Annotated in this window: 59 protein-coding genes and 1 riboswitch (2 of these 60 cut by a window edge); of the genes, 41 read left to right on the top strand and 18 right to left on the bottom strand. The window is 44.4% G+C overall.

Features of this window, described 5'->3' with window-relative positions; translation table 11 throughout:
- The 5 genes in view from glgB to glgP are tightly spaced (at most 23 nt apart) and all read left to right on the top strand, a layout consistent with a single transcriptional unit that may run on beyond the window.
- Positions 1–1672 carry the 3' portion of a 1,4-alpha-glucan branching enzyme gene (gene glgB / locus CW370_RS15860; protein ID WP_024573029.1) on the top strand. It extends 212 nt beyond the left edge of the window, so only the last 1672 of its 1884 coding nucleotides appear in the window; its start codon lies beyond the left edge, outside the window; it ends in the stop codon at positions 1670–1672.
- Entirely contained in the window at positions 1669–2811 is a 1143-nt protein-coding gene (locus CW370_RS15855) for a glucose-1-phosphate adenylyltransferase (RefSeq protein ID WP_003229018.1), read from the top strand. Before glgB ends, CW370_RS15855 begins: the two co-directional genes overlap by 4 nt.
- A 23-nt stretch (positions 2812–2834) precedes the next feature.
- Complete coding sequence (gene glgD, locus CW370_RS15850) at positions 2835–3866, top strand: glucose-1-phosphate adenylyltransferase subunit GlgD (protein ID WP_029946055.1); 1032 nt, start codon at positions 2835–2837, stop codon at positions 3864–3866.
- Positions 3863–5317, top strand: a complete 1455-nt coding sequence (gene glgA, locus CW370_RS15845) for a glycogen synthase GlgA (protein ID WP_024573016.1) — start codon at positions 3863–3865, stop codon at positions 5315–5317. Before glgD ends, glgA begins: the two co-directional genes overlap by 4 nt.
- Positions 5304–7700 (top strand): glycogen phosphorylase GlgP, encoded by a 2397-nt coding sequence (gene glgP / locus CW370_RS15840; protein WP_029946056.1) that lies wholly within the window; start codon positions 5304–5306, stop codon positions 7698–7700. The genes glgA and glgP overlap by 14 nt, the downstream gene beginning before the upstream one ends.
- 30 nt (positions 7701–7730) lie before the next feature.
- Here the strand turns inward: glgP and CW370_RS15835 are convergent, their stop codons facing one another.
- Complete coding sequence (locus tag CW370_RS15835; protein ID WP_003229024.1) at positions 7731–8198, bottom strand: TspO/MBR family protein; 468 nt, start codon at positions 8196–8198, stop codon at positions 7731–7733.
- Positions 8199–8277: 79 nt separating this feature from the next.
- The gene (cotI, locus tag CW370_RS15830; RefSeq protein ID WP_080262694.1) at positions 8278–9351 is read right to left on the bottom strand and encodes a spore coat kinase CotI; all 1074 of its coding nucleotides are present in this window, start codon (positions 9349–9351) and stop codon (positions 8278–8280) included.
- A gap of 189 nt (positions 9352–9540) precedes the next feature.
- Here cotI and cotSA point away from each other — a divergent pair, with 189 nt between their 5' ends.
- From cotSA to CW370_RS15815, 3 genes are read left to right on the top strand one after another with little or no spacing between them, the layout of a single operon-like run.
- Complete coding sequence (gene cotSA / locus CW370_RS15825) at positions 9541–10674, top strand: spore coat protein CotSA (protein WP_003229028.1); 1134 nt, start codon at positions 9541–9543, stop codon at positions 10672–10674.
- Positions 10675–10688: 14 nt separating this feature from the next.
- On the top strand, positions 10689–11744 hold the full coding sequence (cotS, locus tag CW370_RS15820; protein ID WP_101169801.1) for a spore coat putative kinase CotS: 1056 nt from the start codon (positions 10689–10691) through the stop codon (positions 11742–11744).
- 1 nt (position 11745) lies between these two features.
- The gene (locus CW370_RS15815; RefSeq protein ID WP_024573110.1) at positions 11746–12177 is read left to right on the top strand and encodes a hypothetical protein; all 432 of its coding nucleotides are present in this window, start codon (positions 11746–11748) and stop codon (positions 12175–12177) included.
- 73 nt (positions 12178–12250) lie between these two features.
- Here the strand turns inward: CW370_RS15815 and CW370_RS15810 are convergent, their stop codons facing one another.
- From CW370_RS15810 to CW370_RS15800, 3 genes are read right to left on the bottom strand one after another with little or no spacing between them, the layout of a single operon-like run.
- Positions 12251–13474, bottom strand: a complete 1224-nt coding sequence (locus tag CW370_RS15810) for a glycosyltransferase family 4 protein (protein WP_029946480.1) — start codon at positions 13472–13474, stop codon at positions 12251–12253.
- 2 nt (positions 13475–13476) lie between these two features.
- Entirely contained in the window at positions 13477–14427 is a 951-nt protein-coding gene (locus CW370_RS15805) for an NAD-dependent epimerase/dehydratase family protein (protein WP_024572915.1), read from the bottom strand.
- On the bottom strand, positions 14424–15710 hold the full coding sequence (locus CW370_RS15800) for a UDP-glucose dehydrogenase family protein (protein WP_029946481.1): 1287 nt from the start codon (positions 15708–15710) through the stop codon (positions 14424–14426). Before CW370_RS15800 ends, CW370_RS15805 begins: the two co-directional genes overlap by 4 nt.
- A gap of 171 nt (positions 15711–15881) precedes the next feature.
- Between CW370_RS15800 and CW370_RS15795 the strand changes: the two genes are divergently transcribed.
- Positions 15882–16700: a UTP--glucose-1-phosphate uridylyltransferase gene (locus tag CW370_RS15795; protein WP_101169800.1), complete on the top strand. Its 819-nt coding sequence runs from the start codon at positions 15882–15884 to the stop codon at positions 16698–16700.
- Between the two features lie 8 nt (positions 16701–16708).
- Here the strand turns inward: CW370_RS15795 and CW370_RS15790 are convergent, their stop codons facing one another.
- Complete coding sequence (locus CW370_RS15790; RefSeq protein WP_003229046.1) at positions 16709–17428, bottom strand: yteA family sporulation protein; 720 nt, start codon at positions 17426–17428, stop codon at positions 16709–16711.
- Between the two features lie 289 nt (positions 17429–17717).
- On the opposite strand from CW370_RS15790, the gene CW370_RS15780 reads away from it, so the two are divergent.
- From CW370_RS15780 to mntD, 10 genes are all read left to right on the top strand, one after another.
- Positions 17718–19133, top strand: a complete 1416-nt coding sequence (locus tag CW370_RS15780) for an isochorismate synthase (protein WP_015251378.1) — start codon at positions 17718–17720, stop codon at positions 19131–19133.
- Entirely contained in the window at positions 19130–20872 is a 1743-nt protein-coding gene (gene menD / locus CW370_RS15775) for a 2-succinyl-5-enolpyruvyl-6-hydroxy-3-cyclohexene-1-carboxylic-acid synthase (protein ID WP_024572710.1), read from the top strand. Before CW370_RS15780 ends, menD begins: the two co-directional genes overlap by 4 nt.
- Positions 20860–21684, top strand: a complete 825-nt coding sequence (gene menH / locus CW370_RS15770) for a 2-succinyl-6-hydroxy-2,4-cyclohexadiene-1-carboxylate synthase (RefSeq protein ID WP_029727103.1) — start codon at positions 20860–20862, stop codon at positions 21682–21684. The genes menD and menH overlap by 13 nt, the downstream gene beginning before the upstream one ends.
- Positions 21685–21718: 34 nt before the next feature.
- Positions 21719–22534 (top strand): 1,4-dihydroxy-2-naphthoyl-CoA synthase, encoded by an 816-nt coding sequence (menB, locus tag CW370_RS15765; RefSeq protein WP_003229054.1) that lies wholly within the window; start codon positions 21719–21721, stop codon positions 22532–22534.
- A 90-nt stretch (positions 22535–22624) separates the two neighbouring features.
- A complete protein-coding gene (locus tag CW370_RS15760) occupies positions 22625–24085 on the top strand; it encodes an o-succinylbenzoate--CoA ligase (protein ID WP_101169799.1) in 1461 nt (486 codons plus the stop codon).
- A complete protein-coding gene (menC, locus tag CW370_RS15755; protein WP_101169798.1) occupies positions 24082–25197 on the top strand; it encodes an o-succinylbenzoate synthase in 1116 nt (371 codons plus the stop codon). Before CW370_RS15760 ends, menC begins: the two co-directional genes overlap by 4 nt.
- A gap of 279 nt (positions 25198–25476) precedes the next feature.
- Complete coding sequence (gene mntA / locus CW370_RS15750; RefSeq protein WP_101169797.1) at positions 25477–26397, top strand: manganese ABC transporter substrate-binding protein/adhesin MntA; 921 nt, start codon at positions 25477–25479, stop codon at positions 26395–26397.
- An 18-nt stretch (positions 26398–26415) separates the two neighbouring features.
- Entirely contained in the window at positions 26416–27168 is a 753-nt protein-coding gene (gene mntB / locus CW370_RS15745) for a manganese ABC transporter ATP-binding protein MntB (protein WP_070547671.1), read from the top strand.
- 5 nt (positions 27169–27173) lie between these two features.
- Positions 27174–28481 (top strand): manganese ABC transporter permease MntC, encoded by a 1308-nt coding sequence (gene mntC / locus CW370_RS15740; RefSeq protein WP_101169796.1) that lies wholly within the window; start codon positions 27174–27176, stop codon positions 28479–28481.
- Positions 28471–29358 (top strand): manganese ABC transporter permease MntD, encoded by an 888-nt coding sequence (gene mntD, locus CW370_RS15735; RefSeq protein ID WP_101169795.1) that lies wholly within the window; start codon positions 28471–28473, stop codon positions 29356–29358. Before mntC ends, mntD begins: the two co-directional genes overlap by 11 nt.
- Before the next feature lie 18 nt (positions 29359–29376).
- Here mntD and CW370_RS15730 read toward each other — a convergent pair whose 3' ends face one another.
- From CW370_RS15730 to CW370_RS15720, 3 genes are read right to left on the bottom strand one after another with little or no spacing between them, the layout of a single operon-like run.
- On the bottom strand, positions 29377–29535 hold the full coding sequence (locus CW370_RS15730) for a DUF1540 domain-containing protein (RefSeq protein WP_003229069.1): 159 nt from the start codon (positions 29533–29535) through the stop codon (positions 29377–29379).
- 53 nt (positions 29536–29588) lie between these two features.
- A complete protein-coding gene (locus tag CW370_RS15725; protein ID WP_015714571.1) occupies positions 29589–30629 on the bottom strand; it encodes a cytochrome d ubiquinol oxidase subunit II in 1041 nt (346 codons plus the stop codon).
- A gap of 43 nt (positions 30630–30672) precedes the next feature.
- On the bottom strand, positions 30673–32004 hold the full coding sequence (locus CW370_RS15720) for a cytochrome ubiquinol oxidase subunit I (RefSeq protein ID WP_003229073.1): 1332 nt from the start codon (positions 32002–32004) through the stop codon (positions 30673–30675).
- Between the two features lie 205 nt (positions 32005–32209).
- On the opposite strand from CW370_RS15720, the gene CW370_RS15715 reads away from it, so the two are divergent.
- Positions 32210–32458, top strand: a complete 249-nt coding sequence (locus tag CW370_RS15715; RefSeq protein WP_003219346.1) for a type B 50S ribosomal protein L31 — start codon at positions 32210–32212, stop codon at positions 32456–32458.
- 93 nt (positions 32459–32551) lie between these two features.
- Complete coding sequence (locus CW370_RS15710) at positions 32552–33115, top strand: beta-class carbonic anhydrase (protein WP_003229074.1); 564 nt, start codon at positions 32552–32554, stop codon at positions 33113–33115.
- Here the strand turns inward: CW370_RS15710 and yidD are convergent.
- On the bottom strand, positions 33112–33339 hold the full coding sequence (gene yidD / locus CW370_RS15705; RefSeq protein WP_003229076.1) for a membrane protein insertion efficiency factor YidD: 228 nt from the start codon (positions 33337–33339) through the stop codon (positions 33112–33114). The two genes, CW370_RS15710 and yidD, sit on opposite strands and share 4 nt — an antisense overlap.
- A 128-nt stretch (positions 33340–33467) precedes the next feature.
- Here yidD and CW370_RS15700 point away from each other — a divergent pair, with 128 nt between their 5' ends.
- A complete protein-coding gene (locus tag CW370_RS15700) occupies positions 33468–33941 on the top strand; it encodes an S-ribosylhomocysteine lyase (RefSeq protein ID WP_003219361.1) in 474 nt (157 codons plus the stop codon).
- A gap of 119 nt (positions 33942–34060) precedes the next feature.
- The gene (locus CW370_RS15695) at positions 34061–34498 is read left to right on the top strand and encodes a FixH family protein (RefSeq protein WP_024573053.1); all 438 of its coding nucleotides are present in this window, start codon (positions 34061–34063) and stop codon (positions 34496–34498) included.
- Here CW370_RS15695 and ytzI read toward each other — a convergent pair.
- Complete coding sequence (ytzI, locus tag CW370_RS15690; protein ID WP_003229081.1) at positions 34492–34632, bottom strand: YtzI protein; 141 nt, start codon at positions 34630–34632, stop codon at positions 34492–34494. The two genes, CW370_RS15695 and ytzI, sit on opposite strands and share 7 nt — an antisense overlap.
- Positions 34633–34760: 128 nt before the next feature.
- Between ytzI and CW370_RS15685 the strand changes: the two genes are divergently transcribed.
- The 3 genes from CW370_RS15685 to ytkD all read left to right on the top strand — a co-directional run bounded on the left by CW370_RS15685 (position 34761) and on the right by ytkD (position 36454).
- Entirely contained in the window at positions 34761–35198 is a 438-nt protein-coding gene (locus tag CW370_RS15685) for a Dps family protein (protein ID WP_003229083.1), read from the top strand.
- 165 nt (positions 35199–35363) lie between these two features.
- A complete protein-coding gene (locus tag CW370_RS15680) occupies positions 35364–35768 on the top strand; it encodes a phage holin family protein (protein WP_024573054.1) in 405 nt (134 codons plus the stop codon).
- A 209-nt stretch (positions 35769–35977) separates the two neighbouring features.
- Positions 35978–36454: an RNA deprotection pyrophosphohydrolase gene (gene ytkD, locus CW370_RS15675; RefSeq protein WP_003229087.1), complete on the top strand. Its 477-nt coding sequence runs from the start codon at positions 35978–35980 to the stop codon at positions 36452–36454.
- A 26-nt stretch (positions 36455–36480) separates the two neighbouring features.
- Here the strand turns inward: ytkD and CW370_RS15670 are convergent, their stop codons facing one another.
- Genes CW370_RS15670 through CW370_RS15660 form a run of 3 tightly spaced genes read right to left on the bottom strand, consistent with a single transcriptional unit; the run spans position 36481 to position 39067 of the window.
- Complete coding sequence (locus tag CW370_RS15670) at positions 36481–37293, bottom strand: ABC transporter permease (RefSeq protein WP_014477740.1); 813 nt, start codon at positions 37291–37293, stop codon at positions 36481–36483.
- The gene (locus CW370_RS15665) at positions 37268–38050 is read right to left on the bottom strand and encodes an ABC transporter ATP-binding protein (protein WP_003229092.1); all 783 of its coding nucleotides are present in this window, start codon (positions 38048–38050) and stop codon (positions 37268–37270) included. The genes CW370_RS15670 and CW370_RS15665 overlap by 26 nt, the downstream gene beginning before the upstream one ends.
- A gap of 12 nt (positions 38051–38062) precedes the next feature.
- Positions 38063–39067 (bottom strand): ABC transporter substrate-binding protein, encoded by a 1005-nt coding sequence (locus CW370_RS15660; protein WP_024572900.1) that lies wholly within the window; start codon positions 39065–39067, stop codon positions 38063–38065.
- A gap of 152 nt (positions 39068–39219) precedes the next feature.
- Here CW370_RS15660 and CW370_RS15655 point away from each other — a divergent pair, with 152 nt between their 5' ends.
- Together CW370_RS15655 and CW370_RS15650 are read left to right on the top strand one after the other, a co-directional pair.
- Positions 39220–39993: an alpha/beta hydrolase family protein gene (locus CW370_RS15655; protein WP_024572899.1), complete on the top strand. Its 774-nt coding sequence runs from the start codon at positions 39220–39222 to the stop codon at positions 39991–39993.
- Between the two features lie 51 nt (positions 39994–40044).
- Positions 40045–40287, top strand: a complete 243-nt coding sequence (locus CW370_RS15650; RefSeq protein WP_004398611.1) for a DUF2584 domain-containing protein — start codon at positions 40045–40047, stop codon at positions 40285–40287.
- Positions 40288–40325: 38 nt separating this feature from the next.
- Here the strand turns inward: CW370_RS15650 and pckA are convergent, their stop codons facing one another.
- Positions 40326–41909 carry a phosphoenolpyruvate carboxykinase (ATP) gene (gene pckA, locus CW370_RS15645; protein WP_029726916.1) on the bottom strand — a complete coding sequence of 528 codons (1584 nt, stop codon included), beginning with the start codon at positions 41907–41909 and terminating at the stop codon, positions 40326–40328.
- Positions 41910–42105: 196 nt separating this feature from the next.
- Positions 42106–42244, top strand: a riboswitch (SAM riboswitch).
- A 167-nt stretch (positions 42245–42411) separates the two neighbouring features.
- Here pckA and metK point away from each other — a divergent pair.
- The 3 genes from metK (at position 42412) to alaP (ending at position 47190) form a co-directional block, all read left to right on the top strand.
- Complete coding sequence (gene metK / locus CW370_RS15640) at positions 42412–43614, top strand: methionine adenosyltransferase (protein WP_003229102.1); 1203 nt, start codon at positions 42412–42414, stop codon at positions 43612–43614.
- 149 nt (positions 43615–43763) lie between these two features.
- Positions 43764–45662, top strand: coding sequence for an asparagine synthase (glutamine-hydrolyzing) (asnB, locus tag CW370_RS15635; protein ID WP_004398625.1), 1899 nt, complete (start codon positions 43764–43766; stop codon positions 45660–45662).
- A gap of 136 nt (positions 45663–45798) precedes the next feature.
- Positions 45799–47190, top strand: coding sequence for an alanine permease AlaP (gene alaP, locus CW370_RS15630; protein WP_024571819.1), 1392 nt, complete (start codon positions 45799–45801; stop codon positions 47188–47190).
- 245 nt (positions 47191–47435) lie between these two features.
- Here alaP and CW370_RS15625 read toward each other — a convergent pair whose 3' ends face one another.
- Positions 47436–47951 carry a gamma carbonic anhydrase gene (locus tag CW370_RS15625; protein WP_004399093.1) on the bottom strand — a complete coding sequence of 172 codons (516 nt, stop codon included), beginning with the start codon at positions 47949–47951 and terminating at the stop codon, positions 47436–47438.
- Between the two features lie 48 nt (positions 47952–47999).
- Here CW370_RS15625 and ytpA point away from each other — a divergent pair, with 48 nt between their 5' ends.
- Entirely contained in the window at positions 48000–48779 is a 780-nt protein-coding gene (gene ytpA / locus CW370_RS15620; protein ID WP_004398545.1) for a phospholipase YtpA, read from the top strand.
- 20 nt (positions 48780–48799) lie between these two features.
- Positions 48800–49903, top strand: a complete 1104-nt coding sequence (gene tbcS / locus CW370_RS15615; RefSeq protein ID WP_101169794.1) for a tetraprenyl-beta-curcumene synthase — start codon at positions 48800–48802, stop codon at positions 49901–49903.
- On the opposite strand, the gene CW370_RS15610 is transcribed toward tbcS, so the two are convergent.
- Positions 49893–50477 (bottom strand): tRNA (mnm(5)s(2)U34)-methyltransferase, encoded by a 585-nt coding sequence (locus CW370_RS15610; RefSeq protein WP_014480625.1) that lies wholly within the window; start codon positions 50475–50477, stop codon positions 49893–49895. The two genes, tbcS and CW370_RS15610, sit on opposite strands and share 11 nt — an antisense overlap.
- Positions 50474–51442, bottom strand: coding sequence for a TIGR01212 family radical SAM protein (locus tag CW370_RS15605; RefSeq protein WP_024572829.1), 969 nt, complete (start codon positions 51440–51442; stop codon positions 50474–50476). Before CW370_RS15605 ends, CW370_RS15610 begins: the two co-directional genes overlap by 4 nt.
- Before the next feature lie 161 nt (positions 51443–51603).
- On the opposite strand from CW370_RS15605, the gene CW370_RS15600 reads away from it, so the two are divergent.
- The 8 genes from CW370_RS15600 to ytrF all read left to right on the top strand — a co-directional run.
- On the top strand, positions 51604–51876 hold the full coding sequence (locus CW370_RS15600) for a YtzC family protein (RefSeq protein ID WP_003229117.1): 273 nt from the start codon (positions 51604–51606) through the stop codon (positions 51874–51876).
- A gap of 154 nt (positions 51877–52030) precedes the next feature.
- Positions 52031–52168, top strand: a complete 138-nt coding sequence (locus CW370_RS21335; protein WP_003229119.1) for a hypothetical protein — start codon at positions 52031–52033, stop codon at positions 52166–52168.
- Between the two features lie 33 nt (positions 52169–52201).
- Positions 52202–52594, top strand: a complete 393-nt coding sequence (ytrA, locus tag CW370_RS15595; RefSeq protein ID WP_003229121.1) for a GntR family transcriptional regulator YtrA — start codon at positions 52202–52204, stop codon at positions 52592–52594.
- Positions 52587–53465: an ABC transporter ATP-binding protein YtrB gene (gene ytrB, locus CW370_RS15590; RefSeq protein WP_024572828.1), complete on the top strand. Its 879-nt coding sequence runs from the start codon at positions 52587–52589 to the stop codon at positions 53463–53465. Before ytrA ends, ytrB begins: the two co-directional genes overlap by 8 nt.
- Positions 53459–54445 (top strand): ABC transporter permease YtrC, encoded by a 987-nt coding sequence (gene ytrC, locus CW370_RS15585; protein WP_024572827.1) that lies wholly within the window; start codon positions 53459–53461, stop codon positions 54443–54445. Before ytrB ends, ytrC begins: the two co-directional genes overlap by 7 nt.
- 29 nt (positions 54446–54474) lie before the next feature.
- Entirely contained in the window at positions 54475–55452 is a 978-nt protein-coding gene (gene ytrD, locus CW370_RS15580) for an ABC transporter permease YtrD (RefSeq protein ID WP_029946122.1), read from the top strand.
- 14 nt (positions 55453–55466) lie between these two features.
- A complete protein-coding gene (gene ytrE / locus CW370_RS15575) occupies positions 55467–56162 on the top strand; it encodes an ABC transporter ATP-binding protein YtrE (protein WP_003229129.1) in 696 nt (231 codons plus the stop codon).
- A protein-coding gene (ytrF, locus tag CW370_RS15570; protein ID WP_024573097.1) for an ABC transporter permease YtrF crosses the window boundary here: on the top strand, positions 56152–57269 show its 5' portion. 193 nt of this gene lie beyond the right edge of the window; only the first 1118 of its 1311 coding nucleotides appear in the window; the start codon lies at positions 56152–56154; its stop codon lies off the right edge, out of view. The genes ytrE and ytrF overlap by 11 nt, the downstream gene beginning before the upstream one ends.

Here is a 57269-nt window from a genome sequence, read left to right as displayed (position 1 = left end):
TGATAATGGCATTTGGACGTTATTTATTCCAGGTATAGGAGAAAAGGAACGATATAAATATGAAATCGTGACGAATAACGGTGAGATCAGGCTGAAGGCAGATCCATACGCTATTTATTCAGAAGTCAGACCAAACACAGCGTCACTTACTTACAATTTGGAAGGGTACAGCTGGCAAGATCAAAAATGGCAAAATAAACAGAAGGCTAAGACGCTGTATGAAAAACCTGTTTTCATTTATGAACTGCATCTTGGGTCTTGGAAGAAGCATTCTGATGGCAGGCATTATTCCTATAAAGAATTAAGTCAGACGCTTATCCCTTATATCAAGGAGCATGGGTTTACCCATATTGAACTGCTTCCGGTGTATGAGCATCCATATGATCGTTCATGGGGATACCAAGGAACGGGGTATTACAGCCCGACAAGCAGGTTTGGCCCGCCGCATGATCTGATGAAGTTTGTTGATGAATGTCATCAACAAAATATCGGAGTCATTTTGGATTGGGTCCCCGGACATTTTTGTAAAGATGCACATGGCCTTTATATGTTTGATGGAGAACCGCTTTATGAATACAAAGAAGAACGTGATCGGGAGAACTGGTTATGGGGCACGGCAAACTTTGACCTGGGGAAACCGGAAGTTCATAGTTTTTTAATTTCGAATGCGTTGTACTGGGCGGAATTCTATCATATAGATGGATTTAGGGTTGATGCAGTGGCTAATATCCTGTATTGGCCAAATCAGGATGAACGCCACACGAATCCATATGCTGTTGATTTTTTAAAAAAACTCAATCAAACCATGAGAGAGACATATCCCCATGTGATGATGATTGCAGAAGATTCTACAGAATGGCCTCAAGTGACAGGTGCCGTTGAGGAAGGGGGGCTTGGTTTTCATTATAAATGGAATATGGGATGGATGAATGACGTACTGAAATACATGGAGACGCCGCCCGAAGAAAGGCGGCATTGTCATCAGCTTATCTCTTTTTCATTACTGTATGCGTTTAGTGAGCATTTTGTATTGCCGTTTTCTCATGATGAAGTCGTATACGGAAAAAAATCACTTCTTAATAAAATGCCTGGCGACTACTGGCAGAAATTTGCCCAGTATCGGCTTTTGCTGGGCTATATGACAGTGCATCCCGGAAAGAAATTGATCTTTATGGGATCAGAGTTTGCCCAATTTGATGAATGGAAAGATACAGAACAGCTTGATTGGTTTTTGGACTCCTTCCCCATGCATCAGAAAGCCAGCGTTTTTACGCAAGATCTTCTCCGCTTTTACCAAAAAAGCAAAATCCTTTATGAGCATGACCATCGTGCACAATCGTTTGAATGGATTGATGTCCATAATGACGAACAATCAATCTTTTCTTTTATTCGTTATGGCAAAAAGCACGGTGAGGCACTTGTCATCATTTGTAATTTTACACCCGTGGTCTATCATCAATATGATGTTGGAGTTCCTTTTTTCACTCAATACATTGAAGTGCTTAACAGTGACAGTGAAACATATGGAGGCTCAGGGCAAATCAACAAAAAGCCATTATCGGCCAAAAAGGGAGCACTTCATCATAAACCGTGTTATATCACGATGACCATCCCCCCTTACGGCATCTCGATTTTACGGGCGGTTAAAAAAAGAGGAGAGATAAAAAGATGAAAAAACAATGTGTAGCCATGCTCCTTGCCGGCGGGAAGGGCAGCCGTCTCAGCGGATTAACAAAAAATATGGCCAAACCGGCTGTATCTTTCGGGGGAAAATACAGGATTATTGATTTTACCCTAAGCAACTGTTCTAATTCAGGCATAGACACAGTCGGGATTTTAACGCAATATCAGCCGCTTGAGCTGAATTCCTATATTGGGATCGGCAGTGCATGGGACCTGGATAGATATAATGGCGGCGTGACGGTTTTACCCCCTTATGCCGAATCATCAGAAGTCAAGTGGTATAAAGGGACGGCAAGCGCCATTTATGAAAATCTCAATTATTTGAATCAATATGATCCTGAGTATGTACTGATTTTATCAGGAGATCACATATACAAAATGGACTACGGCAAAATGCTTGATTATCACATTGAAAAGAAAGCAGATGTGACCATCTCTGTCATCGAAGTGGGCTGGGAGGAAGCAAGCCGGTTCGGCATCATGAAGGCCAATCCAGATGGGACGATCACACATTTTGATGAAAAGCCCAAATTCCCTAAGAGCAATCTTGCCTCAATGGGGATTTATATATTCAATTGGCCGCTTTTGAAACAGTATCTTGAGATGGACGATCAAAACCCTTATTCTAGCCACGACTTCGGCAAAGACATTATTCCTCTGCTTTTGGAGGAGAAAAAGAAGCTTTCTGCTTATCCGTTCAAGGGATATTGGAAGGATGTCGGAACAGTGCAGAGCTTGTGGGAAGCCAATATGGATTTGTTAAAAGAGGACTCGGAGCTGAAGCTGTTTGAACGCAAATGGAAAATTTACTCCGTCAATCCAAATCAGCCTCCGCAATTTATTTCATCTGATGCGCAGGTTCAAGATTCGCTTGTGAACGAAGGTTGTGTTGTATATGGAAATGTGTCTCACTCCGTTCTTTTTCAAGGTGTGACTGTTGGTAAGCATACGACTGTTACATCATCCGTCATAATGCCGGATGTGACGATTGGGGAGCATGTAGTCATTGAAAATGCCATCGTTCCTAATGGGATGGTGCTGCCGGATGGCGCAGTGATTCGCTCCGAAAAAGACATTGAAGAGGTGCTGCTCGTTTCAGAGGAATTTGTAGAAAAAGAATTGATTTAATTACTGAAGAGGGGGCAGAGTCAGTGTTCAATAATCAAATGTTAGGTGTTATAGATGAAACCACATATAAGCATTCTCTTCAGGATTTAACAGCACAGCGGTCGCTCGGGGCGATCCCTTTTGCCGGCAGGTACCGACTGATTGATTTTATGCTTTCCAACATGGTGAATGCGGATATTAGGAGTGTTGCAATTTTTCCGAAGTATCGTTACCGTTCGCTCATGGATCACCTTGGGGCGGGTAAGGAATGGGATTTGCACCGGAAAAAGGACGGCCTCTTTTTTTTCCCGTCTCCCCATCTTCATCACGAATACGATGAATTCGGTTCCTTTCGCCAGTTTTCGGACCATCTAGATTACTTCCACAGAAGCACTCAGCAATATGCTGTAATCTCCAACAGCCATACCGTATGCAACATTCAATTTCAATATGTGCTGAAACGCCATCAGGAGGTTGGCTGCGACGTCACCGAGGTATTTCAGGACGGCCAGTCGCTGCAAATCTATATCATGTCAACAACGCTTTTAAAGGATCTGATCTACGGACATAGCGAAAAAGGCTATAAAACCATTCAGGAGGCTGTTGAAAAGGAATCTTCCGCCCTGACCATTTGCCCTTATGAATATTCGGGTTATGCCGCTGTCATTGATTCGGTGGAAAAATATTATACCCACAGTATGGAGCTCATTCAGCCTCGTTTTTGGCAGCAGGTGTTTTTGCCGCAGCAGCCGATCTATACAAAAGTGAAGGATGAGCCGCCTACGAAATACGGAAAGCACAGCACTGTCAAAAATTCTTTGGTGGCAAACGGCTGTGTGCTTGAAGGAGAGGTTGAAAACTGCATTTTGTTCAGGGCGGTTCATGTCGGAAAGGGTACGAAGCTGAAAAACTGTATTATTATGCAAAAAACGCAGATTGGCGAGGATTGTCTTCTTGAGCAGGTCATTTCGGATAAGGACGTTAAAATCGGCAAGGCGACGGAAGCTGCTGGAACAGTTGACCAGCCGCTTGTATTAAGAAAAGGTTTGGTGCAAGGAGAGCTGATGAATTCTTGAAGATATTATTTGCTGTGTCAGAATGCGCCCCATTTGTTAAATCAGGAGGTCTTGCCGATGTAGCAGGTGCTCTGCCAAAGGCGCTTGCTCGATTAGGCAATGAGGTAGCTGTGATGCTGCCGAAGTACAGCCAAATACCTGAACCGTGGAAAAAGCGTATGAAAAAACAGGCTGAGTGTACCGTAGCTGTCGGCTGGCGTCAGCAATATTGCGGAATTGAACATATGGCCAAAGATGATGTGAATTATTACTTCATCGACAATGAGTACTATTTCAACAGGGATTCGTTGTACGGGCATTATGATGACGGTGAGCGGTTTGCCTTTTTTTCAAGAGCTGTACTGGAGGCTGCCAAAGTTGTGAATGTTCAAGCCGATATTGTTCATACTCACGATTGGCATACAGCGATGGTCAATTATTTGCTGAAAGAGGAGTACAGAAAACATCCTTTTTATGAATGGATGAAAAGCGTGCTCACGATCCACAACCTGCAGTTTCAAGGTATTTTCCCTCCTGATGTCACACATGACTTGCTGGGTCTTGAGATGGATCATTTTCATTATGAAAGGTTAGAATGCAACGGATTTGTTAATTTTATGAAGGCGGGCATCATTGCGGCTGATCATGTGACAACTGTGAGCCCCACTTACAGAAATGAAATCATGACGCCGTATTATGGTGAGCAGTTGGAACAGGTTTTGCAATATAGGGAAGATGATGTAACCGGCATATTAAATGGCATTGATGATACGTTCTATCAGCCGAAAAGCGACCCTTATATAGAGGCGCAATACGATTCAGGGGATCTTGCATGCAAGCTAGAAAACAAAACGAAGCTTCAGCAGCGGATGGGGCTTCCAGAGAAAAACGATATTCCGCTGATCAGTATGGTGACAAGGCTCACTAAACAAAAGGGGCTTGATCTTGTCCGCAGAATTATGCACGAACTTCTTGAGGAGCAAGACATACAGCTGATTGTGCTAGGCACAGGAGAACGTGAATTTGAGGATTATTTCCGGTATGCAGAATTTGCTTTTCATGAGAAGTGCCGGGCTTATATCGGGTTTGATGAGCCGCTAGCCCATCAAATTTATGCGGGCTCTGATATGTTTTTGATGCCGTCGAAATTTGAGCCGTGCGGTTTGGGGCAGCTCATTGCTCTTCAATATGGCGCCATTCCGATTGTCAGGGAAACGGGCGGTCTTTACGACACTGTCCGTGCCTATCAGGAGGAAGAGGGAACGGGCAATGGCTTTACGTTTTCCGCCTTTAATGCGCATGATCTGAAATTTACGATAGAAAGGGCGCTGTCGTTTTATCGCCAACAGGATGTATGGAAGAGCATCGTGAAGACCGCTATGAATGCAGATTACAGCTGGGGGAAGTCGGCTAAAGAGTATCAGCGTATTTTCGAGCAGGTGACAAGGAGTGGACGGGATGTTCTCGAGTAAAGAACGCTTTGCAGACTTATTTTTAAAGCGTCTGGAAATGACGTGCGGAAAAAGCTTTAAAGATTCTGCCAAGCTGGATCAATATAAAACGTTGGGCAATATGGTCAGAGAGTATATCAGCGCTGATTGGATCGAGACGAATGAAAAAAGCAGATCAAATTCCGGGAAGCAGACATATTATTTATCAATCGAATTTCTGCTCGGTCAGCTCCTTGAGCAAAACTTAATGAATCTTGGTGTTCGTGATGTTGTAGAAGCTGGTTTAAAGGAAATCGGCATCAATTTAGAGGAGATCCTTCAGATAGAGAACGATGCAGGTCTCGGCAATGGCGGACTTGGGCGCTTGGCCGCTTGCTTTTTAGATTCGCTTGCTTCGTTGAACCTGCCTGGGCACGGGATGGGCATACGTTATAAGCATGGTTTGTTTGAGCAAAAAATTGTAGACGGGCATCAGGTGGAGCTGCCTGAGCAATGGCTGAAAAACGGGAACGTATGGGAAGTAAGGAATGCGGATCAAGCAGTGGACGTGCCGTTTTGGGGCGAAGTCCATATGACAGAAAAAAGCGGGCGCCTGCATTTTCGCCACGAACAAGCGACAATTGTTACCGCTGTTCCTTATGATATCCCGATTATCGGCTATGAAACAGGCACTGTCAACACGTTAAGGCTTTGGAACGCTGAGCCCTATGCGCATTATCACGGCGGTAATATTTTGTCTTATAAGCGAGAAACAGAAGCGGTTTCTGAATTCTTATATCCCGATGACACCCATGATGAGGGAAAAATTTTACGGCTGAAGCAGCAGTATTTTTTAGTATGCGCAAGCTTAAAAAGCATTGTGAACAATTACCGAAAAACACATAAATCTTTATCCGGCCTGCATAAAAAAGTGAGCATTCATATTAATGACACTCACCCTGCGCTTGCGGTGCCTGAGCTGATGCGGATTTTGCTCGATGAAGAGAACATGAGCTGGGAAGAAGCTTGGCATATCACTGTACATACGATTTCTTATACAAATCATACAACATTGTCAGAAGCGCTCGAGAAATGGCCGATTCATTTGTTTAAGCCGCTGCTCCCGCGAATGTACATGATTATTGAAGAGATCAATGAGAGGTTTTGCCGCGCAGTTTGGGAAAAGTATCCGGGAGACTGGAAAAGGATAGAGGACATGGCGATTACAGCGCATGGTGTTGTCAAAATGGCTCATCTGGCCATAGTAGGCAGTTACAGTGTAAATGGCGTTGCAAAAATACATTCCGATATATTAATGGAAAGGGAGATGCGCGACTTTCACTGGCTGTTTCCGAATCGTTTTAACAATAAGACGAATGGAATTGCCCACAGGCGCTGGCTGTTAAAAGCGAATCCAGGCTTGTCTGCCATCATTACAGAGGCGATCGGCGATGAATGGGTCAAACAGCCGGAATCACTGATCCGTTTAGAACCGTACGCCACTGATCCTGCATTTATTGAACAGTTTCAAAACAACAAAAGCAAGAAAAAACAAGAGCTTGCCGATTTGATTTTTTGCACGGCCGGGGTGGTTGTGAACCCTGACAGCATATTCGACGTACAGGTGAAACGGCTTCATGCATATAAACGGCAGCTGCTGAATGTTCTTCACATTATGTATTTGTATAACCGCCTCAAGGAGGACGCCGGGTTTTCAATCTACCCGCAAACCTTTATTTTCGGGGCAAAGGCTTCACCAAGCTATTATTATGCCAAGAAAATCATTAAGCTGATCCATTCTGTCGCAGAAAAAGTCAATTATGATCCGGCAGTCAAACAGCTGATCAAAGTTGTTTTTTTAGAAAATTATAGAGTTTCTATGGCTGAGCGAATTTTTCCGGCATCAGACGTAAGTGAGCAAATTTCAACCGCAAGCAAGGAAGCGTCTGGTACAGGGAATATGAAGTTTATGATGAACGGGGCTTTGACGATCGGCACGCATGACGGCGCAAATATCGAGATCCTTGAGCGGGTGGGCCCTGATTGTATTTACACGTTCGGCTTAAAGGCGGATGAGGTTCTATCGTATCAGGAAAACGGCGGCTATAGATCGAGGGAATATTATCAGCATGACAGAAGAATCAGGCAGGTAGCGGATCAGCTGATCAATGGTTTTTTTGAAGGAGAGGCAGATGAATTTGAATCGATCTTTGACTCGCTGCTTCCGCATAATGATGAGTATTTTGTGCTGAAGGATTTCAGCTCATATGCAGATGCACAGGAGCGAATTCAAGCTGATTATCGGGAGCGAAGGAAATGGTCTGAGCGTTCGATTGTAAACATTGCTCATTCTGGATATTTCTCCAGCGACCGCACGATCCGGGAATATGCGAAGGACATTTGGGGCATCAAGCCGATGATGTGAAAAAGCCGCTGTATAAGCGGCTTTTTTTGTTCACAGATTCATTGAATTGATTGTAAAGGATAAGAACGTCGCAAATGCACTCCATAAAAAATAAGGCAAAAGAAGATAGCTTGCGGCTCTGCTGTATTTTTTGGCAATGATCAGTAATACGATTGCTGTGATGGCGACAAGCAGGCAGTCAAGCGATGCAGCCAGCAGATTTTTTTGCGTAAACTGGAAATAGCTGAAGGCTTGATTGAGCACGTAATTTATCAAAAGTGTAAACCAAAAGCTTTTCGCACCTTTAAATGAAAACGCAGCATATACAATGGCTGCTGAAAGGGAGATCAGGGCAAACAGGATGGCCCAAATGATGCCGATCGCAGTTCCGCTTGGCGTCCAGTCCGGTTTTTTCAATGAATTGTACCATTCTTGGTCCACAGGAAACAGGTAGCCTGCGGCTGAAAACAGCGCATATGTAATCACAAAAACGGCTAAAGCGCCGACAATCTTTTTCATATTTGCAACCTCCGCATGTATTTATTTACCCTTTATCTTATAAAGATCAAACCCCCGATATGCGGGGGAAATGATGGTCTTAAATAAGCTGCTTCAATGCGTTTGCTTTAATGCGTTCATACTCAAAAGCTGATTCTAATTCTTCCTTCGGTAAAGCCGACTTGCGGACGTATTTTTCGCGAATGACATCGTAAAGCTCGTAAGGAAACAGCATATCAATAAACATGACTTGTTTTTGTTCTTCAGTTAATGGGGCTCTGGATTCGTATGCGTTCAGCATGACATTAAATGTTTCTTCATCCCAAACGCCCGTCGTATCCAAAAGCGGAATAATCATTTTGCGCAAATCGCGAATAGGCAGATCAAATGAAACGGTATCTAAGTCAATGACCCAAATCTGTTCATTTTCCCCTAAGAGTGTATTTCCGGTTCCGTAATCCTGGTGGCAAAGGTTAGGGCTTTTTTTCAGCTGTTCAGTCCATGGAACATAGGTCGACTGCAAAAGCCGGTCTTTGATGCGCAGCCCGTCTTCAATAAAGCCATCTATCTCCTGAAGATAAAGCTGTGAGAAAGGATCTTCATTTTCCGCCTCCGCCATCAGCTTCCACGTTTCCATCTGTTTGCATCGTTTCGTGTAGTGATTCGGCCAGCGACCTAATTTGGTAAATACGGGAACGCCATTTGGCGGCTGATATCCGACGGAAGCTGTATGAAAATCAGCAAGGCCTTTCATGATAAACTCCAAGTCCTGCTTTACAGTCAGCTCAAACGGCCTTCCTTCGATCCAGTCATATACGACAAATAGAAATGAGCCGTGCTTAGAATATAGGCTACCTTTTTTGTTTGGGAGTATGCCAGGAACATTCATGCCTTTTTTTGCTAAATAGTCCTGCGCGAAAATGGAAAACAACGCTTTCTTTTCTGGCCTGTGTATTCGTTTTAGACAAACCGCGCCGGAGTCTGTGTGGACCTTCCAGACAAGCGCCATCTGGTTTCCCTGAATGACGTCTATTTTTTCAGCCTGCACATCCCATCCTTGAAGCACATTTTCAGCCAGCTCCGTTAATTTTTTTGCATCTTCTGCTGATAAAGGAAGCTCTGATGAATTCCCCTCCTCAATGACTTCATGGTTTTCTGCCATTAAAGGACACATCCTTACCTGTTTTACTCCTACCTTATGAATCAAAAGGAAAAAATGATTGAGTTATTTGACTATATTTAATAGATGAATCTGGTTGTTTACCCGTTTTGTTTTTAGGGCAGTCCCATTCCGCACAAGTTGGTTGTTCAGCCGTATCATGATTCTAACTAGTTAAAAATCATGCAGGAATGGAGGCTATGTATGAAAATAGCACTGATCGCCACAGAGAAGCTTCCTGTCCCATCGGTTCGAGGAGGCGCCATTCAAATCTACCTCGAAGCGGTTGCCCCTTTAATTGCCAAAAAACATGAGGTGACTGTGTTTTCTATTAAAGATCCGAATCTCGCTGATAGAGAGAAGGTAGACGGTGTCCATTATGTGCATTTGGATGAAGACCGTTATGAAGAAGCCGTTGGAGCAGAGCTGAAAAAGAGCCGTTTTGATCTTGTGCATGTTTGTAATCGCCCAAGCTGGGTTCCGAAATTGAAGAAACAGGCGCCGGATGCTGTTTTTATTTTAAGCGTTCACAATGAAATGTTCGCTTACGATAAAATCAGCCAGGCGGAAGGCGAGATTTGCATCGACTCCGTAGCGCAGATTGTTACGGTCAGCGATTATATCGGACAGACGATCACAAGCCGTTTTCCGTCAGCACGATCAAAAACAAAAACGGTGTATTCTGGTGTGGATTTAAAAACGTACCACCCTCGCTGGACGAATGAAGGGCAGCGGGCTCGCGAAGAGATGCGTAGCGAGCTGGGGCTTCACGGCAAAAAAATCGTCTTGTTTGTCGGCCGGCTTAGCAAAGTCAAAGGCCCGCACATATTATTGCAGGCTTTGCCGGACATCATTGAGGAGCACCCCGATGTCATGATGGTGTTTATCGGGTCAAAATGGTTCGGAGATAATGAATTAAATAACTATGTTAAACATCTTCATACCCTTGGTGCGATGCAAAAGGATCATGTCACATTTATTCAATTTGTGAAGCCAAAGGACATTCCGCGCCTTTATACCATGTCAGATGTATTTGTATGCTCTTCGCAATGGCAGGAGCCTTTAGCAAGGGTGCATTATGAAGCGATGGCTGCGGGACTTCCTATTATTACAAGCAATCGGGGAGGCAATCCAGAGGTCATAGAGGAAGGGAAAAACGGCTACATCATTCATGACTTTGAAAATCCTAAACAATATGCCGAACGTATCAATGATTTGCTGAGCAGTTCGGAAAAGCGGGAACGGCTTGGGAAATACAGCCGCCGTGAGGCAGAAAGCAATTTTGGCTGGCAGAGGGTGGCTGAAAATCTGCTCAGCGTCTATGAAAAGAACAGATAGAAGGGGTGAACAGAGTGTACCAAAAAGAGCATGAAGAACAGATTGTGTCCGAAATTCTCAGCTATTATCCGTTTCATATCGACCATGTGGCGCTGAAATCGAACAAAAGCGGGCGCAAAATCTGGGAAGTCGAAACTGATCATGGCCCAAAGCTGCTAAAAGAAGCGCAACTGAAACCGGAGCGGATGCTTTTTATCACTCAGGCACACGCCCATTTACAAGAGAAAGGGCTGGCTATAGCGCCGATTCATCAAACAAAAAATGGCGGTAGCTGCTTGGGCACGGATCAGGTTTCTTACAGCTTATATGACAAAGTGACAGGAAAAGAAATGATTTACTATGATGCAGAGCAAATGAAAAAAGTCATGTCATTTGCCGGCCATTTTCAACATGCCTCAAAAGGATATGTTTGCACAGATGAAAGCAAGAAGAGAAGCAGGCTGGGAAAATGGCACAAATTGTACCGTTGGAAGCTGCAGGAACTGGAGGGGAATATGCAGATCGCAGCATCCTATCCTGATGACGTATTTTCGCAAACTTTCTTAAAACATGCTGATAAAATGCTGGCAAGAGGAAAAGAAGCTTTCAGAGCGCTTGATGACTCAGAATACGAAACCTGGACAAAAGAGACGCTCGAGCATGGCGGATTCTGTTTTCAGGATTTTACATTGGCACGTTTGACTGAGATCGAAGGGGAGCCTTTTTTAAAGGAGCTTCACTCGATTACCTACGATTTGCCGTCAAGAGACCTTCGTATTCTGCTGAATAAAGTGATGGTTAAGCTTTCTGTATGGGATACTGATTTCATGGTTGCACTGCTTGCGGCCTACGACGCAGTGTATCCGCTCACAGAAAAACAGTACGAGGTACTTTGGATTGATCTCGCGTTTCCGCATTTGTTCTGTGCAATCGGGCACAAATATTATTTGAAGCAAAAGAAAACATGGTCAGATGAGAAGTATAACTGGGCGCTGCAAAACATGATTTCTGTTGAAGAATCTAAAGATTCGTTTTTGGATAAACTGCCGGAACTGTATAAAAAGATAAAAGCGTATCGGGAGGCGAATTGACATGAGGTCATCGAGACAAAAAGCCTCTATTTCTAAACTGGATCTCGACCAATTCGTATTTACACCGCCTGGACCGATGGGGTGGCAGGCTCATGACTCAATGTCAGCTGAGAAGGAAGAAGAGGAGAAGCATTTAGATGTGGGCAGCATTCGAGAGCTCCCTCACATCAATGCACCGAAAGAATATCAAAAAGAAACGAAGGAAAAGGAAACAGATCACAAAATCTTCGATGATGAAGAAGAAACAAAATTCGAAACCACTCTGGAGCCTGAGGAGGAGCGTGATTCGAAACGCTCAGCGCCCCCATATGAAGAAGAGGATGAAGATGAAGAACCAGACTTAGCGGAAGAAGCTAAAGTGGAAATCATCATTCTTCCAAGTGAATCTAAACCAGCTCCATGGTTTTCTCAAACCGTAAAGCGCAAGGCATAAAGTCACATTTATGCCTTTTTTTAAGTTCTCTGCAGCGAAAAAACAGCCCGTTTTGCAACACGAGCTGTAGGTTTTATGTTTTTGCTTTCACAAAAAGCTGATTGATAGATGATAAATCAAAATTTTGCGTCAGAAAAGGCGGCGGAAATTGTTTGTTTTTCGGGGTCAGAACGGATTGGTAAACAGTATTGAGCCTTTTGGCAGCATGGGTAAAGGTAAATAAAGCTTCTACATGCTTTCGGGCGTTTTTTGTCATTTTGTTCATTAATTCTTGATCTGTAAAGGCTCTGTCAATTGCTTTTGCAAATGAAGAAGGTTTGTTGTATCTGTCGATGACAAGGCCAGTGACTTCGTGTTTTACGACTTCACCGTTTCCGCCCCGGTTTGTGGTAATTAAGGGCGTGCCGGCCGCCATTGCTTCATAATTCACACGGGCGAGGGGTTCGTTCCACTGAGAGCTGCACACAAATACATCTGCCATCAGAAATAGGTTTGGGATGTCGTCTGCGGGAATGAATTTTGTAAAGATTATGTGGTCTCTGTATGGCAGCGCCAGCGTGCGCAGATAGGTGACATATTGGTTTTCGCTGTCATCGCTGAACCACTTCCCGCCTGCTATGACCAGTACAGCATCAGGGTGCTGCTGCAAAATCCGTCTCATGCTGTGAATGAGAAGGTGAGGTCCTTTTGTCGGGCTTAAGCGGCCGGCGAATAAAATAACTTTTTTATCTTCAATACCGTATTTTTTCCGGTATGTTTTTCTGACAGCCGAGCCTTTCATCGTCCAGACGGGCGGATAAGAGTTTAAATCAACGCCGGAATACACAACTTTTGTGATGTCCTCGGCTTCAGGGAAACGTTCAATGACGGTTTGTTTAATAAATTCGCTCACAGTTGTGATCATGGAGACATTGTCGAGTACTTCTTTTCCTTGCGCGAAGGTCATTTTTTTTTCTGAAAACATTTCGTTATGCAGGCTCAGAACGATCTTGCTGTGTGGTGAGGCTTTTTTATATAAAGAGACATTTAAAGGCCTGTTGAACACATGAATGAGGTCAAAGGAAGAGGCTCGCAGCTCTTCGGCTACCGCCTCGCGGTAATGTTCTTTTGGCAGATGGATATAATGTACGCCGTCTTTTGTTTCTCTATTTGGGAGCGATGGATCTTCTATTGAAAAAATGGTCAGGTCGTACCTGCTGCTGAAATAGGGCGTGACACCGTCAATCATCATTTGAATAGCGCCGCCGCGTACTGCGGGCGCCGGCAGCTTTTCTGTACAGATAAAGGCAAGCTTCATTTTTATTCCCCCTGATACAGCGACGATAAATAGGCGATTTCGTTGGTCAAGCCATCCTTTAAGGATGTGGCGGGATTATAATGCAAGAGCTGTTTTGCTTTTGAAATATCCGCCCACGTGTTGCTCGGTTCCCCTGCTATTTTGTCCGAAAAGTGCAGTGTTGCTTTTCTCCCGGAAATATCCTCAATGAGGGAGACAACTTTTAAGACTGAGGCACGCTCTGCGCCGCCGATATTTACTGTTTCACCAATAAGGTGGGGTTTCCCAAGAACAGCGGTGATGCCTTTGACACAGTCGCTGATATAAGTGAAATCTCTTGACTGCTGCCCATCACCGAAGATGGTAAGCGGCTTTTGCTGAAGGTGCTGCTTAATGAGCCGGTGAAAAGCCATATCCGGCCGCTGTCTTGGCCCGTATACGGTAAAAAAACGGAGAATCACAATTGGAATGCCAAAGCTCTGTTTATACACATGGCAAAGCTTTTCTCCCGTAAGCTTTGTTACCCCGTACGGAGATAAAGGAGAAAGCGACGTGTTTTCGCTGACTTTTCCTTGTTTTTCGCCATAGACGGAAGAGGTGGATGCAAAGACGAACGTTTGAATAGAATGTTCCCGGCACGCCTCGAGGAGCCTTTGGAGCGCTTGGATATTATGTGCGGCATATGGGTGAAAATGATTGCCCCAGCTTGAGCGGACACCCGGTATGGCCGCCAAATGAAAGATGACGTCCACTCCTTCCAGTAAGGGAGCAAGATCCGCTGTCAGCAGATTTTCCTTTATGAACGTAAATCGCTTTTCCGGCAGCAGGTTTTTAAGGTTTTTTAATTTCAAGGAAAATGGAGTAGGACCGATAAAGTCATCGATTCCAATAACGTTATGTTTCTTATCTTTTAGTAATTCTTCGCAGAGGTGGGAGCCGATAAAGCCCGCTGCTCCCGTGACGAGTATTTTCATGGACGGCCAACTCCCGTACAGATCAGGCCGCAAGCCTCGATCAGTTCTTTTTTTAGTACGTTGCGTCCGTCAATCACAAGACGCCCTTTCATGATATCTGCAGCCTTTTTCCAATCAAACGCTAAAAACTCAGGCCATTCTGTCGCCAAAAATAAAAAGTCACTCTCTTCGATCGCATCAAAAGCTTGAGAATGCTGAGTTACATGTTGCCGCAAATGTTCTGGAAGTACAGCTTCAGGATCATATGCATGAACATCACATCCCAGCTCCGCCAGCCTTTCCATCAGTCTGACAGCCTGAGAATTCCGGATGTCATCAGTATTCGGTTTGAAGGAAATGCCGAGTACAGCCGCTTTCTTGCCTTGAAGTGTTTCGAAGAATGACTGTATTTTTTTGATATACAGGCCAAGCTGGGTGTCATTAATGTGCTGCACGGCCCGGAGCAGGAAGGTCTCCGTGTTTTTTTCCTGGGCAGCAAATTGCAGCGCCTGCAGATCCTTTGGAAAACAAGAGCCTCCGTATCCGATGCCTGCCTGCAAAAAGTGCTTCCCGATCCTTGGGTCTAGACCGATAGCGCGGGAAATATCTGAGATATCTGATTGATAGGCTTCACATATGCGGGCCATTTCGTTAATGAACGAAATTTTGGCCGCTAAAAAGAAATTGTTGGCATATTTGATCAGCTCTGCTCCCGCTAAGCTTGTAACGATAAAAGGGGTATCAATGTGTTTGTAAATGGATTTGACGATGGCTGCCGATACGTGATCTTCTTCCTGAACACCGATGACTGTTTTGTCAGGATGCAGCATGTCATATAAGGCATTGCCTTCCCGCAGAAACTCCGGATTGGATACGATATTAAAGAGGTTTTTAGACACTCCGGAGGCAATCAGCTGTTTTGCTATGTTTTCATTTGTCCCGGGCGGAACAGTGCTTTTCGTAATAATGGTTTTATACGATCGGATCGCCTCGCTTAAATCACCGATGACGGACTGCAGGGCTTTCGTATCAGCTGATCCGTCCGAACGCGGCGGAGTTCCGACTGCGATAAAAATAACGGGACATTCCTCCATGCTCGATTTCACTTCAGAAGAAAACGAGAGATTGCCGCAACGAAGTATTGCATCTGAAAGCCCAGGCTCGTAAAAGGGAATGACTCCTTTTTTCAGCTGCCCGATTTTTTTGACGTCTTTGTCTGTGCATATCATGTCATGTCCGATGGATGCCAGTGCCGCTGATAGGGTTAAACCGACATACCCGGCGCCAACCACACAAATTTTCATCACCTGAGCTCCTTTACAAGATTACTGGTCATATATCAATATCCTATTAAAAAAGGGCTGGTTCGTGATTCCGCTTTCTGCCCAGTTGCTTCCGCCTAATTTCAGATGTACAAACATCGGGATGCGCTCTTGGAATATCATGTAATAAACATGAGCTGAGGGGAAAATACCATGATAAAAAAAGCGATCATTCCTGCAGGCGGATTCGGCACGAGAAATCTGCCGGTGACGAAGGTGATTCCGAAAGAAATGTTTCCAGTAGGATCTAAGCCTGTGATTCATTATCTTGTTGAAGAATTAAAGGAGTCAGGCATTGAGGACATTTTGATGGTTGTATCGAGCCATAAAAATCTGATTGTCGACTATTTTGATTCCTCTTTGGCACTTGAGGCTTTTTTGGCCTCTAAGAATAAACTGCATTTACTTAGAGAGCATCCCATTCCGGATATACGGATTCACTATGTGCGCCAGCCTTATGCAAAGGGTCTTGGCGACGCCATTTCTTTCGGAAAGCAATTTGCAGGCGGAGAGCCTTTTGCCGTCGTTTTGCCAGATGATCTGATTTTTTCCGCCAATCAGCCGGCTTTGGGGCAGCTGATTGAAGCATATACGAAATATCAGTCCAGTGTAATCGGCTTAAAAGAAACAAAAACGGAGGATTTACATCATTACGGGGTGATAAAAGGGGAGCCTGTTGAAAAAGGGCTTTATCGCATACAGGATATTGTGGAAAAGCCTAAACAAAACCCTCCGTCTCATTTTGCAGCAGCAGGGCGTTATATTTTCACACCGGATATTTTTAATGAGCTGGAGGCATTAGAAGCTGGCAGCGGAGGAGAAGTGCAGGTAACGGATGCGATAAAAGCTTCGCTCGGGGCATGTACCGTATACGGGAAATTGCTAGAGGGCGAGCGGTATGACATCGGTCTGCAAAAGGATTATCTGAAGCTAATTTACGATATGCTGAAAACGGAAAAGAACCCCCAATAATCGGGGGTTCAATCAGCGTGGAGATCGCCGAATGTGGTCATGATTCCCTCTTCGTCAAGTTCTTCTTCATAGCGCTCATGGGCTCTGCTTTGATAAACGGTAATTTCTTTTCCAGTGATATCTGTAGCGATGAAATTTTCGTAAGACTCCGTATTGCCGATATTCTCTTCGGCATTCATCGTCATATCATCATAGCTGAGCGGAGGGTTTTCCATATCCTGCGGCGTTTGTGAGTTCCCATATTTTTCGACATCCTGATAGGAATCCTCACTGTCATATGGCGCTCTGATTTCTTCATCATCATCAAATTCAAATTGCCCGAATGGTGTTTCTTCTTCAATCGGACGGTCTTTGGAAACCACGTCCTGTGACGAATACTCCGCGAGGGTTGTGGCAGTCGGAAGCGCTTCAAGTCGTTCGAAAGGGATTTCCTTTCCGCTGACTTCACAAATGCCATACGTACCGTTTTCTATCGCCTTCAATGAATGCTCAATGTCCCGAAGGTGCTCTCGCTCATGCAAGTCTAGAGCGATGTCTTTCTCACGCTCGTAAAGTTCTGTCGCCTGATCGCCGGGATGGTTGTCGTATGCCGAAAGCTCACCCCACGAATCATAAGGAAAGGCTGAGTTAAGCTGAAAATGATCATTGTCTTTGAAACGGTTTAAGATATCTTTTTTCGTTTGTTCCAGTTCATTTTTTAAATGCTGAAGCTGTTCTTTCGTAAGCAATGTGATCGCCTCGTTTCTCTGTGATGCATACCTTTAGTATGAACAGATCGCCTGAGAACTTTCATAAATGGCGGGTGGAGGAATATAGGAGGTTTTCCTTTTATGGTAAGCGGATACAACCTTTGCTATCAGTGGAGAAAGAAATTTAAGCTTTGTTTCTTTTTCATTTCTGAAATTAGGTTTATAATAGGTAAGGCAGGCCATTTGGACTGCATGATCTGTGTTTGACACAAAGGAGACACAGGTGTATGGTATTAAAAGCATTTTAAGGATTATGGAGGAATGTCTCATGGTGACAACGGTGCAGCGTACGTTCCGAAAGGAAGTTCTACATGCATTACATAAAGCCAAAGAAGTCAACCATGCTGTCTTAATAAGCTATTCGAGACAAATCGAGTCTCTTGACCCTCTATCATTTTTCAATTACGGAGCAAAAAAATATACAGGCAATCGATTTTTTTGGTCAGATCCTGAAAGTGAATTGACAATAGTCGGTCTTGGCAAAGAAGCGGTTTTCCAGACAAATCAAAAAAACAGCGAGCGGTATCGTGAGGTTTTTGAACAATGGGAGCGCTTTAAAAAGACGGCTTTTCATATTTATGAAGAAGAAAAGCTGCAGCATTCTGCAGTGGGACCTGTGTTATTCGGAGGATTTTCTTTTGACCCTTGCGAAGAAAGAGGTTCACAATGGGACCATTTCTCGGAAGGGGATTTCTTTGTGCCTGCGCTTATGCTGACGATGACTGCTGAAGGCCCGTTCTTAACAGTTAACAGATGGGTAAGCGGAGGAGAAGACGCAGAAGCTGTTTTAGAAGGTTTAAAAGCTTTTGCGGCGGAATTTATGGTTCCCGATTTCAAGCAAGAAGATCAGGCTGTGATTGCAGCAGCCGAAGAGCTGGATAAGGATGATTGGCTGAAAGCAATCGAAACGGCCACAAGCCAAATTAAAGAGAAACAATATGATAAGGTTGTTCTTGCCCGAGAGCTGCTGCTCACGTTTGACGGTCCAATCCAAATTGAACCGGTGCTTAAAACGCTTCTGGACGATCAGCAGACAAGCTATGTTTTTGCAATTGAACAAGAAGGCAAAACTTTTGTCGGCGCGTCTCCGGAAAGACTGATCAAAAGAGACGGCGGCACTGTCATGTCTTCCTGTCTGGCAGGCTCCATTAAACGAGGCGTGAATGAAGAAGACGACCGCCGGATAGGCCTTGAATTATTAAACGATGAGAAAAACCTGCTTGAGCATGATATTGTGGTAGGTATGATTCATAATGCTTTTGTATCAAGCTGTTCAGAGGTTGAAAAGCCTGATGGACCTGTTTTGTACAAAACAAAAAGCGTTCAGCACCTGTTTACGCCGATTGTCGGACAGCTGCGCGAGTCTGCTTCAATTTTTGACTTAATTGAGAAGTTGCATCCCACTCCGGCGCTTGGGGGAGCACCTCAGGAAAAAGCTGTTGACGTGATCAGGGAGATTGAACCGATGTCTCGCGGCTGGTATGCGGCCCCTATCGGCTGGATTGACAGCCAGGATAACGGGGAATTCGCGGTAGCCATTCGTTCAGGGCTCATCGAAGGAAGCACAGCAAGGCTGTTTGCCGGGTGCGGTATTGTGGAAGACTCGGAACCAATCTCGGAATATGAAGAAACACAGATTAAATTGAAGCCGATGATCTCTGCATTAGGAGGTGAGAGGCGTTGACAGTCAACCCGATTACTCATTACATCGGAAGTTTTATTGATGAATTCGCCCTTTCCGGAATTACGGACGCCGTCGTTTGTCCGGGCTCAAGATCTACACCGCTGGCTGTTCTTTGTGCTGCGCATCCCGATATCAGCGTCCATGTCCAAATTGATGAAAGATCTGCCGGATTTTTTGCCTTAGGTTTGGCAAAAGCGAAGCAGCGTCCCGTACTATTGATCTGTACATCTGGAACAGCCGCGGCCAACTTTTATCCGGCTGTGGTTGAAGCCCATTATTCAAGGGTGCCTATTATTGTGTTAACTGCTGATCGGCCTCATGAGCTGCGCGAAGTAGGCGCACCGCAGGCTATTAATCAGCACTTCTTATTCGGTAACTTTGTTAAGTTTTTCACAGACTCTGCTCTTCCTGAAGAGTCTCCGCAAATGCTGAGATACATCCGAACGCTGGCAAGCCGCGCTGCCGGAGAAGCACAAAAGCGCCCGATGGGGCCTGTCCATGTGAATGTGCCGCTGCGCGAACCGCTGATGCCGGATCTTTCAGATGAGCCGTTTGGAAGAATGAGAACAGGCCGTCATGTGTCTGTGAAAACGGGTACGCAGTCTGTTGACCGAGAGTCCCTGTCTGATGTGGCTGAGATGCTCGCAGAGGCTGAAAAAGGAATGATCGTCTGCGGAGAGCTCCATAGTGATGTGGATAAGGAAAACATTATTACGCTGTCAAAAGCGCTTCAGTATCCAATTTTAGCGGATCCGCTGTCTAATCTGCGGAATGGTGTTCATGATAAAAGCACTGTTATTGATGCGTATGATTCGTTTTTAAAAGATGATGAGCTGAAGCGGAAACTTCGTCCTGATGTTGTCATTCGGTTTGGACCGATGCCTGTTTCAAAACCGGTTTTCTTATGGCTTAAGGATGATCCGGCGATTCAGCAAATAGTGATTGACGAGGATGGAGGGTGGAGAGACCCGACACAGGCAAGCGCGCATATGATTCATTGTAATGCGTCTGTTTTTGCTGAGGAGATCATGGGAGGCCTTACTGCTGCTGCCAGATCCTCAGAGTGGCTGGAAAAGTGGCAGTTTGTCAATGGGCGGTTCCGCGAGCATCTGCAAACAATCAGCAGTGAAGATGTTTCGTTTGAAGGCAATCTCTATCGAATCCTTCAGCATCTTGTGCCTGAAAACAGCTCGCTGTTTGTGGGAAACAGCATGCCGATCAGGGATGTTGATACGTTTTTCGAAAAGCAGGACCGCCCTTTCCGGATTTATTCAAACCGGGGAGCAAACGGGATAGACGGTGTCGTCTCCTCTGCCATGGGGGTATGTGAAGGAACAAAAGCGCCTGTTACCCTTGTGATTGGAGATTTATCTTTTTATCACGATTTAAACGGCCTGCTGGCGGCCAAAAAGCTGGGTATTCCTCTTACTGTGATTCTTGTCAATAATGACGGAGGAGGGATTTTCTCCTTTTTGCCGCAGGCTTCTGAGAAGACACACTTTGAAGATTTGTTCGGCACACCGACAGGGCTCGATTTCAAGCATGCGGCTGCACTTTACGGCGGAACGTATTCATGCCCGGCTTCTTGGGATGAATTCAAAACAGCTTACGCGCCGCAGGCAGACAAGCCCGGACTCCATTTGATTGAAATCAAAACGGATCGCCAATCAAGAGTCCAGCTTCATCGCGATATGCTGAATGAGGCTGTGCGGGAAGTGAAAAAACAATGGGAACTGTAAACATAACGGTATCAGATGGTGTCCGATATGCAGTGGCAGACGGGGGACCGAATGCTTCCGAAGCCGTCGTCTGTCTGCACGGGTTTACCGGCAGCAAACAATCATGGACTTTTCTTGATGAAATGCTGCCTGATTCCCGTTTGATCAAAATTGATTGTTTAGGGCATGGGGAAACCGATGCACCGCTGAATGGGAAAAGATACAGCACAAGCCGGCAAGTTTCTGACCTTGCCGAGATTTTTGATCAATTAAAACTTCACAAAGTGAAATTGATTGGGTATTCTATGGGAGGAAGGCTTGCTTACTCTTTCGCGATGACATATCCCGAGCGGGTATCGGCACTTGTGCTTGAAAGCACGACGCCGGGGCTCAAAACACTTGGGGAACGGCGGGAACGAATCATGCGGGACCGGAAGCTTGCTGATTTTATTTTACGAGACGGGCTCAAAGCGTTTGTTGCGTATTGGGAGAATATCCCTTTGTTTTCATCTCAGCAGAGGCTGGCTGAAGATATTCGGCACAGGATACGATCGGGCCGTCTGCGGAACAATAAGATTGGGCTTGCGAACAGTTTAACCGGCATGGGCACCGGTTCACAGCCTTCCTTGTGGAGCCGTGTAGAGGAAATAGATGTTCCTGTGCTTCTTATCTGCGGGGAGTGGGACGAAAAATTTTGCGCCATCAATCAAGAGGTGCATAAGATGCTTCCTTCTAGTAGAATAGAGATTGTTCCAAAAGCAGGACATACGGTCCATGTGGAACAGCCGCGATTGTTTGGTAAAATAGTGAGTGAGTTTTTGACAAGCATCTGACTCATTCACATAGAGAATAAAAGGAGGTCATCATATGGCTGAATGGAAAACAAAACGGACATACGATGAGATATTGTATGAAACGTATAATGGCATTGCAAAAATAACAATCAACCGACCTGAGGTACATAATGCGTTTACCCCTAAAACGGTTGCTGAAATGATTGATGCGTTTGCTGACGCAAGAGACGACCAAAACGTTGGGGTTATCGTGCTTGCCGGTGCAGGGGACAAGGCATTTTGTTCTGGCGGAGACCAAAAAGTTCGCGGCCACGGTGGATATGTAGGAGACGACCAGATCCCGCGTCTTAACGTATTGGATCTTCAGCGTTTAATCCGCGTCATCCCGAAACCGGTTGTTGCGATGGTGTCCGGATATGCGATCGGCGGAGGCCATGTGCTTCACATCGTATGTGACTTGACAATTGCTGCGGACAACGCAATTTTTGGACAAACAGGCCCTAAAGTGGGAAGCTTCGATGCAGGTTACGGTTCTGGCTACCTGGCTCGAATTGTAGGACATAAAAAAGCACGTGAAATCTGGTACCTATGCCGTCAGTACAACGCACAGGAAGCACTGGACATGGGTCTTGTCAACACAGTCGTTCCTTTGGAACAGCTTGAAGAAGAAACGATTAAATGGTGTGAAGAAATGCTTGAAAAAAGCCCGACCGCACTGCGCTTTCTTAAAGCTGCGTTTAACGCGGACACAGACGGACTTGCTGGAATTCAGCAGTTTGCAGGGGATGCTACCCTTCTTTACTACACAACAGATGAAGCAAAAGAAGGCCGTGATTCCTTTAAGGAAAAACGCAAACCTGATTTCGGACAGTTCCCTCGTTTCCCGTGATCAGCAATACTTAGTAAACCAACAGCTTGAGACTTTGCGGTCCAAGCTGTTTTCTTTTCAATACAGACATTTTACCTCGGAGATGATGACATGCTGACAGAACAGCCTAACTGGCTCATGCAGCGGGCACAGCTGACACCTGAGAGAATCGCTCTCATCTATAGAGATCAAACCGTGACATTTGCAGAATTATTTGCCGCGTCTAAGCGAATGGCGGCACAGCTTGCCGCTCATTCGGTTCGGAAAGGGGATACTGCGGCTATTTTGCTCCAAAACCGTGCAGAAATGGTATACGCCGTTCACGCTTGTTTTTTGCTTGGTGTTAAGGCGGTGCTTTTGAATACGAAGCTGTCAACACATGAAAGGGTGTTTCAGCTGGAGGATTCCGGATCCGGCTTTTTACTGACAGATTCAAACTTTGACAAGAAAGAGTATGAACACATCGTTCAAACGATTGATGTGGATGAATTGATGAAAGAAGCAGCACAGGAAATTGAGATCCAAGCTTATATGCAAATGGATGCAACGGCAACGCTGATGTATACGTCGGGTACGACAGGAAAGCCCAAGGGAGTTCAGCAAACGTTCGGAAACCACTATTTCAGTGCGGTGTCGTCCGCGCTTAATTTGGGTATAACAGAACAAGACCGCTGGCTTATCGCATTGCCGCTCTTTCATATCAGCGGCTTGTCCGCATTATTCAAATCTGTGATCTATGGAATGACTGTCGTGCTTCACCAGCGTTTTTCCGTAAGTGATGTGCTGGATTCTATCAACAGGCATGAAGTGACAATGATATCTGCGGTGCAGACTATGCTGGCCAGTCTTTTGGAAGAAACAAGCCGCTGCCCTGAATCCATCAGATGCATTCTTCTCGGCGGCGGCCCTGCACCTCTGCCATTGCTTGAGGAATGCCGTGAGAAAGGATTCCCTGTCTTTCAGTCATATGGAATGACAGAAACATGCTCACAAATTGTTACCCTGTCGCCGGAATTCAGTATGGAAAAGCTCGGATCTGCGGGGAAACCGCTGTTTTCATGTGAAATCAAAATAGAGCGGGACGGACAGGCATGTGAACCGTTTGTACACGGTGAAATCATGGTCAAAGGCCCGAATGTTATGAAAAGCTATTTTAACCGAGAGAGCGCAAATGAAGCCTCCTTTCAAAATGGCTGGCTGAAAACAGGTGATCTTGGTTATTTGGACAGCGAAGGCTTTTTATATGTATTAGACAGACGTTCAGATCTGATCATATCCGGCGGAGAAAACATTTATCCGGCCGAAGTGGAGTCAGTGCTGCTTTCACACCCCGCTGTGGCCGAAGCCGGGGTTTCAGGGGCTGAGGACAAAAAATGGGGGAAAGTGCCTCACGCCTATCTTGTCCTTCACAAGCCTGTGAGCGCAGGAGAATTGACTGACTACTGCAAAGAACGCTTGGCGAAGTATAAAATTCCGGCAAAATTCTTTGTGCTTGACCGCCTGCCGCGCAATGCGTCTAATAAGCTCTTGCGAAATCAGCTGAAGGATGCGCGTAAAGGAGAACTGCTATGATCGAAATAGAAAAAATCACGCTTTACCATTTGAGCATGAACTTAAAGAAACCGTTTAAAAACAGTATCGAAACGCTTCAAGAGCGTAAATTTCTGATCGTGGAAGCCATTGATACATCAGGTGTCACAGGCTGGGGAGAAGTTTCCGCTTTCTCTTCGCCTTGGTACACCGAGGAAACCATTGGAACATGTTTGCATATGCTAAAAGATTTTTTTATCCCAAATGTCGTCGGCCGTGAATTCAATCACCCTTCAGAAGTGCCGGACAGCCTGGCGCGGTATAAAGGAAACCGGATGGCAAAAGCGGGACTTGAATCGGCTGTATGGGATATCTATGCCAAAAAGAAGGGCGTATCCCTTGCTGAGGCATTGGGCGGAACAAGAGATAAAGTCCCTGCCGGGGTGGTAGTCGGCCTGGCGCCTCTTGACGATATGCTGAAGGAAATTGAAAGCTATCAAAAAGAAGGTTATCAAAGAATAAAAATTAAAATTCAGCCTGGGCAGGATGTGGAATTGGTCAAGGCCATCCGCAGCCGATTCCCAAACATCCCGCTCATGGCTGATGCCAATTCATCCTATGAGCTGAAGGATATCAGCCGTTTGAAGGAGCTTGATGACTATCATTTAATGATGATTGAGCAGCCGCTCCAAGCTGACGATATCGTTGACCACCGCCACTTGCAGAAACATTTGAAAACGCCCATTTGCCTTGATGAGAGCATTTGTTCAGTTGATGATGCGAGACGGGCGATTGAGCTAGGAAGCTGCAAAATTATTAATATAAAACCTTCTCGTGTCGGCGGCTTAACAGAAGCCTTAAAAATTCATGATTTATGCAAAGAGCATCATATGCAGGTTTGGTGCGGAGGAATGCTGGAAACAGGCATATCAAGAGCGCAGAACGTGGCGCTTGCTTCACTGCCTCAATTCACAATACCTGGCGATATATCTTCATCCTCACGCTATTGGGATGAAGATATTGTAACCCCTGATATTCGTATTGATAATGGATTTATTTCTGTGTCAAAACAGCCTGGTTTAGGGGTTGAGGTAAACCAAGATATTATGCGAAAATATGTGACCAAAATGGATGTTTTCACACAGCATGGTTAAGAAAAAAGCATTTTGCTATTTTGAATAAATGACACTGTGCTGTTACAGTAAAAGTGTTCGTTGAATACATCCCTTCTCGTTTGGACCGGCTGCTGACCCAGCCGGTTTTTTTATGTAAATCAGCTTGACAAAAATGGCCAAACGCGATAATTTTGCACAAAGGAAACTTTTTGTCCTGTGTAAATAAAACATGCTTTTGGCTAATTTAATGTCACATGTCTAAGAACTGACAACATAAGATAAAACAATCGGACATTGATGGCAAAGAGGAGGAGAAATATGAGACGAGGGCTGATGGCAGCAGTACTTTTTGCGACCTTTGCTTTAACGGGATGCGGAACGGATTCAGCCGGAAAAAGCGCTGATCAGCAATTACAAGTGACAGCGACAACATCTCAAATTGCCGATGCAGCAGAAAACATCGGAGGTAAGCATGTAAAAGTCACCTCTTTAATGGGACCGGGGGTTGATCCGCACCTTTACAAAGCTTCCCAAGGTGACACGAAAAAATTAATGTCTGCCGATGTTGTTCTGTACAGCGGGTTGCATTTGGAAGGGAAAATGGAGGATGTCCTCCAAAAAATCGGTGAACAAAAACAATCGGCGGCAGTAGCTGAGGCCATTCCGAAAAATAAGCTTATTCCCGCGGGGGAAGGCAAGACGTTTGATCCCCACGTCTGGTTCAGCATTCCGTTATGGATCTATGCGGTGGATGAAATTGAAGCGCAATTCAGCAAAGCAATGCCTCAGCACGCAGATGCCTTTCGGAAAAATGCCAAAGAGTACAAAGAAGATTTGCAATATTTAGATAAGTGGTCGCGTAAGGAGATCGCACATATTCCGGAGAAAAGCCGTGTGCTTGTGACTGCTCATGATGCGTTTGCGTACTTTGGGAATGAGTATGGATTTAAGGTAAAAGGCCTGCAGGGACTCAGCACAGATTCGGACTATGGATTAAGGGATGTTCAGGATCTGGTTGATCTTCTGACAGACAAACAAATAAAAGCTGTGTTCGTAGAAAGCAGTGTATCTGAAAAATCAATCAATGCAGTGGTGGAAGGCGCTAAAGAAAAAGGCCATACAGTCACAATCGGCGGTCAGCTTTATTCGGATGCCATGGGTGAAAAGGGCACAAAAGAAGGCACATACGAAGGAATGTTCCGCCACAATATCAACACGATTACTAAAGCGCTTAAATAAAGAAAAGAGGTGGAGGATATGTTCCCTGTTGAGCTTGATAATGTGACGGTTGCTTATCATAAAAAGCCTGTACTGCAGGACATTTCGCTGCAGGTGCCGGAAGGAAAACTCATTGGCATTATCGGCCCGAACGGCGCGGGAAAATCAACCTTGATCAAAACGATTCTCGGTCTTGTGCCCCGAGCTTCCGGAGACATCTCTATTTACGGCAAAGACTATAAGGATCAGCGGACCAGAATCGGATATGTTCCGCAGCGCGGCTCGGTTGACTGGGATTTCCCCACAAGCGCGCTCGATGTCGTCCTAATGGGAAGATACGGGAGAATCGGTTTATTAAAGAGGCCAAAGAAAGCGGATGTGGAGATGGCGAAGGCCGCATTAACAAAAGTCGGGATGCTTGATTATGCAAAGAGGCAAATCAGCCAGCTGTCAGGCGGACAGCAGCAGCGGGTGTTTCTTGCCCGGGCACTCTGCCAGAACGCTGACATTTATTTTATGGATGAACCGTTTGCAGGTGTCGATGCAGCGACGGAGCGCGCGATTATGACGCTGTTGGCAGAACTCAAAGAAAAAGGAAAAACCGTGCTTGTCGTCCATCATGATCTGCAGACCGCCGAGGATTATTTCGATTGGATCTTACTGCTTCATTTAAGAAAAATCGCTTTCGGACCGGCGGAAAACGTTTTTACGATCGAAAACCTGCAAAAAACATATGGAGGAAGGCTTACGTTTTTAAAAGATAAAGTGCTGGCAGAAGGACATAAGGAGTGAACGCAATGTTTGAAAGTTTGTGGCTGCAGCTCCAGCATCCGAATACACAGTGGGTGCTGGCCGGTACGCTTTTGCTCGGGACGGCAAGCGGTGTTTTGGACAGCTTTGTGCTGCTGAGAAAGCAAAGTTTAATCGGCGATGCGATGGCCCATTCAGCTCTGCCGGGAGTGTGTCTCGCTTTTCTGTTCACCGGGCAAAAATCACTGCCTTTCTTTTTGCTGGGGGCAGCGCTCGCCGGACTGCTCGGAACGTTTTGTATTCAGCTGATTCCTCGGCTTTCAAAAACAAAGGAGGACTCGGCGATCGGGATTGTTCTTTCTGTGTTTTTTGGCGTCGGGATCATTCTGCTGACATATATTCAGCAACAGGGGGCGGGAAGCCAAAGCGGGCTTGATTCTTTTTTATTCGGCCAGGCTGCTTCATTGGTCAGGCAGGATATCATCCTTATTGCAGGGATATCCGCTGTTCTACTGCTCCTATGTATTGTTTTCTTTAAGGAATTTACATTGATTACTTTTGATCTCGCGTTTGCAAAGGGATTAGGAATCCCGGTGCGTTTTTTAAACGGGCTTTTGGCTTGTCTGATTGTCTGTGCTGTCGTCATTGGGCTTCAGACTGTTGGTGTGATATTAATGGCGGCTATGCTGATTACACCTGCCATAACCGCGAGATATTGGACCGAACGATTAACCGGGATGATCATCATTGCCGGGATTACAGGCGGGGTCAGCGGAGTGGCCGGAACCCTGCTTAGCACCACGATGAAGGGAATGGCGACAGGGCCATTAATGATCTTATCTGCAACGCTGCTCTTTCTTTTTTCAATGATTTGCGCGCCTAAGCGGGGATTGGCTGCTAAAGCCATAAGGCTGATGAGGCTGCGGCGCAGAACAAGCAGGGAGCAAGTGCTTTTGGCGATTTATGAACAGTATGAAAAGAATAATCTTTGTGTAACTGTTGAATGTGTAAGAAAGAAAAGACGCCTATCCCTTTCATTATGCCTTAAGGCATTAAATGACTTGGAACAAGAGAGGTGCATTGAGCGTATCGAGAATGGGATTTGGCAAATCACAAGCAAAGGGATAGAAAAAGGCTATCACACAGCTTTGAAGCAGCGGATGTATGAAGTGTTTCTCATGCATGAAATGGAACTTGCCAATATAGAATCCGATCAGGACTACTTTGACCCGGACCGTTTACCGAGAGAAACGAGAGAGCGGCTTTATTCACTCTTAAAGCTGTATGGACGGATGCCTGAGCGTCGAAAAGCGTCTCATGATGCCGAGAAGGGACAGATCGCAAATGAGTTTTGAAGCATGGATTATAGCTACGGGTGTATTAGTCGGTGTAAGCTGCGGATTGATCGGCACATTTCTTGTGCTGAGAAGCATGGCGATGCTGGCCGACGCAATCAGTCATACAGTGTTGCTTGGCATTGTCGGCGCTTTTCTAGTGACGGGAGATCTCGACGGGATTTCTATGTTTATCGGCGCAGCCGCAACCGGTCTGTTAACGGCTTTCTTAGTTCAGCTTCTTCATAGCAAGGGGGTTCAATCAGATGCTGCCATAGGAGTTGTGTTTACATCCTTATTTGCAATCGGGGTTATATTGCTTTCTGTGTATGGAGCGAATGTCCATCTCGATATTGAGCACTCGTTAATGGGAGAAATCGCTTTTGTGCCGTGGAATACGATGACGGTATTCGGGGTTGATATTGGGCCGAAAGCGTTTTGGATGCTGGCATCTGTTCTGGTTTTAAACGTAGTGTTGATCAGTGTGTGCTATAAGGAGTTTAAAATCGCTTCGTTTGATCCTCAAATGGCCTTAGCCTTGGGAATACCGGTTTTGCTCATTCATTACGTGCAAATGGGCATGCTGTCCCTGACGACTGTTGCTTCCTTTGATTCGGTGGGTGCTGTATTGGTTGTGGCCATGCTGATTGTTCCGCCTGCTGCGGCACATTTGCTGACAGACCGGCTTCTTTATATGCTGATTCTCAGCGCGTTGATTGGTGGGCTGTCGGCGGTCATGGGCTATTTCTTCGCAACGTGGCTTAATGTTTCGATTTCAGGAGCGATGGCGGCCATGACAGGTGTATGTTATGCAAGCGCCTTTTTGTTTTCACCTGCAAACGGGGTCATAACTAAAAAGCTGAGAACACTCAACATGCAAAAAGAAAGAGCTGGCTGATGCAGCTCTTTCTTTTAATTACAAATCATGCGGCTTAAACGTTTTGCAGTCTGTTTCCCGGCTGTTTTCAGCCGTTTCACCAGTATGGCTGACAACATAAATGGCATCAGCGGTGCATTTGTTACCTTTGCCCCAATAAGAACAGTTGTTGACCTCACATAGAATTTTCTGCTCCATGCCATCCCCTCCTTATAAAGGTTCTGGATTAGTATAGCCGGCTGGCTTGCCCTCTATTCCTCCTGGCGGATATAGCGTTTATCTCGCATAAACATTTTCCAGAAGAAAAAGAAGCCCGGAAATAGAATGATAAATGCAACGATATACGTTGCAAACAGCGCTCTGAACGTTGCTGGCTCTGTGAAGCCTGACATGACTGTCACATCGGGATAAATCATATACGGAAGATGCGCCCGCCCGTACGCGTAGCTTGCGAGAAAATACTGTATCCCAATCGCAACAAGTGCGAGACGCGGTTTTCCGATGTTTTGACCAAAGCTTTTGTTAGGCAGAAAAAGAGCGATTCCAGCAATGACAAATGTAATGAACGATGCAATAATCCAAGAAAAATCATTCATCATTCCGCTGTACAGCCAGTTTGCTTCATTCCGCATAGTTACCATAATGCATACAGCAAACAACAGTGAAATCGGGCCGGTAATCAGGGCGCTTTTTCTGTAGGCTCGGTACGCATCCTGTTCCTCTGCCACATTTGAAACATCTGCAAGCAGCAGCGAGGACAAAAATAAGGTGCTTAAAATCGCAAACCCGATAAATGAATAGGCGTTGGGGCTTGAAAAGATTTTAGACATATTTAAGTTATAGATTCCATCCGTTTTTTCTATAAACCCTCCGTGTGTCACAGGAAGCACCAAAATTAAAATAGCAGGAATGATAAAGCCGGAGATGCCGGAAATATATCTTAGCGTTTTCCGCTCCTTTGCTGTATTTGAAAACACGAGAAATCCGCTTCGAATCGCTAAAAGCAGTAAAATCATGCTTCCGGGAATTAATAAAACGGTGCCGAGCACAAATGTCGCGCCGGGGAAAAAACTGAAAAGTGCCACGACGATGGCCACAATAAAGACGTTTGTGACCTCCCAAGTCGGGGACAAAAAGCGATTCGCAATATCGGTGGCCTTCATATGCTCCTTGTTTAAATAGATCATAGACCAAAATCCCGCTCCAAAATCCATTGTCGCCATGACGGCGTAAATAAACACAAAGCCCCAGATAATTGAGATGGCGATCAGAGCGTCAGTTGAAATCTCCATTTGTACGATCTTCCTTCCATTTGGTTTCCTGTTTGCGGAGCCATTACGACTCCGCTGTATTTAAATCTTCGTCAACCGGGTGCTTGCGGAAATAATACAGCAGCACGTAGACGACAGCTGCGCCTAACACGGCATAAACAAATGTGAAAAATAAGAACAGCACCCCGATCGAGCCAGTCGTTGTTACGACATCTGACGTTTTCAGCAGATGATAGATGACCCAAGGCTGCCTCCCCGTACATGCGAAAATCCAGCCGAATTCAATGCCGATGAGACTAAAAGGGCCTGCTGTCATGAAAATGACCAAAAGCCACGTTGGGAAACGGTCTTTCTTGAGCACCTTTCTCCAGACCACACCGATAATGGAATAAAGAATAAGCAGCATGCCTACACCGACCATCGCATTAAATAGCGTGTGAATGAAAAGCGGCGGCCATTCATCTCTCGGAAATGCATTTAATCCTTTTACAACAGTGTCAAAACGGTTCGCTGCCAAAAAGCTTAAAGCCCATGGAATCTCGATTGCCCATTTTACTTTTTCTTCATTCGGGTCGGTAAAACCGCCGATAGCGAGCGGGGCGTGGGATCTTGTTTCAAACAGGCCTTCCGCTCCGGCTAATTTTTCGGGCTGGTATTCGTACAGCATCTGTGCAGATTCGTGTCCGTTCAAAGCGGTCAGCAATGAAAAAATACCGCCGATCGTCAGTGCGAGCAAAAGGGCTTTCCGGTGAAAGCGATAGACCTTTTCCTTTTTCCTCGTCCGGATCATTTTATACGCCGCAACAGAAGCCACGATAAACGCACCGGTCATAAACGCGGACAGCACGACATGGCCGGCAGTGATAAAAAAGCTAGGATTAAAAAACGCAGCCCACGGGTCAACATCTGTAATTTTTCCGTTTAAAATTTTAAAACCGGCGGGCGTTCCTTCAAAAGCATGAACATTCGTAATCAGAACAGCGGATGCTGCTGCCCCGACTAACACAAAGAAAACAGCAACAATCCTCATTGCAGGTGACAAACGGTCTGCAGCGTATACATAAATCGACATGAATAGGGCTTCAACAAAAAAAGCATAGATTTCAATTTGAAATGGCAGGGACATCACCCGGCCAATGACTTCCATAAATCCCGGCCATAAAAGCGCGAGCTGAGTGCCCGCGATCGTTCCGGTCGGTATGGCGACCCCCAGCAAAACGGCTTGTGCTTTCGTCCATCTTTTCGCCATGATCGCATAATGGTCATCTTTCGTTTTTTGATAGATCAATTCCGCCACTAAAATCATCAGCGGGAGACCGACTCCAAGCGTTGCGAAAATGATATGAAAGCCCATTGTCGTGCCAAAGAGGCTTCTGGCCAAAACTAAATCATCCACAATCGTAAACCACCTTTCTAAAAAGACGTTCTGTATGTATTTTGGGTTTATTATTTGCTTCCTCGGTTAGATTATTCTTCCTATTCTTAAATGCCATGAGGTTTACGATGCGAAAACAGAGGGAAGGATATAAGAAGATTGACAAAACGTTTGTAAGGTTATAAAATAAAACGTAATTATTACGATTTATTGAAAGGAGATTCACATGAAAGAAGGAATTCATCCGAAGAACCACAAAGTGATATTTCAGGATGTCAACAGCGGCTACCGTTTTCTCAGCACCTCTACGAAAACATCTAATGAAACAGCAGAGTGGGAAGACGGAAACACATATCCTGTCATTAAAGTAGAGGTAAGTTCTGACACGCATCCGTTTTATACAGGCCGCCAGAAATTCAATGAAAAAGGCGGACGAGTTGAGCAGTTCAAAAAACGCTATAACATGGGGAAATAAGGCAGACCAGAGGGTTTGTCTTTTTTTATTATGACGAATAAACAAGGGTTGTGATATATTGAAGAGTAAAAAGAATAGAAAGGGACAACGAACATGAGTCTTCTAAATGATATTCTTGAATTTAACAAGACATTTACTGAACAAAGAGAGTATGAAAAGTATCAAACATCAAAATTTCCAGATAAAAAAATGGCGATTCTTTCTTGCATGGACACTCGTCTGGTTGAACTGCTGCCGCATGCGATGAATTTGCGAAATGGTGATGTGAAAATCATTAAAAGTGCCGGTGCGCTTGTGACACACCCATTCGGAAGCATCATGAGAAGTATACTCGTCGCAGTGTACGAGCTGAATGCAGATGAGGTGTGTGTGATCGGGCATCACGATTGCGGCATGAGCAAAATCAGCAGCAAAAGCATGCTTGAAAAAATCAAAGCAAGAGGGATTCCGGAAGAACGCATCGAAACAATAAAGTACTCCGGTGTAGACTTTGATCAATGGTTTAAAAGCTTTGATTCAGTGGAAGCGAGTGTGAAAGACAGCGTAGACGTTATTAAACATCACCCGCTGTTCCCGGAAAACGTTCCGGTCCATGGCTTAGTCATTGATCCTAAAACCGGAAAACTGGATCTTATCGTAAACGGCTATAACAATTAATGTTTTTGTTTTTTTTCAGGAACGGGATCGACTCCTCCCGGATGGAACGGGTGGCATTTCAAAATCCGTTTGATTGTCAGCCATCCGCCTTTTAAAGCGCCGTGCGTTTTAATCGCTTCGATTCCATATTGGGAACAGGTCGGATAAAAGCGGCATGTTGGCGGCGTCAGGGGTGAGATGAATTTTTGATATCCTCTGATCAAAGCGATGAATAGGGTTTTCATATTTCTTCAGCAACCTTTCTGATGCAAGTATAAGAAAAAAAACACAGATTGAAAAGTTAATCAATAATTCTTATCGGAAAAGTATGTTATAATGAAATTACATTTTAAAAAAAGAGGAGAGTGCCATTATGCCTTCAGTAGAAAGTTTTGAGCTTGATCATAATGCGGTTGTTGCTCCATATGTAAGACATTGCGGCGTGCATAAAGTGGGAACAGACGGCGTTGTAAATAAATTTGACATTCGTTTTTGCCAGCCAAATAAACAGGCGATGAAGCCTGACACCATTCACACACTCGAGCATTTGCTCGCGTTTACGATTCGTTCTCACGCTGAGAAATACGATCATTTTGATATCATTGATATTTCTCCAATGGGCTGCCAGACAGGCTATTATCTAGTTGTGAGCGGAGAGCCGACATCAGCGGAAATCGTTGATCTGCTTGAAGACACAATGAAGGAAGCGGTAGAGATTACAGAAATACCAGCTGCGAATGAAAAGCAGTGCGGCCAAGCGAAGCTTCATGATCTGGAAGGTGCTAAACGTTTAATGCGTTTCTGGCTTTCACAGGATAAAGAAGAATTGCTAAAAGTATTTGGCTAAAATAGAAAGGACCTTTTTGCGCTTAAGCAAAAAGGTCTTTTTTGTGACGTCTCATATTTTGTGTACCATTTGCTGTAAGCGTTTGCTACTATTTAAGTAAACGATGAAAGGGTGATGGCATGAAAAAGATGTTGGTTGTTCTGCTTTTTTCTGCTTTTTTGCTTAATGGATGCGGATCTGGTGAAAGCAAAGCAAATACAGCTGAGACGCCCGAGGTTTTGGATGTCAAGCTGACCGGGCCTGAAAAAGTAAATCCCGGAGAAAGCGCTGCTTATGAAGCAGCCGTATCATATGGTGATGAAGCTGTGACGGATGCCGATGAAGTAGAGTTTGAAGTATGGAAAGAAGGGGAAAAAGACGCCAGCCAAATGTTTAAGGCGAAACAAGAAAAAGGCGTATACCGATTGGAAACGACGTTTAAGGAAGATGGTGTATACACTGTCCAATCCCATGTCACAGCAAAAAAACAGCATAGCATGCCGACCTTAAAAGTCCAAGTCGGAGACGCCGATGCTGCCAGCAATCAGTCAGAAGTGGAGCATTCACATCATCATTGATTGTGTGAATCAGAGTGATTTTCTTGTGGTGGATCAATGGTATGCTTTACATTATAGGCTTTTACAGTCGTCCAAATGGTTACAAGCAAAACAGCCAGCACAATCAAAATACTTATCGTAATGAGAAGCGTCATGACATTCCACCTCCCGTTTTTTAACAATTGTAGCATAATAGAAGAAATCATGACAGATAAGGGTAAAAAAGAGGTTTTAGCGTACGATATTAAGGGTATACATAGTCATATAACAAGGAGGAGATACCATGTCAGAACAATTGATTCAAGCAGTGAACAAACAAGTAGCCAACTGGACGGTCATGTATGTGAAACTACATAATTATCACTGGTATGTGAAAGGAAAAGATTTCTTCACTCTTCATGAAAAGTTTGAGGAGCTGTACAACGAAACAGCAACTTATATTGATGACTTAGCAGAACGTCTTTTGGCGCTGAACGGAAAACCGATTGCAACAATGAAGGAATCCTTAGAAACGGCTTCTGTCAAAGAAGCGGCTGGAAATGAAACAGCTGAACAAATGGTTCAAAGCGTATATGATGATTTCACAGTCATCGCGGAAGAGCTGAAAAACGGCATGGATTTAGCTGATGAAGTCGGTGACGAAACAACAGGGGACATGCTTCTTGCGATCCATCAAAATATTGAAAAACATAACTGGATGCTAAAAGCTTACCTAGGTTAAGTTCAAAAATAGAACGGCCGGATGTCTTAAAAAAGACGTCCGGCTTTTCTTTTTGTATCTGAAAAATAGGCGACAACCAGTCCATTTTTCTGAAAAATCCAATCCGTTCGGCTTGTTTTCCATAGAATATCGTAAGGCCGTTTCTGTGAAAGGATGTTGGGATAAATGGATAGAGACTTTGGCATCTTTTCGTTAATAGCAGTCAGCGTTTCAGCAGCGGGTTTTTTCTTTGGAGGTTTTCAGTATTCATTTCTGATTTTGCTCTCTCTTATGGCAATTGAATTTATCAGTACGACTTTGAAGGAAACGATTATTCACAAACTGTCGTTTAAGAAGATATTTGCCCGGCTTGTCAAAAAATTAGTCACGCTGGCTCTGATCTCTGTATGCCACTTTTTTGATCAGCTGCTGAATACAGAGGGATCAATTCGTGACTTGGCTATTATGTTTTATATTCTTTATGAATCTGTGCAAATTGTTGTGACAGCCAGTTCTCTTGGCATACCGGTTCCTCAGATGCTTGTCGATCTTTTAGAAACGTTAAAAAATAAATTTAAGCGCAAACCGTAACTTTTCCCTGTTCGCGGGTCATAATAAAGCCCAGAGCGTCGGTCGCACTTTTCGGCAAAAGCTATCGCAAAAAAACTGTACGAGCTAGTCTGCATGCAGAACCTGACGGCGTGCTGGGTTTCCCTTATTTTTTGATAAAAGGCTTCCGAAGAAACGTAACTGTGGTATGATGTATGGAAGATAGCTAGGAACGGATTTGAGGGATAAACATGTACGAGTTTAAAGATTATTATCAGAATACTGTTCAGCTTTCCTTTGACGATCAGCCTTTCTCGGACAGCCCGAAGCATGTCTGGGTGATTTGCCGTTTTGGCGGCAAATGGCTTTTAACAGAACATGAGGACAGAGGCTATGAGTTTCCAGGCGGGAAAGTAGAGCCGATGGAGTGCGCAGAAGAGGCTGCGCTCCGGGAAGTAAAGGAAGAGACGGGCGCGAGAGTCAAAAGCCTCAAGTATCTCGGACAGTATAAAGTTCTCGGAAAAGAAAAAGTGATTGTAAAAAATATATATTTTGCAGATATAGAAAAGCTTGAAAAGCAAGCTGATTACTTTGAAACGAAAGGCCCGGTTTTGTTTCACGAGCTTCCGGAGAACCTTTCCCGCAATAAAAAATTCAGCTTTATTATGAAGGATTCCGTACTTCCGATCAGTTTGAAAAAACTGAAAGAATCTGGATGGATTGAATAAAAAACCCGGCACATGTGCCGGGTTTTTTATGTCCTCCCCTTCGTCCATTTCTTTTCCAGCAGCTCGACGCCCTGATACATCAGAGTGGCGAAGATGGCGATGATCAGCAGGCTTAAGAAGACGAGTGTAAAATTGAAGACTTGGAATCCGTAAATAATCATATATCCTAATCCGACCTTCGAAACGAGGAATTCCCCTACAATGACGCCAACCCATGATAAACCGACGTTCACTTTTAGTGTTGAAATAATCGCGGGGGAGGATGCAGGCAGTATGACTTCTTTAAAAATAACCCACTTTTTTGCGCCGAATGTTTTCATGACTTTCGTATAGTTTTCGTCGACCTCCTGGAAGGCGGTATAGACAACGATGGTTGTGATAATGACGCTGATGATGGCTCCCATCGCAATGATGCTGATAAAACTGGGGCCGAGCGCGACAATCAGGATCGGGCCCAGGGCCACTTTCGGCATTGCATTCAAAATCACAAGGTACGGATCTAAAATTCTGGCAAGTCGGTTAGACCACCATAACAAAGCGGCGAGGCACGTGCCCATAAACGTCCCGAGCAAAAAGCCAAGCACCGTTTCAAATAAAGTGACGCCGATGTGTGACAGTAAAGAACCGTCACCAAGTTTCTCCAGCAATAATCGCCACACAGCTGATGGAGAGCTGAAGATCAGCGGATCGATCCAGCCCTGCCTGCTGGAGGTTTCCCAGCCCGAGAAAAAGAGAATAAATATGGCAAGCTGAAAGGAATGGACCTTCCACTTTTCCTTTTTCTGTTTGAATTGATACTGCTCGTGAAGCAGATCAATGGTTTCTTTGCTGTTTCTCAAGAGAATTCAGCTCCTTCCATATCGTTTGAAACAGTGTCTGGAAGGAAGGTTCCTGACGGGCGTCAAAAGGCAACATCGCGGCCAATTCCTTAGGAATGGTAAAAATCTGATGGATGGTGCCCGGCTGATTTGAAAATAAAAAGATCGTATCGCTCATCGCTATCGCTTCCCCTATATCATGAGTGACAAGCACTGCTGTTTTTTGATATTCCTTTAATGTGCGGAATACCAGGTTTTCTAAAGACAGCTTTGTCTGAAAATCAAGCGCGGAAAATGGCTCATCCAGCAAAAGCAGACTAGGGTTAGGCGCAAGTGTTCTTGCAAGCGCAGCCCGCTGGCGCATCCCGCCTGACAGCTCTTTCGGATATTTTTTCTCCACATCTATGAGGCCGAACTCCGGCAATAGACCGAGTGCAGCGGCTTTGCTTTCTTCTGTCAGCGTGTCGGCGATTTTTAAACCGAGAAGCACATTTTCCTCGATAGATTTCCAGGGAAATAAGTAATCCTGCTGAAGCATATAGCCAATATTATGTTCTTTTTGATTCGGCTCACGGCCTTCAATCAGAACTCTGCCTTCTGATGGCTCAATCAAACCGGCAATAATGGAAAGCAGTGTTGTTTTTCCGCAGCCGCTTGGGCCGAGAAATGAGATGAAATCGCCTTTTTCGGCATCGAAATGAATATCCCGCACAGCCGTTGTTTTTTCTTTAATAGAAAAATAAGTATGGGTTACATGGTCGACATGTAAGAAAGACATAGATGGCGCCTCCTATTTCTCCGAGGTGACTTTTTCAGCAATTTCTTTATTTACAAGCTGATTGTATGGAATGTGCTTCGGCAGTTCTCCCGATTGATCCATAATGGTTTGGAGAAGCTCCCATTCTTTTTCGTTAAGCAGAGGGTCTGGCGAATATGAATGCTGTTTTTTATAGCGTTCAATGGATGTTTCGATGACGTCTGGGTCGGTATCATCAAATTCATCTTTAATGGCATCTGTGATGTCCTTCGCAGAATGATTTTCAACCCACTGCTGCGCCTTATAAATGGCTTTTGTAAACTTTACGGCTGTGCTTTCATTTTTCTTCAAATAGCTTTGTTTCGCCATAAAAGTCGTATAAGGAACCTCTCCTGATTCTTCTCCGAATGAAGCCACGATATGGCCGATGCCTTTTTTCTCAAAGAGAGAAGCCTGCGGTTCAAAGAGCTGTACATACTCACCGGTTCCAGAAGCAAACGCATTGGCAATATTGGCGAAGTCTATGTTCTGGATGAGGTCTATATCCTTATGCGGGTCAATCTTATGTTTGTTCAGCACATACTCGCCGACCATTTGCGGCATGCCGCCTTTTCGCTGGCCGAGAAACGTTTTTCCTTTCAGCTGATCCCAGTCGAAGTGTTCAACATCTTCTCTCGCGACAAGAAACGTTCCGTCTGTCTGAGTCAGCTGGGCGAAATTAATGACGGGATCTTTAGCCCCTTGCGCTTCGACATAAATAGATGTTTCTGACCCGACAAGCGCGATGTCGGAGCCGTTGGAAAGAAGCGATGTCATCGTTTTGTCTCCGCCCCAGGTCGTATTCACATCGACATCAAGCCCTTCTTCCTTAAAAAAACCTTTAGACTCAGCAACATATAAAGGTGCGTAAAAAATTGAATGGGTCACTTCAGCTACTTTGACTTTGGTGAGCGTTTCTTCCTGCTTGCAAGCCGCCAGGGCGATCATGAGAAAGATACTGCCGACACAGGCGAAGCCCAGCCTTAACCATCTGTTCACATAGACAACCTCCTTATTTCGCATCATAGTTAATATCCTTTTTTGCTTTACATATCGTATGATGGGTATAAAAATGTGTGAATGCCTAACCAGGTTCTCCGGATGTAATTTTGGAGTAAGGAAAGCATATAGAAAAAAAGGAGGCGGCTGTTTTGATTATAGAGAAAAGTAGATTTCCGTCGCCAAGCCAGCATGTGCGTTTGTATACGATCTGCTACCTGTCAAATGGATTACGGGTTAAGGGGCTTCTGGCTGAGCCGGCGGAACCGGGACAATATGACGGATTTTTATATTTGCGCGGCGGGATAAAAAGCGTGGGCATGGTTCGGCCGGGCCGGATTATCCAGTTTGCATCCCAAGGGTTTGTGGTGTTTGCTCCTTTTTACAGAGGAAATCAAGGAGGAGAAGGCAATGAGGATTTTGCCGGAGAAGACAGGGAGGATGCATTTTCTGCTTTTCGCCTGCTTCAGCAGCACCCAAATGTCAAGAAGGATAGAGTCCACATCTTCGGCTTTTCCCGCGGCGGAATTATGGGAATGCTTACTGCTATCGAAATGGGCAGGCAGGCAGCTTCATTTGTTTCCTGGGGAGGCGTCAGTGATATGATTCTTACATACGAGGAGCGGCAGGATTTGCGGCGAATGATGAAAAGAGTCATCGGCGGAACACCGAAAAAGGTGCCTGAGGAATATCAATGGAGGACACCGTTTGACCAAGTAAACAAAATTCAGGCTCCCGTGCTGTTAATCCATGGAGAAAAAGACCAAAATGTTTCGATTCAGCATTCCTATTTATTTGAAGAGAAGCTAAAACAACTGCATAAGCCGGTGGAGACATGGTACTACAGTACATTCACACATTATTTCCCGCCAAAAGAAAACCGGCGTATCGTACGGCAGCTCACACAATGGATGAAAAACCGCTGACAGTGAAATATGTTATGATAAAGAAAAAAGAGAACGAAAGGGGATTTCACTTTGGGAATGCCTGTTGAATTTAATACACTGATTGTGACAAAAGGAAAAGAAGTTCGCATAGATGAGAATATATTCACGTTAGAGAAGGACGGATACCGAGTATATCCGATGGAGATTCCAATGGATGTACGCAAAACAAAGTTTGGCGAAAAGTCAGGCACAGCTGAAGTGCAGAAGCTTCAATGGGAAGAAGGCCGGACCATCATTACATACAAGCTGACTTCTTTGCATTCCGTCAATTAAAACAAGCCAAGAGCATAATTGCTCTTGGCTTTTGTTTTTTATACGAGAGGGCCGCCTGCCTGGGCGATGGCATCGGTATGTGCGAACTTTTTAAAGTTCTCTTTGAATTCATTTGCAAGGTAGACTGCTTTTTCTTTGTATTCTTCCTTGTTGGTCCATGTGTTTTCAGGTTGAAGGATATGATCAGGAACGCCAGGAACATGAGCCGGAATGTGCAGGCCGAAAATATCGTCAGTTATCATTTCTGCATCCTCTAATTTACCTTCAATCGCTGCTTTGACCATCGCTCTAGTGTAAGAAAGCTTCATTCGTTCGCCTGTGCCGTAGCCGCCCCCGGTCCAGCCGGTATTGACTAAGAAAACGTCTGCGCCGTGTTCATCGATCTTTTTGCCGAGCATTTCAGCATAGACGTGAGCAGGAAGCGGCAGGAACGGTGAGCCGAAGCATGTAGAGAACGTTGTTTCAGGAGACGTTACACCACGTTCGGTTCCGGCAAGCTTACTCGTGTAACCGCTCAAGAAATGGTACATCGCCTGCTCCTTCGTCAGTTTGCTGATCGGCGGCAGGACTCCGAAGGCATCAGCCGTCAAAAATACAATTGCTGACGGATGGCCAGCCATGCTTGGAGTCACGATGTTGTCAATCATATGAATCGGGTAAGCTGCCCGCGTGTTTTCAGTATAAAAGGAATCATCATAATTGGCTTCGCGTGTATCTTCATCAACAACGACATTTTCGAGAACAGACCCGAAGCGGATCGCGTTAAAGATTTGCGGCTCCTTTTCCTCGCTTAAATGAATGCACTTAGCGTAGCACCCGCCTTCAATATTAAAGACGCCTGTATCAGACCAGCCATGTTCATCGTCACCGATCAGCTTGCGGTCAGCATCTGCCGACAGGGTGGTCTTGCCTGTTCCTGACAGTCCGAAGAAAAGGGCGACATCGCCTTTTTCACCAACATTGGCGGAGCAGTGCATAGATAAAATATCTCTTTCAGGCAGCAGGAAATTCATAATGGAGAAAATGGACTTCTTCATTTCACCGGCATACTCAGTTCCGCCGATTAAAATTGTCCGCTTTTCGAAAGAGACAATAATGAACGTTTCGGAATGAGTGCCGTCTGTTTTTGGATCCGCTTTGAAGTGCGGAGCAGAAAGAATGGTGAACGGCTGCTCAACTGTTTTCTTATCATTTCCTTCCGGACGGATAAACAGCTGCCGCGCAAATAAATTGTGCCATGCGAACTCATTTACGACAGTGATCGGCAGCCTGTATTTCTCGTCTGCTCCGGCAAATCCTTCGAAAACAAACAGTTCATCTCGCTCCTTTAAATAGCTGACAACTTTCGTATACAGCCGCTCAAACGCTTCTTCTGAAATGGGCTGATTCACCAAGCCCCAATCGATCTTATTTTTCGTGCTTTCTTCCTCCACGATGAATTTATCTTTAGGTGAGCGTCCTGTGTAAGCGCCTGTTGTCGCGCGCACAGCACCTGTGGATGTTAAAATGCCTTCGTTTCGGGAAAGTACTTTTTCTGTTAGCTGTGCTGCTGATAAATTATGACGCACATTTGGACATGTTAATAAGGCTTGTAAATCAGCGGTCAAATCAACTGAGTTCATATGAAACCTTCCTTTATCGTTTTTTGTGTTTTGCTAATTGTGAATTAGTATAACATATATTTTCAAATAGTCTATACTATTTATTATTTTTTGTGTGTGCATTTCCATTGTTTTCCCTCAATATAGGTGCCTATTTCTTCTGAATCATATTGACATTGCAAACCCTTTTACGATAAGATATTTCATTGAGCGGATACTCTTATCCCGAGCTGGCGGAGGGACAGGCCCTATGAAGCCCAGCAACCGGTTTCTCTGTTATTTATTATGTTCAACTGAGTGAGACAACCAAGGTGCTAACCTGTTGCAAGGTTGTATGATTCCTTGAGCGATAAGAGTGAAAGGCACAAAGACCAAACCCTTTCCTCGATGGAAAAGGTTTTTTTATTTCATAAATATGCCAATTAACATTCTCTAATATAACTGTACATTGTATAAGAGGGAGCGAGTTCCGTATCATATATACAAGGTCTTTCGGGAGGCCTTGTGCAGGAGGAAGCAAATCATGAGTAAAAATCGTCGTTTATTTACATCAGAATCTGTTACGGAGGGGCATCCGGATAAAATCTGTGACCAGATTTCTGACAGTATTTTAGATGAAATTTTAAAGAAAGACCCTAACGCGCGTGTTGCTTGTGAAACATCTGTGACAACAGGTTTGGTTCTTGTAAGCGGAGAGATCACAACTTCTACGTATGTTGACATTCCGAAAACGGTTCGCCAAACCATTAAAGAAATCGGATACACACGTGCAAAATACGGATTTGATGCGGAAACTTGTGCGGTTTTAACATCAATTGATGAGCAGTCTGCTGATATCGCGATGGGCGTAGACCAAGCGCTTGAAGCCCGTGAAGGCACAATGAGCGACGAAGAAATTGAAGCGATTGGTGCGGGTGACCAAGGATTAATGTTCGGTTATGCGTGCAACGAAACGAAAGAGCTTATGCCTCTTCCAATTTCACTTGCCCATAAATTAGCCCGCCGCCTAAGTGAAGTCCGTAAAGAAGATATTCTTCCGTACCTTCGCCCTGACGGCAAAACACAGGTAACGGTTGAGTACGATGAAAATAACAAACCAGTCCGCATTGACGCGATTGTTATTTCAACTCAGCATCACCCTGAAATTACACTTGAGCAAATTCAGCGCAACATTAAAGAACATGTAATCAATCCGGTTGTTCCTGAAGAGCTGATTGATGAAGAAACAAAATATTTCATCAACCCTACAGGACGTTTCGTAATCGGAGGCCCTCAAGGGGATGCGGGACTTACAGGACGCAAAATCATCGTTGATACGTACGGCGGCTATGCACGCCACGGCGGAGGCGCGTTCTCAGGTAAGGACGCGACGAAGGTAGACCGTTCTGCAGCTTATGCGGCAAGATACGTTGCGAAAAACATCGTTGCGGCTGAGCTTGCTGATTCTTGCGAAGTACAGCTTGCTTACGCGATCGGTGTTGCACAGCCTGTGTCAATCTCAATCAACACATTCGGTTCCGGAAAAGCTTCTGAGGAAAAACTGATTGAAGTTGTTCGCAATAACTTTGATTTACGACCTGCCGGCATTATCAAAATGCTTGATTTGCGCCGTCCGATCTACAAACAAACTGCTGCGTACGGCCACTTTGGACGTCACGATGTTGACCTTCCTTGGGAGCGTACAGACAAAGCGGAGCAGCTGCGTAAAGAAGCGTTAGGAGAATAATTTTATAGCCGCTTACTGGTTAAGCGGCTTTCCCTTTTTTATCGTTGTATTCATGTTTATTTTTTTACATAACTGTGAAACCAAATACTATTCACAGCGTCTATAAATAGGGGTTCAATGATGACAATTTTAATTATGGAGGCAATACTATGTGTGGATTTGTCGGGGTTTTTAACAAGCATCCGTTAGCTCAAACCGCTGATCAAGAAGAACTAATCAAACAAATGAACCAAATGATCGTTCACCGCGGTCCTGACAGTGATGGATATTTCCATGATGAGCACGTCGGCTTCGGATTCAGACGGCTCAGCATTATTGATGTAGAAAATGGCGGACAGCCTTTATCATATGAAGATGAAACATATTGGATTATCTTTAACGGAGAAATCTATAACTATATTGAACTGAGAGAAGAACTTGAAGCAAAGGGGTACACATTCAACACGGATTCGGACACAGAGGTTCTTCTTGCGACTTACCGTCACTATAAAGAAGAAGCGGCGTCCAAACTGCGCGGTATGTTTGCCTTTCTGATTTGGAATAAAAACGATCATGTGCTTTATGGAGCAAGAGATCCATTCGGCATTAAACCGTTGTACTATACAACAATCAATGATCAGGTTTATTTTGCCTCAGAGAGAAAAAGTTTAATGGTTGCTCAGAATGATATTGAAATAGATAAAGAGGCATTACAGCAGTACATGTCTTTCCAATTTGTTCCTGAACCAAGCACGCTTGATGCCCATGTGAAAAAAGTAGAGCCGGGTTCACAGTTCACAATCCGCCCGGACGGCGATATCACATTCAAAACGTATTTCAAAGCGAACTTCAAGCCGGTTCAGACTGAAGAAGACAAGCTTGTGAAAGAAGTCCGAGACGCGATCTATGACTCTGTAAACGTTCATATGAGAAGTGACGTTCCTGTCGGTTCATTCCTGTCTGGCGGGATTGATTCTTCCTTTATTGTGTCTGTTGCGAAGGAATTTCATCCAAGCTTAAAAACATTCTCTGTCGGCTTTGAACAGCAGGGCTTCAGTGAGGTTGATGTAGCGAAAGAAACGGCAGCGGCGCTGGGCATTGAAAATATCAGCAAAGTCATTTCGCCTGAGGAATACATGAATGAGCTTCCGAAGATCGTATGGCATTTTGATGACCCGCTTGCTGATCCGGCAGCGATTCCGTTGTACTTTGTTGCAAAAGAAGCGAAAAAACATGTAACGGTTGCTTTATCAGGTGAAGGAGCGGATGAGCTCTTCGGTGGATATAACATTTACCGTGAGCCGCTTTCGCTTAAACCGTTTGAACGCATTCCGTCCGGCCTGAAAAAGATGCTTCTGCACGTTGCTGCCGTTATGCCTGAAGGTATGAGAGGAAAGAGCCTGCTTGAGCGCGGCTGTACTCCGCTTCAGGATCGTTATATCGGTAACGCGAAAATCTTTGAAGAGTCTGTCAAAAAGCAGCTGTTGAAGCATTATAATCCGAACCTTTCATATCGCGATGTGACGAAGACTTACTTTACAGAAAGCAGCTCGTACAGCGATATCAACAAAATGCAGTATGTCGATATCCACACTTGGATGCGCGGCGACATTTTGTTAAAGGCGGATAAAATGACGATGGCGAATTCTTTGGAACTGCGTGTGCCGTTCTTGGATAAAGTCGTATTCGACGTCGCTTCAAAAATTCCTGATGAGCTGAAAACGAAGAACGGCACGACGAAGTATCTTCTTCGCAAAGCCGCTGAAGGAATTGTGCCTGAGCACGTATTAAACCGCAAAAAGCTTGGTTTCCCTGTACCGATCCGTCATTGGCTGAAAAATGAAATGAACGAATGGGTGCGGAATATTATTCAGGAAAGCCAAACGGATGCTTATATCCATAAGGATTATGTCCTTCAGCTTCTTGAAGACCATTGTGCGGACAAGGCTGATAACAGCCGTAAAATCTGGACTGTACTGATCTTTATGATCTGGCACAGCATCAATATTGAAAAACGGTATATGCCTGAAGAGCTGAGCCATCAGCCTAAAGAAGTCATCTTTGTGTAACAGACAACAAGGCTTTCGAGTAGTCGAAAGCCTTGTTGTTATCCTTTTATTTCTCCATCATCATTGGTTTACCCAATTCATACGAAATATTCAGAAAAATGATTTAATGATATTTTTTTCTAGGGGAGAAGAAAGCATGCAAAAACAAAAACAAGAGCTGCACCGCGGACTCGAAGAAAGGCATATTTCTTTAATGTCTTTAGGAGCTGCTATAGGAGTAGGGTTGTTCCTCGGCTCCGCATCAGCTATTCAATTAGCAGGGCCTGGTATTTTGGTAGCGTATGCCGCAAGCGGCCTGGTCATGTTTTTTATTATGAGAGCGCTTGGGGAAATGGCCATTCAAAAACCGGTCGCAGGCTCCTTCAGCAGGTATGCGCGTGACTATTTGGGACCGCTTGCAGGCTATTTAACAGGGTGGAACTACTGGTTTTTATGGGTTGTCACCTGTATGGCCGAAATTACTGCTGTTGGCATCTATATGGGGTTCTGGTTTCCTGACGTGCCAAACTGGATTTGGGCATTATCGGCGCTGGTCATTATGACGGGTGTTAATTTCCTGGCTGTCAAAGCTTACGGTGAGCTGGAATTTTGGTTCGCATTGATTAAAATTGTTGCGATCTTATCCATGATTGCTGTCGGTTTATTGATGATTATTGCAGGAGTCGGCAATGGGGGCATTGCAACTGGAATCAGCAATTTATGGAACAACGGTGGATTTTTCCCTCATGGAATAAAAGGGGTTTTATTGTCACTTCAAATGGTGATGTTCGCCTATTTAGGGATTGAAATGATCGGGGTGACGGCTGGCGAGGTGAAAAACCCGCAAAAATCGTTAGCCAAAGCAATTGATACAGTATTTTGGCGGATTTTGATTTTTTATGTAGGCGCTTTATTTGTCATTATGTCTATTTATCCGTGGCAGGAAATTGGCTCTCAAGGAAGTCCATTTGTTCTCACATTTCAAAAAGTGGGCATTCCATCAGCCGCAGGTATCATTAACTTTGTCGTGTTGACTGCCGCGCTGTCTTCATGCAACAGTGGTATTTTCAGCACAGGGCGGATGCTGTTTAACTTGGCAGAACAGAAAGAGGCGCCACAAGCATATGGTCAGCTGACGAAAGGCGGCATCCCGGGTAAAGCTGTTCTGGCTTCAGCGGGGGCTTTATTAGTCGGAGTGCTGTTAAACTATGTTGTCCCTGCGAAGGTATTTACTTGGGTTACAAGTATTGCGACGTTCGGAGCGATTTGGACGTGGGCAATCATTTTGCTTTCTCAAATCAAATACAGGAAAAGTTTGAAGCCTGAAGAAAAGAAACAATTAAAGTACAAAATGCCTTTATTTCCGTTTACGTCTTATGTGTCATTGGCATTTCTAGCATTCGTGGTCATTCTTATGGCTTACAGCCCTGATACAAGAGTAGCCGTGATTATCGGGCCGATATGGTTTCTCATCTTGCTGGCTGTGTACTATGGAAAAGGGTTTCACAAAAAAAATGCAGCAGCTGCCAGCGAACGAAATATCAGCTGACAAAAAGAGCTCCCAGTGGGCTCTTTTTGTGTGTGCTCATAGAAAATAGAGAACAGGAAAGAATAGGTATGTGTTTTTGCAGAGGCTGTTTATAGTTTTGTGATAAGATAAAAGTCATACGTTTCATGCTATATGTGAACGTTTTATGGAAAAATCGAAACCCGAACTGTTATGACGTCCGGGTTAACGATGGTTATTGCTTTCAAATATAATTTGAAAAATGGTAAAGTAAGACGAAGCAGGTCTTATGTTTGTTGAAGAAATTTATAATATTGGCCCTTTTCTACATATTCTGACCGTATTCTTTGCATATCTTTTCGGTCTTCTTCCGTCAAAGGGCGGATGACTTTTGCAGGGCGGCCAAAGGCGAGATGGCCAGGCGGAATGATTTTTCCGGGCGGGACAAGACTGCCGGCACCAATAAAAGCGCCTTCGCCAATTTCGGCTCCGTCTAAAATGATTGAGCCCATGCCGATTAAGGCGTTCTTGCGGATAACAGCGCTATGAAGTGTAACCTGATGGCCTATCGTGGCGTCATCTTCAATGAGTAGCGTCTTGTTCGGGCTTTGATGAAGGCAGCTTAAATCCTGGATATTGACTCTGTTTCCGATTCTGGTCGGTGCAACATCTCCCCTTATGACAACAGAAAACCAAATGCTGGACTGTTCTCCGATAACGACATCACCGGTAATTGTTGCATTATCAGCTATAAAGGCTGTTGGGTGGATATCTGGCTTGTGTTCCTTATAAGGGTAGATCATAAGATTCATCCTTCTTTCTCTATTTAAATTTCGTATGAGGTGAAGAGCATGTGGACCTGGAAAGCAGACAGACCTGTTGCAGTGATTGTAATCATTCACGGGGCAAGTGAATATCACGGACGATATAAATGGCTGATTGAAATGTGGCGGTCTTCGGGTTATCACGTTGTCATGGGCGATTTGCCTGGACAGGGAACAACGACAAGAGCGAGAGGGCATATTCGCTCGTTTCAAGAATACATTGATGAAGTAGATGCTTGGATAGATAAAGCGCGAACCTTTGATCTGCCGGTTTTTCTGCTAGGTCACAGCATGGGCGGTCTGGTCGCGATTGAATGGGTTAAACAGCAAAGAAATCCCCGGATTACGGGAATTATTTTATCATCACCGTGTCTCGGACTGCAAATTAAAGTCAATAAAGCGCTTGATCTTGCATCAAAAGGCCTGAATGTCATCGCTCCGTCACTTAAGGTTGATTCGGGATTATCAATTGATATGGCGACGCGCAATGAGGACGTCATCGAGGCTGACCAAAATGATTCGTTATACGTCAGGAAAGTTTCTGTCAGATGGTACAGAGAGCTTTTAAAGACAATTGAATCGGCAATGGTGCCGACAGAGGCATTTTTGAAAGTTCCGCTTCTTGTGATGCAAGCCGGTGATGACAAGCTTGTTGACAAAACGATGGTCATCAAGTGGTTTAATGGTGTTGCTTCTCATAATAAAGCATACAGAGAGTGGGAAGGGCTTTACCATGAGATCTTCAATGAACCCGAGAGAGAAGATGTCTTTAAAGCAGCAAGAGCGTTTACTGATCAATATATTTGAACTAGTAGGGGGTGCATGTGTTGACAGTACCGGAACATCCTTTTGGATTGATGGCAAAGGTATATCGAGATATTTTTCCGCTCGTTCATCAAGAGCTGGACATATGGAAGCAAAAATCAGAATCGATTCATAACAGTGAATTGAAAGCACAGGCAACCGCAAGTATTCGAGACAAAACGTTTCACTGTGAAGGCGGCGGCATACTGGCCTTATTGTCAGGCAGCCAAAAGCAGAAATGTGTCGAGTTTATCATCGCGTATCAAACGATTAGTGATTATTTGGACAATCTATGTGACCGCAGCACCTCGCTGGACCCGCAGGATTTTCGGATGCTCCATGCCTCAATGCAGGACGCACTGACAGTGGGAGCGGAACTGCAAAATTATTATCAATTCAGGGAAGAACAGGATGACAGCGGATATCTGCACGAACTGGTCAAAACGTGCCAGCGTGTCCTTGGTTCCATTGAGCACTATGACTTGATTAAACCTTATCTGCTTGAACTGTGCGGCTATTATTGCGATTTGCAGGTGCATAAGCACGTTATTGAGCATGAGCGTGTTCCGCGGCTTGAAAAGTGGTTTACTCAATATGAATCAGAGCTGCCTGAGATGGAATGGTATGAATTTTCAGCCTGTGCAGGCTCAACGTTAGGCATTTTCTGTCTGGTTGCGTATTCGTTCCAGCCTGATTTCACAGAAAGCACCGCTAAAAAAATCCGCGACAGTTATTTTCCTTACATACAGGGTCTTCATATTCTTCTTGATTATTTGATTGATCAAGAGGAGGACTTGCTGGAAGGAGACTTGAATTTCTGCTCGTATTATCAGTCTCATGAAGAGATGATGAATCGGCTTGAACACTTTATCCATAAAGCCGACGAGCATCTACAAGGCATTCCGCATGAAAACTTCCATCGTTTAATCAATCGCGGCTTGCTTGGTGTTTATTTGTCAGATGATAAAGTGGCAGGCCAAAAGGAAATGGGCCGGCTCGCAAAGAAGCTGATCAAAGCCAGCGGAAAAACCTCCCTTTTCTTTTATATCAACGGCAGAGCCTACCGGAAATTTCAAAAAATGTCCTGGATGAAAAACTCAAAGAAAAAAGCTCAAATCATTTGCTGATCTGAGCTTTTTTTTCGATGGCGACAATAAATGGCGGGTCATTTTGCTGATTGATAAATCCATATGTTAATACACGGGCTGATTGCTGGTCCAAGTCCCGGCAAAACTCAAGCACGTCGTTTTTTTCAGCTTTGCCTTCCGGGTGGCCATGATAGACGACGAGAACAATCAGACCTTCGTCTTTCATGATGCTGAGAAGCTGTTCAATTGCTTTGATCGTGGAACTTCCGTTTGTCGTAATTGATTTGTCCCCGCCCGGCAAATAGCCGAGGTTAAATACCGCGGCCGCCACTTTGCCATGTGTTTCAGGCGGAAGAGATTCAGCGATTTTATCATGGCTTTTGTGAAATAACGTTGTTCGCGCTTGATACATGTCACCGAGCCGTTCCTTTGTATTGGCCACGGCTGATTCTTGGATGTCGAATGCGTACACATGACCGTTTTCACCAACAAGCTCCGCTAAAAACTGTGTATCATGTCCGTTACCCATTGTCGCATCTACGACAATATCTCCTTCTCCCGCGGCCATTTTCAGCAGTTCTTTGCTATAAGGAAGAATTTTCTTCAAAATCATAGCGCTGATTCCTCCTCAAGGCGCTGAAAGAACTTTCCTTGATAGCTGCCTCGATTTTCTAGCTCTTTATTAATGGCGCCAAGCACTTCCCATTTGTTGACGCTCCACATTGGCCCGATCATCAACTCAATCGGTCCGTCACCTGTAATGCGGTGGACGATCATTTCAGGCGGAATGATCTCAAGCTGATCGCACACGAGCTGCACATAATCATCTTGAGAAAGAAATTCCAGCTTGCCCTTTTCATATTGCTTGACCATCGGCGTGCCTTTCAGTAGGTGAAGCAGATGAATTTTAATGCCCTGGACGTCCAAATCTGCGACGGCCTTTGCCGTTTCCATCATCATGTCCCGGTCTTCCAAAGGCAGCCCGTTGATAATATGCGAGCAGACACGTATGCCGTGTTTTCTTAATTTATTGACGCCTTCCACATAGCAGTTAAAATCATGTGCGCGGTTGATCAGAAGTGCAGTCCGTTCATGAACTGTTTGAAGCCCAAGCTCCACCCACAAATACGTACGTTCATTCAGCTCTGCCAAGTAATCAACGACATCATCAGGCAGACAGTCCGGGCGTGTGGCGATCGAAATGCCGACCACATCATCTAAGGCGAGGACGGATTCGAATTTCTCACGAAGCACCTCAACCGGGGCGTGAGTGTTTGTGAAAGCCTGAAAATAAGCGATGTACTTGCCGTCCTTCCATTTTTCGTGCATGCGGTTTTTGATGTCATGGAATTGCGTAATTAAATCATCGGCCCGGTTCCCGGCAAAATCGCCGGAGCCTGCTGCGCTGCAAAAAGTACAGCCTCCGTGGGCTACGGTGCCGTCCCGATTCGGACAGTCAAAACCGCCGTCTAGCGCTACTTTAAACACCTTATGGCCGAAATGTTCTCTGAGATGATAATTCAATGTATGATAGCGTTTTTCCGTATTTGAATAAGGAAAAGGATTGTTCTGCATCACAATTCATGTACCTCCTTGCGTACGATTGCATCCTAAAATTGTAGCACGCATTTCACAAGAGAACAAATGAATATCGACCATAAATTACTTTATTGAATAAAGTCAGATGAGGCTACAATATGAATGATGGATGATTTCCATTACCAAGAGGAGGGGTTACTGTGGCAACAAGACAATCAGTAGATGAACATCTCCAGCAATGTATGCAGGCCTATGATTATGCTGAAGAACAGCTGAAAATCGCTTCTAAACAAGAGCATTATAACGATCAAGAATATAGTGATGCACAAATGCAGCTAGAAGATGCGGTAAATGCCTTGAATAAACTATGGCTGTCGTCAAATGATCAGCAAAGAGAACAGCTGTACAGAATGAGACTTCAGCTTCAATCTTTGCAAAATAATATGATCCTGCAGCACCCTCTTGATGTGTAGGAAAACGGACCCTTTTAAAAGGGTCCGTTTTTTTGTAAAAAAAGGATTGACTTTGTGAGTCAAAGTATTTATTGTATTAAGTGTACTAATTGAAGTAATACACTGTAGACACTAATATAAAATCATTTATATATTGACATTAAGGGAGGCAGTTATGAAACATAAAAAACGAAACAAACGTAACGTGCCAATGCTGATTGCGGCATCTGTGATCGCTTGTTCTTTTTTTCTTGTTCTCGTGATGATCGGTTTTGAATGGCAAAAAAGTATAATTGATCATTTTTATCTATAAAAGGTTCAGATCGTATAGAAAGTAGGGAAGTAAATGATTCAAATCGATCCAAGAAGCTCAACACCCATTTACGAACAAATTATTCAGCAAATGAAAGAGCTTTGTTTGAAAGGGATCATGAAGCCTGGTGATAAGCTTCCTTCTGTCAGAGAATTGGCAACGATCATTATTGCGAATCCGAACACTGTCAGCAAAGCGTATAAAGAACTTGAGCGAGAGGGGATTATTGAAACGCTGCGGGGCAGAGGGACCTATATATCGGAGAATGCAAAAACGACACTGGTTGAAGGGAAGATGACGATGATTAAAGAGCAACTCAAACAGCTCATCATCGATGCACACTATGCAGGGGTTGAGCTGGAAAAACTGCACGAATGGATAAAGGAAATCAGCGCTGATGTGAAGGGAGGCAAAAAAAATGATTGAACTGCGGCAGCTGTCAAAAACGATTGACGGCAATCAAGTATTAAAAGATGTTTCATTAACAATCGAAAAAGGAGAAATCTTTGGATTGCTTGGACGCAATGGATCGGGCAAAACGACGATGCTTCGCTTAATCCAGCAAATCATTTTCGCTGACAGCGGAACGATTTTATTTGACGGCGTAGAAATCAAAAAGCACCCGAAGGTCAAACAAAATATCATCTACATGCCTGTTCAAAATCCTTTTTACGACAAGTATACATACAAGCAGCTTGTCGATATCCTGAGAAGAATATATCCGAAATTTGATGTCACGTACGCGAATGAACTGATGAACAGATACGAAATTCCAGAAACGAAAAAATATCGCGAGCTGTCGACAGGCTTAAAAAAACAGCTGTCCCTCGTTCTGTCGTTTGCGGCGAGACCGGCGCTGATCCTTCTGGATGAGCCGACGGATGGAATAGACGCGGTGACAAGGCATGATGTGCTGCAGCTGATGGTCGATGAAGTGGCAGAGCGTGATACGAGCATCCTGATCACCTCCCATCGCCTTGAGGACATTGAACGGATGTGCAACCGAATTGGTTTTCTCGAAGATAACAGACTGACCAACGTCATGGATCTTGATGAGTTAAAAGAAGAATACATTAAAATTCAAATGGCTTTCGATACAGATGTCAATTTGGCCATCAGAGAGCAAAACATTCCGATGCTCGATCAGGCCGGCGTGTTTTACACAGTGCTGATTCCGAAAAGCGATGAGGAGAAAAAGAGCTTTTTGAGAGAGCTGAAGCCAAAAGTATGGAATGAGCTTCCTGTCAACCTGGAAGAAGTGTTCATTGCGAAGTTTGGAGGGAAGCGGAGATGGTAGACCGAGGTCTCCTCTATCGAGAGTGGAAACAGAATCAAGTGGTGATTTTGTTAAGTATCGTGTTTTTAGTGTTGGCAAATCCGCTTTCTATCGTTAATACGTATTTGTCTTATCAAGGGTGTCTGGCTCATCAAGACCCGCAATATTGTGAATTTATTGTGAATTATCATAGAAGCAATCTAATAGATATCAACTGGGTGCCGGGGGTCATTTTGGCGGTCTGCTTCCTCGGAATGGAACGTTCGAAAGGCACGATGGATTTTATATTAAGCCTCCCATATAACAGAAGCCAAATTTTTCAGACGAAATTTTGGTTAGGCGGTTTTGTGATTGTGCTGTCGCAATTAATTGGCTTTTTATTTGCGTGGCTGCTGATTCTTGTCTATAACCCTGAACACGTCTACTTTTTTGAGCACAGCAGCGTTGGAGTAATTGTGATTAGTTTTATGGCTTATTGTTTGTTGATGGCTGCTGGTGCATTAACGGGAAATGTTTTTGCCCAGTTATTAACGGCATTTGCTGCTGCGGTATTGCCATATTTAATTGTTGCATTGCCGGTTGGAAACTTTGAAGTTGTTTTTGGTGTGAATATATGGGAAATGTTCCCTTCCCCGGAGGTGTATTTCTCTCTGACGAGCAATTTATTATATCTTGTGCCCATTGGTTATGTTGCAAGTGACTGGCTTATCGATAGTAAATATATTTTAATGATTCCAGCTGCCATGAGCATTCTGTTTTACTTGATTGGTTTGATAAGCTTCAAAAAGCATCCCAGTGAACGAAACGGATACTTTTTCTTATGGAACAGATTAGACCGTCCGGTGCAAATTCTGGTTATGGCTTTCGGCATCCTTGGATTTGGTTTATTTGGATACTATACCGGACATTCCATTATTGGTTATATTTTGGGTATGATCATTGGGGCAGTGGCTGGATTCTTTGTGAGCTACTTCTCTATTTATAAGAAAACAAAAGTGTAAGAAATGCCTTAGGTTTGGAGGGAAGTGAGTTGCCGGATTCAGGACTGCTTTACAAAGAGTGGCGGCAGAATAAAGTCGCCTTAGTTATCACCATTTTGGTTTTTATATTGGGTAATCCATTATCAATTTTAAATATGTATCTCATCTATCAAGGCTGTGTCACTGGAAAAGAAAATTGGGTCGGCCCCTGCGTATTCAGCGTTGATTATTTAAACAGCTCATTTATCTCATTGTTTTGGATTTGGGGAGTCGTTTTGGCGGTCAGCCAGCTTGGGATTGAACGTAGCAAGAGCTTTTTTGATTTTACATTAAGCCTTCCGTATACAAGAGGGCAGATATTTCATGCGAAGTTCCTTACTGGCGGAATGGTGATTGTGATACCGCAACTCATAGGTTATGTTTTATCTGTTTTGCTGATCATGCTTTTGAAGCCTGATCAGGCCGTTTATTTTCACAATTACAGCCTTGGAATGATGATCATCAGCATGCTGGCTTATTCGCTAGTTATGGCAGGAGGAGCTCTGACAGGCAATAGTTTCGCACAGCTTCTAGTCTCATTTACCGTGGCCATTTCGCCATTTTTGCTCATCAGCCTGCCTGCGATCAACCTGGAGATCCTTTTTGGCGGATCAATAGATTTTATCCATGGTCCAGTACCTAAATGGGTGCAGTATTTCATTCCGATAATTTATGTAGACTCGAAATGGGCTGAGAATTCACCATATTATTTAGTCATTCCGGCTATCATGACTATCATTTTTTACATTATCGGCTATATTAGCTTTGTCAAACTGTCTAATGAAAGAAACGGATATTTCTTCTTATGGAAGCCGCTTAACCGCCCGGTGCAGATCATCGTTATTATCATAGGAATCATGGGCTTCGGCTATTTTGGATTTACGGCAAGCGAGAGCTTTGCAGGTTATCTCATTGGCATGGGTACAGGTGCGGTAATCGGGTTCTTGATCAGTTATTTTGCGATTTATAAAAAAATGAAACTTTTGTAAGGGAGAGAGAACATATGATTGATGTTCAGCATATCGACCATTCTTTCACGATCGGAAAAAAGGGCCGTGAGAATGAAGTTCCAGTATTGAAGGATGTTTCATTGAGCGTGGCGAAAGGTGAGATCGCCTGTATTGTCGGGCGAAGCGGCTCAGGGAAATCAACGCTTTTGAATTTGATTTCCGGCTACATATCGCCGACAAAAGGGCGGATTGTCATTAATGGCACTGATGTTACGGGGTTTAATGAAAAGGAATGGGCGCAATTTCGGCTTGACCATTTCGGGTTTATTTTCCAAAGCTTTCAGCTCATTCCGGGTTTAACGACGTATGAGAATGTGGAAATGCCGCTGGCGTTAAAAGGGATCAAGCCCTCTGAGCGGAAGCAAAAGGTGCAGGACATGCTGAAACGCGTCGGTCTGGAAAACCACGCCGCTCATTATCCGAATGAACTGTCAGGCGGCCAGCAGCAGCGTGTCAGTATTGCTCGAGCGTTGATTTTAAATCCTTCGATTATCTTAGCGGATGAGCCGACGGGAAGCCTTGATTCAGAAACGGAACATGAAGTGCTGGAATTGATCCAGCAGCTGAATCGTGAGCGTGGCATTACATTTGTGATCATTACTCACGATGATGAAGTCGCTTCTATCGGACATTCAAAATTTCAGCTTCATGATGGTGTGCTAAAAGGAGGAATTACCGTTGAGGTTTAAGGATCAGGTTCATTTTATCAGAAGAAATATGAAGAAAAACAGACTTCGCGTCTTTATGACGATTCTTGCGACAACAATGGCGTGTGCGTTTTTGGTTGTGCTGTCGTCCGTTGGGTTTGGGATTCAAAAGACAATTACAGATATGACAATGAGCCAGCAGGTTGTAACGAAAGTCAGTGTAATGGGCAAGGAAGGAGACAAGCCTATTAAAAAAGCTGACTTAGAGAAGTATGATCACGTAAGGTCAGTTGTAGAAAGAACGCAAGTGTATGAACCAAACAAAGCTACTTTAGGCAATCGTACAAATGAAAGCTCAAATCTCATTTTTACTAATATGAATGATGAATTAAAGGCCAATATGGAATTGGAAAAGGGAAGAGTCGCAAAGTCGGAAAATGAAATCGTAGTAGGATACGACTTCGCAAAGAGATTATTAACGAAAAAAGAATCGGAAGAATATAACAAAAAAATCGAGGAAGCAAAAGGAAATCCAGAAGATATAAAAGAACCAAAGGGCTATACGAAAGATATTCTGAACAAAACAATTGAACTAAGTGTATCGAAGACAGATCCTAAAACAGGGGATGTTACAAAAACAAAAACATATGACTTTAAAATTGTCGGTATTACAAAAAAACCATCTCAAGACTGGATGGAGGACTCAAACATTTTTATCAGTGATCAATTCAAAAAAGATTTTTCGGAATTCTTAGATTTCAAAGACGGAAATGTTGAAACTAAGATTGGCGTTTTTGCTGATAAGTTTGAGAATGTGGAACAGCTGACAAATGATCTAACAGATGACGGGTACTATGTCACATCAGTGACTACCGAACTTGAGGGGGCTAACACCTTCTTCATGGTCTTCAAAATCGGACTGATCTTTGTCGGATGTATCGCAGTTATCATTTCAGCGATCGGCATTTTTAACACGATGACGATGGCGGTGACAGAGAGAACGCAAGAGATCGGCATTATGAAAGCGATTGGGGCGAGTCCGTCTATCATTCGCCGAATGTTCCTGATGGAAAGCGCGTATATCGGGATTTTAGGCTGTGTGATTGGAATTATCATTTCCTACGGCGTCAGCTACCTTGTCAACCTGGC

The organism is Bacillus sp. SN32 (genome assembly GCF_002837495.1).
Lineage (GTDB): Bacteria > Bacillota > Bacilli > Bacillales > Bacillaceae > Bacillus > Bacillus subtilis.
Note: the sequence above shows the minus strand (reverse complement) of the source record. Positions and strands in the feature narration are given on the sequence as shown.

Coding starts and splice junctions, on each gene's coding strand:
- CW370_RS15855 (WP_003229018.1), top strand. CDS start 1,669: ATGAAAAAACAATGTGTAGCCATGCTCCTTGCCGGCGGGAAGGGCAGC.
- glgP (WP_029946056.1), top strand. CDS start 5,304: ATGTTCTCGAGTAAAGAACGCTTTGCAGACTTATTTTTAAAGCGTCTG.
- CW370_RS15835 (WP_003229024.1), bottom strand. CDS start 8,198: ATGAAAAAGATTGTCGGCGCTTTAGCCGTTTTTGTGATTACATATGCG.
- cotI (WP_080262694.1), bottom strand. CDS start 9,351: ATGTGTCCTTTAATGGCAGAAAACCATGAAGTCATTGAGGAGGGGAAT.
- cotSA (WP_003229028.1), top strand. CDS start 9,541: ATGAAAATAGCACTGATCGCCACAGAGAAGCTTCCTGTCCCATCGGTT.
- CW370_RS15815 (WP_024573110.1), top strand. CDS start 11,746: ATGAGGTCATCGAGACAAAAAGCCTCTATTTCTAAACTGGATCTCGAC.
- CW370_RS15810 (WP_029946480.1), bottom strand. CDS start 13,474: ATGAAGCTTGCCTTTATCTGTACAGAAAAGCTGCCGGCGCCCGCAGTA.
- CW370_RS15805 (WP_024572915.1), bottom strand. CDS start 14,427: ATGAAAATACTCGTCACGGGAGCAGCGGGCTTTATCGGCTCCCACCTC.
- CW370_RS15800 (WP_029946481.1), bottom strand. CDS start 15,710: ATGAAAATTTGTGTGGTTGGCGCCGGGTATGTCGGTTTAACCCTATCA.
- CW370_RS15795 (WP_101169800.1), top strand. CDS start 15,882: ATGATAAAAAAAGCGATCATTCCTGCAGGCGGATTCGGCACGAGAAAT.
- CW370_RS15780 (WP_015251378.1), top strand. CDS start 17,718: ATGGTGACAACGGTGCAGCGTACGTTCCGAAAGGAAGTTCTACATGCA.
- menH (WP_029727103.1), top strand. CDS start 20,860: ATGGGAACTGTAAACATAACGGTATCAGATGGTGTCCGATATGCAGTG.
- menB (WP_003229054.1), top strand. CDS start 21,719: ATGGCTGAATGGAAAACAAAACGGACATACGATGAGATATTGTATGAA.
- CW370_RS15760 (WP_101169799.1), top strand. CDS start 22,625: ATGCTGACAGAACAGCCTAACTGGCTCATGCAGCGGGCACAGCTGACA.
- menC (WP_101169798.1), top strand. CDS start 24,082: ATGATCGAAATAGAAAAAATCACGCTTTACCATTTGAGCATGAACTTA.
- mntA (WP_101169797.1), top strand. CDS start 25,477: ATGAGACGAGGGCTGATGGCAGCAGTACTTTTTGCGACCTTTGCTTTA.
- mntB (WP_070547671.1), top strand. CDS start 26,416: ATGTTCCCTGTTGAGCTTGATAATGTGACGGTTGCTTATCATAAAAAG.
- mntC (WP_101169796.1), top strand. CDS start 27,174: ATGTTTGAAAGTTTGTGGCTGCAGCTCCAGCATCCGAATACACAGTGG.
- mntD (WP_101169795.1), top strand. CDS start 28,471: ATGAGTTTTGAAGCATGGATTATAGCTACGGGTGTATTAGTCGGTGTA.
- CW370_RS15730 (WP_003229069.1), bottom strand. CDS start 29,535: ATGGAGCAGAAAATTCTATGTGAGGTCAACAACTGTTCTTATTGGGGC.
- CW370_RS15725 (WP_015714571.1), bottom strand. CDS start 30,629: ATGGAGATTTCAACTGACGCTCTGATCGCCATCTCAATTATCTGGGGC.
- CW370_RS15715 (WP_003219346.1), top strand. CDS start 32,210: ATGAAAGAAGGAATTCATCCGAAGAACCACAAAGTGATATTTCAGGAT.
- CW370_RS15710 (WP_003229074.1), top strand. CDS start 32,552: ATGAGTCTTCTAAATGATATTCTTGAATTTAACAAGACATTTACTGAA.
- yidD (WP_003229076.1), bottom strand. CDS start 33,339: ATGAAAACCCTATTCATCGCTTTGATCAGAGGATATCAAAAATTCATC.
- CW370_RS15700 (WP_003219361.1), top strand. CDS start 33,468: ATGCCTTCAGTAGAAAGTTTTGAGCTTGATCATAATGCGGTTGTTGCT.
- CW370_RS15695 (WP_024573053.1), top strand. CDS start 34,061: ATGAAAAAGATGTTGGTTGTTCTGCTTTTTTCTGCTTTTTTGCTTAAT.
- ytzI (WP_003229081.1), bottom strand. CDS start 34,632: ATGACGCTTCTCATTACGATAAGTATTTTGATTGTGCTGGCTGTTTTG.
- CW370_RS15685 (WP_003229083.1), top strand. CDS start 34,761: ATGTCAGAACAATTGATTCAAGCAGTGAACAAACAAGTAGCCAACTGG.
- CW370_RS15680 (WP_024573054.1), top strand. CDS start 35,364: ATGGATAGAGACTTTGGCATCTTTTCGTTAATAGCAGTCAGCGTTTCA.
- ytkD (WP_003229087.1), top strand. CDS start 35,978: ATGTACGAGTTTAAAGATTATTATCAGAATACTGTTCAGCTTTCCTTT.
- CW370_RS15665 (WP_003229092.1), bottom strand. CDS start 38,050: ATGTCTTTCTTACATGTCGACCATGTAACCCATACTTATTTTTCTATT.
- pckA (WP_029726916.1), bottom strand. CDS start 41,909: ATGAACTCAGTTGATTTGACCGCTGATTTACAAGCCTTATTAACATGT.
- metK (WP_003229102.1), top strand. CDS start 42,412: ATGAGTAAAAATCGTCGTTTATTTACATCAGAATCTGTTACGGAGGGG.
- asnB (WP_004398625.1), top strand. CDS start 43,764: ATGTGTGGATTTGTCGGGGTTTTTAACAAGCATCCGTTAGCTCAAACC.
- alaP (WP_024571819.1), top strand. CDS start 45,799: ATGCAAAAACAAAAACAAGAGCTGCACCGCGGACTCGAAGAAAGGCAT.
- CW370_RS15625 (WP_004399093.1), bottom strand. CDS start 47,951: ATGATCTACCCTTATAAGGAACACAAGCCAGATATCCACCCAACAGCC.
- ytpA (WP_004398545.1), top strand. CDS start 48,000: ATGTGGACCTGGAAAGCAGACAGACCTGTTGCAGTGATTGTAATCATT.
- CW370_RS15610 (WP_014480625.1), bottom strand. CDS start 50,477: ATGATTTTGAAGAAAATTCTTCCTTATAGCAAAGAACTGCTGAAAATG.
- CW370_RS21335 (WP_003229119.1), top strand. CDS start 52,031: ATGAAACATAAAAAACGAAACAAACGTAACGTGCCAATGCTGATTGCG.
- ytrA (WP_003229121.1), top strand. CDS start 52,202: ATGATTCAAATCGATCCAAGAAGCTCAACACCCATTTACGAACAAATT.
- ytrB (WP_024572828.1), top strand. CDS start 52,587: ATGATTGAACTGCGGCAGCTGTCAAAAACGATTGACGGCAATCAAGTA.
- ytrC (WP_024572827.1), top strand. CDS start 53,459: ATGGTAGACCGAGGTCTCCTCTATCGAGAGTGGAAACAGAATCAAGTG.
- ytrE (WP_003229129.1), top strand. CDS start 55,467: ATGATTGATGTTCAGCATATCGACCATTCTTTCACGATCGGAAAAAAG.